General features: G+C 64.0%; 45 protein-coding genes and 2 CRISPR repeat arrays (1 of these 47 only partly in view). Of the genes, 11 read left to right on the top strand and 34 right to left on the bottom strand.

What is annotated here, in order from left to right; genetic code table 11:
• The first annotated feature begins 256 nt into the window (after nt 1-256).
• The 5 genes from P9220_RS14265 (at nt 257) to purU (ending at nt 9,411) form a co-directional block, all read left to right on the top strand.
• Nucleotides 257-907 carry an FMN-binding negative transcriptional regulator gene (locus tag P9220_RS14265; RefSeq protein ID WP_309765651.1) on the top strand — a complete coding sequence of 217 codons (651 nt, stop codon included), beginning with the start codon at nt 257-259 and terminating at the stop codon, nt 905-907.
• A gap of 82 nt (nt 908-989) precedes the next feature.
• Entirely contained in the window at nt 990-3,257 is a 2,268-nt protein-coding gene (locus tag P9220_RS14260; RefSeq protein ID WP_309765650.1) for a heavy metal translocating P-type ATPase, read from the top strand.
• A 787-nt stretch (nt 3,258-4,044) separates the two neighbouring features.
• Nucleotides 4,045-7,113, top strand: a complete 3,069-nt coding sequence (locus P9220_RS14255; protein WP_309765649.1) for an acetoacetate--CoA ligase — start codon at nt 4,045-4,047, stop codon at nt 7,111-7,113.
• Nucleotides 7,114-7,354: 241 nt separating this feature from the next.
• Nucleotides 7,355-8,359: a glycosyltransferase family A protein gene (locus P9220_RS14250; protein WP_309765648.1), complete on the top strand. Its 1,005-nt coding sequence runs from the start codon at nt 7,355-7,357 to the stop codon at nt 8,357-8,359.
• Between the two features lie 176 nt (nt 8,360-8,535).
• Nucleotides 8,536-9,411 (top strand): formyltetrahydrofolate deformylase, encoded by an 876-nt coding sequence (purU, locus tag P9220_RS14245; protein ID WP_309765647.1) that lies wholly within the window; start codon nt 8,536-8,538, stop codon nt 9,409-9,411.
• A 65-nt stretch (nt 9,412-9,476) separates the two neighbouring features.
• On the opposite strand, the gene P9220_RS14240 is transcribed toward purU, so the two are convergent.
• The 10 genes from P9220_RS14240 to P9220_RS14195 all read right to left on the bottom strand — a co-directional run bounded on the left by P9220_RS14240 (nt 9,477) and on the right by P9220_RS14195 (nt 21,780).
• Nucleotides 9,477-10,331, bottom strand: coding sequence for a glycine betaine ABC transporter substrate-binding protein (locus P9220_RS14240; RefSeq protein WP_309765646.1), 855 nt, complete (start codon nt 10,329-10,331; stop codon nt 9,477-9,479).
• A 108-nt stretch (nt 10,332-10,439) separates the two neighbouring features.
• Nucleotides 10,440-11,618, bottom strand: a complete 1,179-nt coding sequence (locus tag P9220_RS14235; protein ID WP_309766752.1) for a hybrid-cluster NAD(P)-dependent oxidoreductase — start codon at nt 11,616-11,618, stop codon at nt 10,440-10,442.
• Between the two features lie 23 nt (nt 11,619-11,641).
• A complete protein-coding gene (locus tag P9220_RS14230; protein WP_309765645.1) occupies nt 11,642-12,937 on the bottom strand; it encodes an aromatic ring-hydroxylating dioxygenase subunit alpha in 1,296 nt (431 codons plus the stop codon).
• Between the two features lie 68 nt (nt 12,938-13,005).
• On the bottom strand, nt 13,006-13,764 hold the full coding sequence (locus P9220_RS14225; protein ID WP_309765644.1) for an electron transfer flavoprotein subunit beta/FixA family protein: 759 nt from the start codon (nt 13,762-13,764) through the stop codon (nt 13,006-13,008).
• Nucleotides 13,761-14,924 carry an electron transfer flavoprotein subunit alpha/FixB family protein gene (locus P9220_RS14220; RefSeq protein WP_309765643.1) on the bottom strand — a complete coding sequence of 388 codons (1,164 nt, stop codon included), beginning with the start codon at nt 14,922-14,924 and terminating at the stop codon, nt 13,761-13,763. Before P9220_RS14220 ends, P9220_RS14225 begins: the two co-directional genes overlap by 4 nt.
• A 3-nt stretch (nt 14,925-14,927) precedes the next feature.
• Complete coding sequence (locus P9220_RS14215) at nt 14,928-16,841, bottom strand: (Fe-S)-binding protein (protein ID WP_309765642.1); 1,914 nt, start codon at nt 16,839-16,841, stop codon at nt 14,928-14,930.
• Between the two features lie 14 nt (nt 16,842-16,855).
• Nucleotides 16,856-18,919, bottom strand: coding sequence for an NADH:flavin oxidoreductase (locus P9220_RS14210; RefSeq protein ID WP_309765641.1), 2,064 nt, complete (start codon nt 18,917-18,919; stop codon nt 16,856-16,858).
• A gap of 34 nt (nt 18,920-18,953) precedes the next feature.
• Nucleotides 18,954-19,496 (bottom strand): DUF5943 domain-containing protein, encoded by a 543-nt coding sequence (locus P9220_RS14205; RefSeq protein ID WP_309765640.1) that lies wholly within the window; start codon nt 19,494-19,496, stop codon nt 18,954-18,956.
• A gap of 20 nt (nt 19,497-19,516) precedes the next feature.
• Nucleotides 19,517-20,488, bottom strand: coding sequence for a dipeptidase (locus tag P9220_RS14200; protein WP_309765639.1), 972 nt, complete (start codon nt 20,486-20,488; stop codon nt 19,517-19,519).
• Between the two features lie 17 nt (nt 20,489-20,505).
• Entirely contained in the window at nt 20,506-21,780 is a 1,275-nt protein-coding gene (locus tag P9220_RS14195) for a serine hydroxymethyltransferase (RefSeq protein ID WP_309765638.1), read from the bottom strand.
• A gap of 435 nt (nt 21,781-22,215) precedes the next feature.
• On the opposite strand from P9220_RS14195, the gene P9220_RS14190 reads away from it, so the two are divergent.
• A complete protein-coding gene (locus P9220_RS14190; RefSeq protein WP_309765637.1) occupies nt 22,216-23,211 on the top strand; it encodes a GlxA family transcriptional regulator in 996 nt (331 codons plus the stop codon).
• Nucleotides 23,212-23,265: 54 nt separating this feature from the next.
• Here P9220_RS14190 and fdhA read toward each other — a convergent pair whose 3' ends face one another.
• The 8 genes from fdhA to P9220_RS14150 form a co-directional block, all read right to left on the bottom strand.
• On the bottom strand, nt 23,266-24,462 hold the full coding sequence (gene fdhA, locus P9220_RS14185) for a formaldehyde dehydrogenase, glutathione-independent (protein WP_309765636.1): 1,197 nt from the start codon (nt 24,460-24,462) through the stop codon (nt 23,266-23,268).
• Nucleotides 24,463-24,763: 301 nt separating this feature from the next.
• Nucleotides 24,764-27,658: direct repeats of the CRISPR family, unit length 28 nt; unit sequence GGTCTATCTCCGCGCACGCGGAGGAACC.
• A gap of 145 nt (nt 27,659-27,803) precedes the next feature.
• On the bottom strand, nt 27,804-28,049 hold the full coding sequence (cas2e, locus tag P9220_RS14180; RefSeq protein WP_309765635.1) for a type I-E CRISPR-associated endoribonuclease Cas2e: 246 nt from the start codon (nt 28,047-28,049) through the stop codon (nt 27,804-27,806).
• A complete protein-coding gene (gene cas1e / locus P9220_RS14175; RefSeq protein ID WP_309765634.1) occupies nt 28,021-28,872 on the bottom strand; it encodes a type I-E CRISPR-associated endonuclease Cas1e in 852 nt (283 codons plus the stop codon). Before cas1e ends, cas2e begins: the two co-directional genes overlap by 29 nt.
• Before the next feature lie 52 nt (nt 28,873-28,924).
• Nucleotides 28,925-29,689: a type I-E CRISPR-associated protein Cas6/Cse3/CasE gene (gene cas6e / locus P9220_RS14170; protein ID WP_309765633.1), complete on the bottom strand. Its 765-nt coding sequence runs from the start codon at nt 29,687-29,689 to the stop codon at nt 28,925-28,927.
• Entirely contained in the window at nt 29,676-30,437 is a 762-nt protein-coding gene (cas5e, locus tag P9220_RS14165; RefSeq protein WP_309765632.1) for a type I-E CRISPR-associated protein Cas5/CasD, read from the bottom strand. Before cas5e ends, cas6e begins: the two co-directional genes overlap by 14 nt.
• A 1-nt stretch (nt 30,438) precedes the next feature.
• Nucleotides 30,439-31,614, bottom strand: a complete 1,176-nt coding sequence (gene cas7e, locus P9220_RS14160) for a type I-E CRISPR-associated protein Cas7/Cse4/CasC (RefSeq protein WP_309765631.1) — start codon at nt 31,612-31,614, stop codon at nt 30,439-30,441.
• A gap of 48 nt (nt 31,615-31,662) precedes the next feature.
• On the bottom strand, nt 31,663-32,154 hold the full coding sequence (gene casB, locus P9220_RS14155; RefSeq protein WP_404989557.1) for a type I-E CRISPR-associated protein Cse2/CasB: 492 nt from the start codon (nt 32,152-32,154) through the stop codon (nt 31,663-31,665).
• A gap of 96 nt (nt 32,155-32,250) precedes the next feature.
• Nucleotides 32,251-33,453: a type I-E CRISPR-associated protein Cse1/CasA gene (locus P9220_RS14150; RefSeq protein WP_309765629.1), complete on the bottom strand. Its 1,203-nt coding sequence runs from the start codon at nt 33,451-33,453 to the stop codon at nt 32,251-32,253.
• 69 nt (nt 33,454-33,522) lie between these two features.
• On the opposite strand from P9220_RS14150, the gene P9220_RS14145 reads away from it, so the two are divergent.
• Nucleotides 33,523-33,909 carry a hypothetical protein gene (locus P9220_RS14145; protein ID WP_309765628.1) on the top strand — a complete coding sequence of 129 codons (387 nt, stop codon included), beginning with the start codon at nt 33,523-33,525 and terminating at the stop codon, nt 33,907-33,909.
• Here P9220_RS14145 and cas3 read toward each other — a convergent pair.
• From cas3 to P9220_RS14105, 8 genes are all read right to left on the bottom strand, one after another.
• Nucleotides 33,855-36,506 (bottom strand): CRISPR-associated helicase Cas3', encoded by a 2,652-nt coding sequence (gene cas3 / locus P9220_RS14140; protein ID WP_309765627.1) that lies wholly within the window; start codon nt 36,504-36,506, stop codon nt 33,855-33,857. The genes P9220_RS14145 and cas3 overlap by 55 nt on opposite strands.
• Nucleotides 36,507-36,830: 324 nt before the next feature.
• A CRISPR array of direct repeats spans nt 36,831-39,536; the repeat unit is 28 nt; unit sequence GGTTCCTCCGCATGCGCGGAGATAGACC.
• A 26-nt stretch (nt 39,537-39,562) separates the two neighbouring features.
• Nucleotides 39,563-39,838, bottom strand: coding sequence for a hypothetical protein (locus P9220_RS14135; RefSeq protein ID WP_309765626.1), 276 nt, complete (start codon nt 39,836-39,838; stop codon nt 39,563-39,565).
• Complete coding sequence (locus P9220_RS14130; RefSeq protein ID WP_309765625.1) at nt 39,835-40,263, bottom strand: dihydroneopterin aldolase; 429 nt, start codon at nt 40,261-40,263, stop codon at nt 39,835-39,837. Before P9220_RS14130 ends, P9220_RS14135 begins: the two co-directional genes overlap by 4 nt.
• Complete coding sequence (locus tag P9220_RS14125; protein ID WP_309765624.1) at nt 40,260-40,913, bottom strand: sarcosine oxidase subunit gamma; 654 nt, start codon at nt 40,911-40,913, stop codon at nt 40,260-40,262. The genes P9220_RS14130 and P9220_RS14125 overlap by 4 nt, the downstream gene beginning before the upstream one ends.
• A complete protein-coding gene (locus P9220_RS14120; RefSeq protein WP_309765622.1) occupies nt 40,903-43,905 on the bottom strand; it encodes a sarcosine oxidase subunit alpha family protein in 3,003 nt (1,000 codons plus the stop codon). Before P9220_RS14120 ends, P9220_RS14125 begins: the two co-directional genes overlap by 11 nt.
• The gene (locus tag P9220_RS14115; RefSeq protein WP_309765620.1) at nt 43,902-44,201 is read right to left on the bottom strand and encodes a sarcosine oxidase subunit delta; all 300 of its coding nucleotides are present in this window, start codon (nt 44,199-44,201) and stop codon (nt 43,902-43,904) included. Before P9220_RS14115 ends, P9220_RS14120 begins: the two co-directional genes overlap by 4 nt.
• Before the next feature lie 14 nt (nt 44,202-44,215).
• Nucleotides 44,216-45,460, bottom strand: a complete 1,245-nt coding sequence (locus P9220_RS14110; protein WP_309765617.1) for a sarcosine oxidase subunit beta family protein — start codon at nt 45,458-45,460, stop codon at nt 44,216-44,218.
• Nucleotides 45,461-45,488: 28 nt separating this feature from the next.
• A complete protein-coding gene (locus P9220_RS14105; protein ID WP_309765616.1) occupies nt 45,489-46,883 on the bottom strand; it encodes an L-serine ammonia-lyase in 1,395 nt (464 codons plus the stop codon).
• A 383-nt stretch (nt 46,884-47,266) separates the two neighbouring features.
• Here P9220_RS14105 and P9220_RS14100 point away from each other — a divergent pair, with 383 nt between their 5' ends.
• The 3 genes from P9220_RS14100 (at nt 47,267) to P9220_RS14090 (ending at nt 49,596) form a co-directional block, all read left to right on the top strand.
• Nucleotides 47,267-47,581, top strand: coding sequence for a hypothetical protein (locus P9220_RS14100; RefSeq protein WP_309765615.1), 315 nt, complete (start codon nt 47,267-47,269; stop codon nt 47,579-47,581).
• Between the two features lie 114 nt (nt 47,582-47,695).
• Nucleotides 47,696-48,787 carry a GlxA family transcriptional regulator gene (locus P9220_RS14095; protein ID WP_309765614.1) on the top strand — a complete coding sequence of 364 codons (1,092 nt, stop codon included), beginning with the start codon at nt 47,696-47,698 and terminating at the stop codon, nt 48,785-48,787.
• 47 nt (nt 48,788-48,834) lie between these two features.
• Nucleotides 48,835-49,596, top strand: coding sequence for a class II aldolase/adducin family protein (locus P9220_RS14090; RefSeq protein WP_309765613.1), 762 nt, complete (start codon nt 48,835-48,837; stop codon nt 49,594-49,596).
• A 21-nt stretch (nt 49,597-49,617) separates the two neighbouring features.
• On the opposite strand, the gene P9220_RS14085 is transcribed toward P9220_RS14090, so the two are convergent.
• The 7 genes from P9220_RS14085 to P9220_RS14055 all read right to left on the bottom strand — a co-directional run bounded on the left by P9220_RS14085 (nt 49,618) and on the right by P9220_RS14055 (nt 55,714).
• The gene (locus tag P9220_RS14085) at nt 49,618-50,610 is read right to left on the bottom strand and encodes a GlxA family transcriptional regulator (protein WP_309765612.1); all 993 of its coding nucleotides are present in this window, start codon (nt 50,608-50,610) and stop codon (nt 49,618-49,620) included.
• Nucleotides 50,611-50,666: 56 nt separating this feature from the next.
• Nucleotides 50,667-51,569 carry a choline ABC transporter permease subunit gene (gene choW, locus P9220_RS14080; protein WP_309765611.1) on the bottom strand — a complete coding sequence of 301 codons (903 nt, stop codon included), beginning with the start codon at nt 51,567-51,569 and terminating at the stop codon, nt 50,667-50,669.
• Entirely contained in the window at nt 51,562-52,740 is a 1,179-nt protein-coding gene (locus tag P9220_RS14075; RefSeq protein ID WP_309765610.1) for a glycine betaine/L-proline ABC transporter ATP-binding protein, read from the bottom strand. The genes choW and P9220_RS14075 overlap by 8 nt, the downstream gene beginning before the upstream one ends.
• Nucleotides 52,741-52,981: 241 nt before the next feature.
• Complete coding sequence (locus P9220_RS14070) at nt 52,982-53,599, bottom strand: flavin reductase family protein (protein ID WP_309765609.1); 618 nt, start codon at nt 53,597-53,599, stop codon at nt 52,982-52,984.
• 242 nt (nt 53,600-53,841) lie between these two features.
• Entirely contained in the window at nt 53,842-53,994 is a 153-nt protein-coding gene (locus P9220_RS14065) for a hypothetical protein (RefSeq protein ID WP_309765608.1), read from the bottom strand.
• Nucleotides 53,995-54,155: 161 nt separating this feature from the next.
• A complete protein-coding gene (locus P9220_RS14060) occupies nt 54,156-54,896 on the bottom strand; it encodes a hypothetical protein (protein WP_309765607.1) in 741 nt (246 codons plus the stop codon).
• Between the two features lie 134 nt (nt 54,897-55,030).
• The gene (locus tag P9220_RS14055; protein WP_309765606.1) at nt 55,031-55,714 is read right to left on the bottom strand and encodes an MgtC/SapB family protein; all 684 of its coding nucleotides are present in this window, start codon (nt 55,712-55,714) and stop codon (nt 55,031-55,033) included.
• Nucleotides 55,715-55,817: 103 nt separating this feature from the next.
• Here P9220_RS14055 and P9220_RS14050 point away from each other — a divergent pair, with 103 nt between their 5' ends.
• Nucleotides 55,818-56,930 carry an AGE family epimerase/isomerase gene (locus P9220_RS14050; RefSeq protein WP_309765605.1) on the top strand — a complete coding sequence of 371 codons (1,113 nt, stop codon included), beginning with the start codon at nt 55,818-55,820 and terminating at the stop codon, nt 56,928-56,930.
• On the opposite strand, the gene P9220_RS14045 is transcribed toward P9220_RS14050, so the two are convergent.
• A protein-coding gene (locus P9220_RS14045) for a methyl-accepting chemotaxis protein (RefSeq protein ID WP_309765604.1) crosses the window boundary here: on the bottom strand, nt 56,927-57,671 show its end. 797 nt of this gene lie beyond the right edge of the window; the window shows 745 of its 1,542 coding nt (coding positions 798-1,542); its start codon lies off the right edge, out of view — the gene reads right to left on this strand; its stop codon occupies nt 56,927-56,929. The two genes, P9220_RS14050 and P9220_RS14045, sit on opposite strands and share 4 nt — an antisense overlap.

Here is a 57,671-nt window from a genome sequence, read left to right as displayed (position 1 = left end):
AATTGGAATCCGGTTCTTGTTCTGCACGGGCGCACGCGTGGCGCAAGGGAGTCGACGACGCGGCCTTCGTTCCCCGTCGGGGCCCGCTTCCGGCGCTATCTCGGAATTCGGGTTTTAACGTATCCGCTGAGGATAGGCAAGGATTCGGCGCGTTTTGCTTATCACCGATGGCCTAGCAAGCCGCGTGCGCCGGCATCGCGTAACATCGGCGTCACGCACGCCTTTCCGTTCAACCTACCGTCATCGAGTCGCCACGATGTATCTGCCCGTCCATTTCGAAGAGAACCGCACCGACCTTCTGCACGCGCTCATCGCGGCGAATCCGTTCGGCGCGCTCGTCACGCACGGTCCGAACGGGCTTGACGCCAACCACATCCCGTTCGAGTTCGATGCGGCCACCGGCGAGCACGGCACCCTGCGCGCGCACGTGGCGCGGGCCAATCCGGTCTGGCGCGAAGTCGGGCCGCGCGAGGACGTGCTCGTGATCTTTCAGGGCCAGGAAGGCTACATCTCGCCGAACTTCTATCCGAGCAAGCAGGAGACGCATCGGCAGGTGCCGACGTGGAACTATGCCGTCGTGCACGCGCATGGGCGCATCACCGTGCGCGACGACGAAGCCTACGTGCGCGGCGTCGTCGCCCGGCTCACGCGCAAGATGGAGGCGGGAGAGCCTGCGCCGTGGAAAATGGGCGATGCCCCGCGCGATTTCATCGATCAGATGCTCGCGGCCATCGTCGGCATCGAGATCGAAGTGACGCGGCTCGTCGGCAAGGCGAAGCTCTCGCAAAACAAGGCCGACGCCGACCGCATCGGCGCAATCGACGGCCTGCGCCAGCGCGGCGGCGATGCAGCCGGCGCGCTCGCCGACGCGATGCAGGCCACGCTCGGCGATTCCCCGCGCGGCTGACGCCCTCTGCGCTCCTTGACCTTCCAATCGCTGGAAGGTCGATACTGGCCTTATAGGTTCAGCCAGATTCGGAGCTTTTCATATGTCATCACCTTCATCGCAGTCAGCGCGGACTGCGGAATTCGCCGTCAGCGGAATGACGTGCGCGTCCTGCGTCGCGCGCGTCGAGAAGATGCTCGCGCGCGTGCCGGGCGTCGAGTCCGTCGCGGTCAATCTCGCCACCGAGCGCGCGACGGTGCACGCGGCCAGCGCCGTCACCGACGATCAACTCCTCGCCGCGATCACGAAAGCGGGTTACGAAGCCGCGCTCGTCGCGCCGGAAGCCACGCCCGCCGCCTCGCCCCGGCGCGACAGCGAACTCGCGGTGGTGATCGGCAGCGCGGTGCTGACCTTGCCGCTGCTCGCGCCGATGTTCGGCGGCGAGCTTTCGCCGTGGCTGCAGCTCGCGCTCGCGAGCGTCGTGCAATTCGGTTTCGGCGCGCGCTTTTACGTGAGCGCGTTCCGCGCGGTGCGGGCGCTCGCGGGAAACATGGATTTGCTGGTCGCGCTCGGGACGTCGGCGGCGTGGGGCCTGTCCGTCTATCAGATGCTCGCGCACGGCGGCGCGCACGCGCATCTGTACTTCGAGGCGTCGGCGGTGGTCATCACGCTCGTGCGCTTCGGCAAGTGGCTGGAGGCGCGCGCCAAGCGCCAGACGACCGATGCGATCCGCGCGCTCAACGCGCTTCGCCCGGACAAGGCGCGCGTGCGCGATGCCGCCGATCCGTCGCGCGAGCGCGACATCCCGCTCGCGGACGTGCGGATCGGCGATATCGCCATCGTGCGGCCCGGCGAACGCGTGCCGGTGGACGGCATCGTGCGCGAGGGACGCACCCATATCGACGAATCCCTGATCACCGGCGAAAGCCTGCCCGTCGCGAAGGAACCGGGCGCACGCGCGACGGGCGGCTCGATCAACGGCGAAGGCGTGATTGCGATCGAAACGACCGCCGTGGGCGCGGAAACGACGCTCGCGCGGATCATCCGCCTCGTCGAATCGGCGCAGGCGGAAAAAGCGCCGATCCAGCGGCTCGTCGACGGGGTATCGGCGGTGTTCGTGCCGGCGATCCTCGGCATCGCGGCCGCGACGCTCGGCGGCTGGCTGTTGCACGGCGCGAGCGCCGAAACCGCGCTGCTGAACGCGGTGGCGGTGCTCGTGATCGCGTGCCCGTGCGCCCTCGGCCTCGCGACGCCGACCGCGATCATGGCGGGCACGGGCGTCGCGGCGAGGCAGGGCATCCTCATCAAGGATGCGCAGGCGCTGGAACAGGCGCACGCCATCTCCATCGTCGCGTTCGACAAGACGGGCACGCTGACGGTCGGCCGTCCCGCGCTCGTCGCGTTCGAACCCGCGCCGGGACAGGATCGCGCCGGCGCGCTCGCGCTCGCGGCGGCGGTGCAGCGCATGAGCGAGCACCCGCTGGCGAAGGCCGTCGTCGCGTCGGCGGTGAAGGCGCGCGTGCCGCACTACGAAGCGAACAATGCGCGGGCGGTCGCCGGGCGCGGCGTGGAGGCAGGCGTGACGACGCCGGGCGCGCGCCGTATCGCGATCGGCAGCAGCCGCTGGCTCGCCGAGTTGCACGCGGACGTGCCGCCCGCCCTCGCCTCGCGCGCCCGCGAGCTCGAAGGCCAGGGCAACACCGTGTCATGGCTGATGGATCTCGACCGCCCCCGCGCGCTCGCTCTCCTCGCTTTCGGCGACACGGTCAAGCCGACGGCGCGCGCCGCCATCGGCCGGCTGGCGAAAATGGGTGTGCGAAGCGCGCTCGTCACCGGCGACAACGCCGGCAGCGCGCGGGCCGTCGCACGGGCGCTCGGCATCGCGCCGGACGCGGTTCACGCCGAGACCCTGCCCGCCGACAAGGCCAGCGTCGTCGCGCAACTGAAGGCGGCGAACAGCGGCGTCGTGGCGATGGCCGGCGACGGCATCAACGACGCGCCCGCGCTCGCCGCCGCCGATATCGGCATCGCGATGGCGGGCGGCGCGGACGTGGCGATCGAAGCGGCCGGCCTCACGCTGATGCGCGGCGATCCCGCGCTGGTCGCCGACGCCATCGACATTTCGCGGCGAACGTATCGGAAGATCCGGCAGAACCTGTTCTGGGCGTTCATCTACAACCTGATCGGCATCCCGCTCGCGGCGTTCGGCATGCTTGATCCGATGTACGCCGGCGCGGCCATGGCGTTCTCGAGCGTGAGCGTCGTGACGAACGCGCTGTTGCTGCGGACGTGGCGCGCGCAAGCAGGATCGGCGGCGGGCGCGGATGCGGCTGACGAGCACGCTGCGAGTGCGATCACGCGCCCGGCATGAGAGCGTCTTTCGCTGCGATGGCCGGATACGCAGCGGCCTTTGCTCGCACGCCGAAACCGGTTCGAGCGCGCCGCATTGGAACATGTTTGGAGAACACTCGCTTGGGCACGAACCGCAGCGCCTTGCCTACCTCGCGCAAATAAACGATATGCATTTCCAGCGCATTAGGCTGGCGTCGTCGAGCCGAGTCGGTAAACGGCGCATCGGTGACGAAGTTCTATACCGGTATATATAGAACGCGTCGCGCAAATGGCCGTTGTAAGGGACTTATAGAGTGTGTCTCCTCTGCATGCGTCATTGTGGATCGAATCGCCGATAATCCGGCGAATTCCCGAATCCGCCAAACCGCAGCGAGAATGCCCCTCTGCCGAAACTGGGCGCGGCAATACCTTTCTATTTGAAAGCAATCATATTGTCAGTTGTTTAATCGGCCAGCGGATCGTGCAGTCCGGTTTCGATTCGAATCAAAGGAATGATTCCAATCTCCGCCACGCTCGTTAACGCTGATTGATATGTTCAGCTTTTCCGCACGAGTACTTATTGCTGCGCTTTGCGGTTCAAAGCACATTTTCTCCCCGAAAAGCAAGGGCGTTCTTGCCTGTTGCCCCACGGCGTTTTGTGGTTAGTCGCACATTGCGGCGCTTTAGCTCGCGGTAATCTGATTTCCGAGGAAGTGAGCCTGCCTCCGGCGATTACGCGCACCACCGAAAAATGAGAGATTCTCGGAGCCTGTCGCCGAGCACATTACAAATCCATAACCCCGTGCAAATTACAGGTGCTTCAGACGATGGAACGTCAAAACGCCATTCGGGAGAGTGCGCAGTTCTATTTGCGACAGTCCCTCTACGAGCCGACGCCGGAACGCATATCGCGTTCGCGCATGACTCGCTTTATCGAAAACTTCGAGAAGCACACCGGAGAGCACTTCGCCGATTACCCCGCATTTCACGATTATTCCGCCCGCGAATTCCGCCAGTTCTGGCGATCCTTTCTCGAATCGGCTGAAGGGCTCGAATGGTCGGGAATGGCGGAACCCGTTTGCACCAGCGACGAGATCGAAACCGCCCGGTTTTTTCCGAATGTCGAACTGAATTACGCGGAGAATCTGCTCGGCCCGCGCATCGCGCCCGACGACGCGGTGGCGCTCGTCGCCTGTTATGCAGACGGCGGCCGCGTCGCGTACACGCGCGGCGAATTGCGCGACCGCGTCATGCGGCTTGCGCAGGCGCTGCGCGAACTCGGGCTGAAGCCCGGCGATCGCGTCGTCGCGATCATGCGCAACGACGCCGAAGCGATCACCGCAGCGCTCGCCGTCGCCTCGCTCGGCGCCACCATTTCGACCGCCGCGCCCGAAAACGGCGTGCAGGCCATTCTCGACCGCTTCGCGCCGCTCGCACCGCGCATGCTGTTCGCACACACGATGCAGCGCTCGTTCGATACCGCCGGCGCGCTCAGCGCACATGTCGCCGCGGTGGCGGCCGCGCTGCCCACGCTCACCGACATTGTGTGTCTCGACGAAACGCCGCTGCCGAGCACGGTGAGAACGCGCCAGCACGAGGTGCGCGAACTGATCGAACATAGCGATCCGGCGCGCTTCACGTGGCGGCGCTTTCCGTTCAACCATCCGCTCTTCATCATGTTTTCGTCGGGCACGACGGGCAAGCCGAAATGCATCGTGCATGGCGCGGGCGGCACGCTCGTCGAGCATGTGAAGGAGCATCGGCTGCATAGCGATTTCGGCCCCGGCGACAAGCTGTTCTTCTTCACCAGCTGCTCGTGGATGATGTGGAACTGGCAATTGTCGGCGCTTGCGTCGGGCGTGCAGATCGTCACGTACGACGGGCCGGTGGCGGCGGTGGACACGCTATGGCGCATCGTCGCGAACGAGCATGTCACCGTGTTCGGCACGAGCCCCGCCTATCTCAAGATGAACGAGGACGCGGGCCTCGAGCCCGGCACGCTCTACGACCTCTCCGCCCTGCGCGCGATGATGTCGACCGGCGCGGTGCTCTACGACTCGCAGTTCCACTGGGTGCATCGGCACGTGAAGCCGCTGCAGCTGCAGTCGATATCGGGCGGCACGGACATCATCGGCTGCTTCGTGCTTGGGAATCCGAACCTTCCCGTGCATGCGGGCGAAGCGCAATGCAAGACGCTCGGCCTGAACGTGCAGGCGTTCGATCATGGTGTGCCGTCGAACATGCCGGGCGAGCTCGTCTGCACCAACCCGTTTCCGTCGCGCCCGCTCGGTTTCTTCGGCGATACGGACGGCTCGCGCTTTCACAAGGCGTATTTCGCGGAGAACGAAGGCGTCTGGACGCACGGCGACGTCATCGAGTTCTCGCCGGACGGCGGCGCGCGTCTGCATGGGCGCAGCGACGGCGTGCTCAACGTGCGCGGCATCAACGTGAGTCCGGGCGAGATCTATCGCATCCTGAGCGACGTGCACGAGATTCGTCAGGCGATGGCCGTGCCGCAAACCGGCCCGCGCGCCGGCGATGGCGGCCAGCGCATCGTGCTGCTGCTCGTGCTGCGCGAAGGCGCGCATCTCAACGCGACGCTCGCCATCCGCATCCGGCGCGAACTCACGCGACACGGCTCGGCCGCGCTCGTGCCGGATGTCATCGTGCAGGTCGCGGGCTTGCCGGTCACGCACAACGGCAAGCCGTCCGAAGCCGCCGCACGCGATGCCGTCAACGGCCTGCCCGCGCGCAACGTGTCGTCGCTTGCGAATCCGGACTGTCTCGATGGCATTCGCGAGCATCCGCTGCTCGCGCGCGCGCAGTCCGACCTGCCCGCGCCGGGGGAATCGGCGGAAAGCATCGAAGCGTATCTGTGCGCGCTGTGGGAGCAGTATTTCAGCTTCTCGCCCATCGGCCGCGACGACAATTTCTTCGAGCTCGGCGGGCATTCGCTGCTTGCGGCGCGCATGCTGGCCGACATCAAGCGGACGACGAACCGCACGCTGCCGATCGCCACGCTGATCGTCGCGCCGACCATCGCCCGGCTCGCGGCTGTCATCGCCGCCGATCCGGGCATGAGCGCGGAAAGCTCGTCGCTCGTGCAGATGCGCGCGGGACGCGGACGGCCGCTCTTCATGGTCCACAGCATCACCGGCTCGGTGATGGAATGCCTCACGCTCGCCGGCACGCTCCAAAGCGAACGGCCCGTCTACGGCCTGCAGGCGCGCGGCCTCGATGGCGATGAAGCGCCGCAGCGCAGCGTCGAGGACATGGCGCGCGCCTATGTGCTGCGCATGCGCGGCGTGCAGCCGAGCGGACCGTATGCGCTCGTCGGCTATTCGTTCGGCGGACTCGTTGCGTTCGAGATCGCGCAGCAGCTCGTGAAGGCGGGCGAGCAGATCGAGATGCTCTGTCTGCTCGATACCTATGTCCACGAGCGCTGCCTGCCGCTCACCGCGTGGACGCGGTATCAGGCCAATATGATCGCCTACCGCATGCGGGAGTTCCGGGCGCTCGGCGGGCGCGAGCGCATCGCGTACGTGCGCGGCAAGGCGTTCGCGATGAGCGATCGCGTGCGGATGCGTTTCGGCAAGACGGCGCAGCGCCCCGGCGCCGAAACGCGCGGGCTGCCGCCGCCGCTGATGCTGGTGCGCGAGTCGATGCGCGTTGCGATGACGACCTACAAGCCGCGCCGCTATCTCGGCGGGCCGATCGTCTATGTGCGCGCCTCGATCCAGCAGGACGATCGCGGCGATCCGCTGCCGGTCTGGCGGCGCGTCGCGAAGCAGGGCTTGCGCATCATGCAGGTGGAGGGCCGGCATAACGATCTGGTCGTCGAGCCGCAGCTCCTTACCGTTGCGCTGGCGCTGACGAACGCGCTCGCGGGTGCCTGAAACCGCACTCGGCGCCACATCGCCGGCGGTCCCGCGGGGCAGGCCGGCTTCCCCATGTCGATAGAATTTCCTCGAATTAAGACAACCCCGATAGGAAATAACCGGGTGTCTCCTCATACTTCCGAATCTGTAAAAAAGCCGCATTCAGCAAGTCGAAAACCGCGCTGCGCCTCTGCCTGGGGCCATCGTTCCTTCGTTCGCTGGAGACGGGAAACGCTTAACCGTTACACCCGAGACCGCCTTGTCATCCTCGCCCCTCGTCACTGTCGTCATTCCCGCCTTCAATGCAGAGCCGTTCATCGGTGAGGCGATCGCCTCGGTTCAGCGTCAGACTCTCGAAGACTGGCAGCTCATCGTCGTGGACGATGGCTCGACCGATCAGACCTTGTCCGCCGCCCGGCAGGCCGCAGGCGACGACAAGCGCATCCGCCTGATACGCTTCGACCGGAACGAGGGTATCAGCGCAGCATCGAACGCCGGCTTCGACGCGGCCCGGGGCGAGTTCATCGCCCGCGTGGATTCGGACGACCGCGCGGTTCCCCACAGGCTTGCCGCGCAAGTCGCCGCCTTCCGCGAGAACGAACGCCTGGCGGCGGCCGGCTCCCACGCAAGCGTCTTCGGCGACGTCCCCGACGGCGTCGCCTATTGCGCGCAGGGCGACGGCAATATCAAGGCACGGCTGCTCGACGGTCTCAACACGATCAGCGGCGGCACGCTCATGGTGCGTCGCGCTTTCGTTCGCGCGCATGGCGTCCGGTTCGACGATTGCGCGCGCAGCGCCGAGGACCTCGACTATCTCACCCTGGTCATGGCGGCCGGCGGCCAGCTCGCGAATGTCGATGAAGTCCTGACCGAGCACCGGTCGCATCCCGGCAGCTTCACCAACAGCCAGACGGACATCGCCGGCCCGTGGCTGCAGACGGCGCGCCGCCGCCTCCTCGCGCTGTGGTATCCCGATCTCGACCCGCGCGACATTGAACGCATCGTCATTCTGTTTCTTAATGTCTATCCCGGCGTGACCGACGAACTGTTCGCCATCGTCAAGGCGATCGATCGCCTCGTGAGCGCCCGCGCTGCCGATTTCGGGCAAGACGTAGCCATCGTCCACGAGATCGTCCTGGACCGAATGACCAGGATGCTCGGTATCTATCAGGACAACAAGGTCATCGATGCTTCGCAGATCCGGACCATTCGTCACTTCGTCGCGCCGCAAATGCGCGCCGCTCTCGACAAGCTCAGCTTCTAGATGGAGCGTTGGCCACTTCGCGATGCGCCGTCCGAAGGGACAGTGTGAATCGCCGGCTGACGCTTCCATACCATTGCGACGGCGCATCGCTTCTATCTCCGTATTCTGGCGTTTGCTCTACTAGCGGCACGCTCGCCCGATTCCGCGGCGAGGCATCCTCTGGAACGGAGCCACGCATGTCAGCCGAATCACGCCTCAATCAACTGGTGCTTACCGTCGCGTGTCCGAGCGCGGCCGGACAGGTCGCCGCCATCGTCGGCTTTCTGGAGCGGCATCACGGCTATATCGACGAACTCACCGTGTTCGACGACGACCTCAGCGAACGCTTCTTCGTGCGCTGCGTGTTTCATGCGGCGCGGCGCGAAGAAACGCTCGATCTCGACATGCTGCAACGCGAGTTCGGACCCATTGCCGCGCGCTTCTCGATGACCTGGGCGATCCACGATCTCGCCGTGCGCCCAAAGATGCTCATCATGGTGTCGAAGCTCGAACACTGTCTCGCGGACCTCCTGTTCCGCTGGCGCATGGGCGAACTGAAGATGGATATCGTGGGCATCGGATCGAACCATACGGACCTCGCGCCGCTCGCGCAGCAGCATGGGCTGCCGTTTCACCATCTGCCCATCACCGCCGATACCAGGCCGCAACAGGAAGCCCGCCTGCTCGACCTGTTCGACACATCCGGCGCGGAACTGATGATTCTCGCGCGCTACATGCAGATTCTTTCCGGCGATACCAGCCGCAAGCTGGCTGCCCGCGCGATCAATATCCATCACTCGTTCCTGCCGGGCTTCAAGGGTGCGAAGCCTTACCATCAGGCGCATACGCGCGGCGTGAAGCTGATCGGCGCGACGGCGCACTTCGTCACCGACGATCTGGACGAAGGCCCGATCATCGAGCAGGAAGTGGAACGCGTCGATCATTCCTATAGCCCTGATCGCCTCCTTGCGACCGGGCGCGATGTGGAATGCATCACGCTGGCGCGCGCGGTGAAGGCGTTCGTCGAGCGGCGCGTGTTCATCAACGGGGAACGCACCGTCGTTCTGCGCTGAACGCGTGCAAAGCAAAAGCGCCGCTCATGAGCGGCGCTTTTGCATCATGCAGCATACAACCGGGCTTACTTCACCCAGCTATCCACCCGATCCCCGTGCGCGCTGATCCACGCGTCAGCGGCCGCGACAGGCTTTTCGCCGTTCTGCGTGGCGAGCATCACGCTATCGATTTCACCCGGTTTCCACTGGAATTTCTTGAGGAACGCGACCACCGGCGGCGCCTTCTTTTCCAGCTCGGGATTCACGACGCTATCGACATGCTCGGCTTCGCCGAACACCTTCTTCGGGTCTTCGAGGAACTTGAGCTTGTACTTCGCGAACATCCAGTGCGGCTTCCAGCCCGTCACGATGATCGGCTTGTTCGATGCCTCCGAGCGCGCCAGTTCCGCCGTCATCGCGCTGCCTGAACTCGGCATCAGCTTGTAATCGAGGTTGTAGGCCTTGATCGCCTCGCTCGTCTTTTGCATCACGCCCGCGCCCGCATCGATGCCGACGATGCGCGAATCGAATTCCGCCTTCTTCGCCGGCAGGTCCGTGAGGCTCGTCACATCGACATTCTCCGGCACGATCAGGCCGATCTTCGCGTCGTTGAAGTTAGGACCGAGATTCACGACCTTCGACTTGAAGTTGTTCCAGTACGCGCCATGCGTGACCGGCAGCCACGCGGACAGCGTCGCATCCAGATCGCCGCGCGCCACGCCCTGCCACATCACGCCCGCCGCGACGGGCACGAGCTGCACCTGATAACCGAGTCGCTTCTCGATGATGCGCGCCGCCACATTCGATGTCGCCACGCTATCGTCCCAGCCTTCGACGTAGCCGATCTTGATGGTCGGCTTCGTATCGGCGCTTGCCCCCATGCTCGCTGCAAGGGCCGCACTCATCGCGCCCAGCACGAACAGTCTTCTCATCGCTTTCATATGGTTTCCCCTTTGCGGCCCCACGCCGTGCAGTCAGAATCGCCAGCCAGAAATGCCCTGTAACGCGCTTTTGCGACATCCAGTTGTCAAGAAGCGACGCGCGAATTTCTACTTGTCGACGACGAGATCGCTCAACGGCTTGCTGCAACACAGCAGCACCATGCCCTGATCGATCTCGCGCTGACGGATGCCACCCGCGTGCTTCATCGCGACCTCGCCCGATACGAGCTTCACCTTGCAGGTGCCGCACATGCCCTGCGTGCACGATGACGGCAAGCGCACGCCCGCTTTCTTCGCGGCGTCGAGCACATGTTCGCCGCTGCCGCATTCGATCTCGCGCCGGCTCTTGGCGAACGCGACCTTGTACGTCGTGTCGACGGGCGCGGGCGCGAAGTTGCTGGTTTCGACGAGCTCGCCATCGGTGGCGATGGCATCGGCGACATGCGCGGTCGTCAGTTGCGACGCGACTTCGGCGATCGTCTCGAACGAGAAGCTCTCTTCGTGATAGTGCTTGCGATCGAAGCCGCCTTCGTCGAGCAGATCGCGCACGGCCTTCATGTAAGGCGCGGGACCGCACGTGAACACTTCGCGATCGAGATAGTCCGGCGCGATCAGCCTGAGCAGCGGCAAGCTGAGAAAGCCCGTGACGCCAGGCCAGTTCGTGCGCGCGCCGACGCGTTCGCAGACGAACGCCGTGCGGAAATTCGCCTGATTCGATGCGATCAGGTCGAGCTCCCGCGCGAAGATGATGTCGTCCGGCGTGCGCGCGCTGTGCACGAACACGATGTCGGCATCGTCGCCGAGCTCATGATGCGCGCGGCTCATCGACATCAGCGGCGTGATGCCCGAACCCGCCGACAGGAACAGGAACTTGCGCGCCGGATGCCGCGCGCAGGTGAATTCGCCCGATGGCCCGAGCACGCGCACACGCGCTCCCGCAACCACGTTGTCATGCAGCCAGTTCGACACCTTCCCGCCCGGCACGCGCTTCACCGTGATCGAAATGGTATGCGGGCGCGTGGGCGCGGAAGAGATCGTATAGCAGCGGTTGACCGGCTCGCCGTCGATATCGAGCTCGAGCGTGATGAACTGCCCCGGCTCGAACACGAACGCGCGTTCATCGGGCGCCTTGAAGAAAAAGCTCTTCACGTCATGCGTTTCCTGCCGCACATGACAGCAGACGAGCGTGTCGTCGACGTCGCTATTCCAGCGCGCGGGCAGCGCGCCCCAGAATTTCGGCTGGGTCACGCGGCTCTTCGTCGGCTCGAACGTGGCCTGATCGCGCATCATGATGTGCCTCTCTAACGCGCTTAGCGCATGAAGGAAACGATTTTCTCGCCATGCGATGCGGGCGCTTCGCCGGGCGCGTTCGCATAGCCGTCGAGACGCCCGATGTACCAGTCGCAGAACTTCTCGACGAGGCCTTCGGTATAGGGCGAATACGGGCCCGGCTGATACGCGCTGCTGCCCGCGCCGAGCTGCGAGTACTCGACGAGCGTGCGATCCTGCTCGTTCGTCGCGCGCCATACGGCCGTCAGATTGTCGACGTCGTAATCGATGCCTTCGCGCGCATCCTTGTGCACGAGCCACTTCGTGCGAACGAGCGTTTCGCCGGCGGAAAGCGGAATCACGCTGAACGTCACGATGTGATCGCTCATGAAGTGATGCCACGAATTCGGCTGCGTCCAGAACGAGAGGCCGCCCAGGTCCGCGCGTTCGAAGCCGCCCAGGAGCTTCCTGCATGCGACCTTCGCATCGAGCGTCTGCGATTCGCCGTCGCGATCGAGCGGCAGGCGCTGCGTGCGAAAGCCGGTGACGAGATCGGAGAGGCGTTCGATTTCGGCGGACGGCAGGTTCATCGCTTCCCACTGCTTCGTGCGCTCCACGACGGTGCGCTCGAACGCGGCCATGCCCTCTTCGTTCGCGGGCGAACGTTGATAGCCGAAGCCGTATTCATAAAGCGAGATGGTCAGCTCCGGATGGTTCGCGACGCAGTGATAGCACTCGCGATTGTTCTCCATCGTGAGCTTCCAGTTGCCCTTCTCGATGAGATCGGCGCTTGCCGCGATCTTGCAATCCTTGAGGCCGTGCGGCAGCAGATACGGCTCCATCGCTTCGCGCATGACGGCAAAATCGGCGGGCGGCTCGTCGGCGAGACAGATGAAGATGAGGCCCGCGAGGTTCTGCACATGGACCTTTTTCAGGCTGTGCTTGCAGCGGTCGAACTGGTCGCCCATGTGCTCGGCGAACATCAGGTCGCCGGTCAGGCTATACGTCCAGCTGTGATACGGACACACGATATTGCCGAGCGAGCCTTTTTCCTCGTTGCAGAGGCGCGCGCCGCGATGACGGCACACGTTATGGAACGCGCGCACCTGCATGTCGTCGTCGCGCACGATCAGGATCGAGTCGTTGCCGATATCGACCGTCGTGTGATCGCCGGGCTCGGGCACATCCGGCTCGATCGCGACCTGAATCCAGTGCTGCCCGAAGATCGCCTTCATATCGAGCGCGTGAATCTCTTCGCTCGTATAGAACGGCGCTTCGAGCGTGTAGCCCTTCTTGCGGCGTTCGATCATTGCGCGAACGTCTGCCGAAACTTTCATCGTGTGCTCCTGCATCGCTTTTGGCCGCTGTTGTGCCCGTTTGTCTGCCCGACTGCCGTGCGTCGATATCAGTAATCGACGAGTTGATGCTCGCGCAAATACGCCAGTATCACTTGTGCTTTTTCGACGGAACTCCCTTCAATTACGACGCTGCCCCCACGGCTTTCCGTCGTCGTCGCCGAGAGCATCCGCGCGTGGCCCGAGCGCTTCTCGGGCGCGGCGAGACGCTTCGGCTTCGCGGTGACAGGGCCGAGCGTCCACACGCCCTGTTCCTTGTCGGCCAGTGCGCTCGCCGCGACGGGAGCCACGCGCCCTTCCTTCATGCGCGCATACGCATAACGCGGCGCGGCGTTCGCAAGCGGATGAACGGCGACGAGCGCAGGCACTTGCACGCGCACGCGCCGGCGCAAGCCCTTGGGCATGAACTGCCGCACTTCGACGCCATCGTTCGTTACGCTCACATCGACCGCGGAGCCGACGAGCGCAATGTTCAGCGCATCCGCGAGCCTGTACGGCAGCGTGCCGCTGTCGAATGCGCCTTCCGCGCGCGCGCCCGTCATCACGAGTTCATAGCCCGCGAGCCGTTGCGCGAGCGCGGCGCAGGCATCGCCCGATGTGTTGAGCACTTCGACGCGCGGCGCGCCAAGCGCAAGGTATTCGGCAAGCGCGGGACTGGCCGGATCGCCGGCATGCAGCACATCGAGTTGCGCGCCGTGCTGCTTCGCGATATCGAGCGCGATGGTCAGCGCCGCGGCATCGTTGCGGCTGTAGCGCGCCGTGCCACTCACCGGATGACGTCCCACGGAAACGAGTACGGCGATCTTCATGCGAACGCTCCTTCCGCCAGCGATGTCGCGACGATCGACGCCCCGCTCGCACGCGATGCTCGCGCGGCGGCGGCGGCATCGGTCAGCGCCTTGATGGTCTCTTGCGTGTCCGCGACGATCGTGAGGTTCGCGCGTTTGGCGATGGGCGCGCTCGCATCCGTATTCACCGCGATCACGTGACGGCAATCCTTGATGCCCTGCAAGTGCTGCACCGCGCCCGAAATGCCGAACGCGATATACACGCTGGCTTCGACGGTCTTGCCGGTCGCGCCGATCTGCTTGTCGCGCGTGAACTTGCCGTCGTCGACGGCCACGCGGCTCGCGCCGATCGCCGCGCCGAGCGTCGAGGCAAGGGCTTCGAACGCGGGGACATCGGACACGCCGTTGCCCGCCGAGATGATGAAGTCCGCTTCTTCCAGCGCGACCTGCGCGGCGTCCATCTCTTCGATGCCGAGATCGACATAGGCGCTTTCGAGCGAAGCGGGCACGATGCCTTCGCGCTGCACGCGTTCGCCTGCGCCGACGAACGGCAGTTTGGCGTCCACGGCGTTGGGCGCGAGCAGGATCACATCCGGCAATGCGCGCGATGCGATCGCGCGGCCAGCCTGCGCATACGATGCAACGTGCGCCGCATCCAGCTCGACGACGTGCGTCGCGATACCGGCGTCGGCGTGTGCGGCGTAACGCCGGCCGAGATCGCCATCGCCGGTAGCGTTGTCGGGCATGAAGACATGCGCGGGCGCAAATGCCGCGACGCATGCCGCGAGTGCGCGCAGTTCGTCGTCGGGCGCATAGCGGCGGCGGTCGAACGCGTCGAGTTCGATGAAGCGGTCGGCCCCGAGCGATGCGGCGTCATCGCTGAAGGCGCCGAACGCGATCAGCACGACTTCGGTCTCATCGTCCGCAAGCAAGGCGGCGGCCGCGAGCGCCTGGCGCGCGTGATCGTCCAGCGCGCCGCGGTCCGTGTGCGCCGCGACGAGCAGCGCACGGCGCGCAGCCTTCGTCGTGCGACGCGGCTTGACCGCATCGTGATGCGCGGCATGCGCCGCAGTGAAGTCGAGCATGGCGCCGCTGCCAATCTCGCCGAGCGTGATGCGCCTGAGTCCTGCCGTCGTGATGACGAAGGGCCGGCGCGGATCGATTCGTTTGATCGTGTTCATGCGTTACTCCAGTGCTGCGGCGACCAGCTCCGCCACGTCGAGCACTTCGGGACGAGGACCGACCACGCCTTCGAGCATCGCGGTGCATTGCGGGCAACCGACGGCGACCACTTCAGCGCCGATCGCCTTCGCATCGCCGATGCGAATGTCCGGAATGCGCTGCTTGCCGGGGATATCGGTCAACGGCGCGCCGCCGCCGCCGCCGCAGCAACGCGCACGCATGCCGTGGCGTTCCATCTCGACCACCTTGATGCCGATGGTCTTCAGCAACTTGCGCGGGGCTTCGGTTTCGCCGTTATAGCGGCCGAGATAGCACGGATCGTGATACGTGATCTTCTTGTCCGCGAGCACCGCAGCGGCCTTCGGCGTGAGCTTGCCGCTCGCGACGAGTTCAGCCATGAACGCCGTGTGATGCTGCACTTCGTAGAAGCCGCCGAGCGCGCGATATTCGTTGCGCAGGCTGTGCAGCACGTGCGGGTCCGTCGTCACGATGCGCCTGAACGTGTAACGCGAAAGCGTATCCATCAGCTTGGCGGCGCACTGCTGGAACGTGGCTTCGTCGCCGAGGCGGCGGGCCGTGTCGCCCGTATCCGTTTCCACGCTGCCGAGCACCGCATAATCGACGCCGGCCTTGTTCAGCACCTTCGCGAATGCACGCAGCGTGCGTTGATAGCGCATGTCGAACGCGCCTTCGCCTGCGATCAGCAGCACATCGACCATGCGGCCCGGCTGTGCCACCTGCACCTGCAAGTCCACGGACCAGTCATAGCGCGCACCGATGTCGAAGCCGTTCGCGCTGCCCGTCTCGCGCAGGTTCGCGAGCGTGATCGGGCCTTTGCCCGGCACGTTGCCTTCGACGAGCGTCTGATTGCGGCGCATGTCGACGATCGCATCGACGTGCTCGATCAGCATCGGGCACTCCTGCACGCAGGCGCGGCAGGTGGTGCAGGACCAGATGGTGTCCGCTTCGACCATGCTCGAGATCAGCGGCTTGCCGGGCGCGCCCGCATGTTTGCCGACCGGTATGCCCGGCGTGGGGCTGCCTGCATAGGCGGCGTCGGTTCCGCCGACCATGCCCGTCACCAGGTCCTGAATCAGCTTCTTCGGATTCAGCGGCTGACCCGATGCAAACGCGGGACATGCCGCTTCACACTTGCCGCACTGGACGCACGCATCGAAGCTCAGCAGTTGATTCCAGCGGAACTCGATCGGCTTGGCGACGCCATATTCCTTCGCATCCAGCACGGGCTTCTTCAGTGCAGTGGGCGGCACCACGTCCTGCTCGTGCTTCGCCTTGAAGCGCTCCTGGCGTGGATGAAACGCGAGATGCAGGAGACCGGCCATCGCGTGCTTCATCGGGCCGCCGCGCGCCGCGCCGAAGGTCATCGTGTAGGCGCCTGCCCCGATCAGCAATGCGACGATGATCGCGAGCGCACCGGACATCCACGTTGCGGGCAACAGCATGAACAGCGCAAGGCCGAGTGCGAACGAGCCGAGCAGCAGCGGCAGGCTGTCCCACGGTCCATGCGACAGACGCGCGGGCACCTCCTTCGCGCCGTGCCTGCGCTTGTAGACGAACACCGCGCCGACCAGCATGATGAGCGCCGCGATGAAGATCGCCTTATCGAGCCACGGCGAATAGATCGCAAGCCCGTAGTTGAGAAACACGAGCGCCATCGCGAGGATCGCGCCGCCCGCCGTCGCGACGTGCGTTCTCGCGATATACGGATCGCGCGCCACGACATGATGCAGGTCCACGAAATAGCGCTTCGGGATGGTCAGCAGGTTGCCCCAGCCATAAGCGCCCGCTGCGGTCGCGCGTCCTTCGCGCCAGTATGCTGCGCGCCTCATGACGGCGAAGGCGAGGCCCGCCACCGAGGCCCACAGCAAGACGGTGATGACAAACACGGGATTCATCGCGCAATGCCCCTTCAAAAGTCCTTGCAGAGACGCAGCGCGTCGTAGATCGCGCCGTGAATGTTGTGCATCGAGATACAGTCGCCGACCCGGAACAGCAGGAATCGCCCGTTGCCGAGCTCCTCCGACAGGCACGGTTGCGCCTCCGATGCGAAGAGCTTGTGCACGTCCACTTGCCCGCGATTGAGCGACTCGGGCTTGAGCTTCCAGTAGAGCGCATCGTTGGGCGTGCTGCCGTTCTCGATCACGACCTGGTCGACCACGCGTTCTTCCTGCTCTTCGGTGTACTCGTTGCGCAGCACGGCGACCTTCTTGCCGTCTTCCTCGTACACCTTGTCGAGCCAGTAATTCGGCGTGTGAATGACGCCTTGCGCATAGAGGCGCCGATAGAAAATGGGGAACGTGGTGCCGCCGACGTCATCGGCCACTTTCACATCGGGCGTGACGATCTCGACATTCGATCCGCGCGACGAGATGAAGTCCGCGACGCCTGCGCCTGCATGCGTGCTCACGCCGTCATAGACGAGCACGTTCTTGCCCGGCTCGACCTTGCCCGAGAGAACGTCCCATGCACTGACCGCGAGCCCCTGATCGACGCCCCATGCAGGCACCTGATCCGTGAACGATGAACCGCCCGTCGCCAGCACGATGATGTCCGGCTTCTCGGCCATGATCGCCTTGTCGTCCGCAGCGACGCCGAGACGGCGATCCACGCCGAGCCGCTTCGTTTCCATGTCGAACCAGCGCACGATGCCCGCCATCTGCTCGCGCTGCGGCGCTTTCGCAGCGAGCATGATCTGCCCGCCGACGTAGTCATTCTTCTCGAAGAGCACGACATCGTGACCGCGCGACCGCGCCACGCGCGCCGCTTCGAGTCCGGCCGGGCCCGCGCCCACGACGACGACCTTGCGCTTCTGCCCGCGCGATTTCTCGATGACATGCGGCATCGTCGCTTCACGCGATGTCGCCGCGTTCTGCACGCAGAGCACATCGAGCCCGTTGTACTGGCGGTCGATGCAATAGTTCGCGCCGACGCATTGCTTGATCTCGTCCTCGCGGCCATCGCGAATCTTGATGACCATGTGCGGGTCCGCGATCTGCGCGCGCGTCATGCCGACGAGATCGACCATGCCGTTCGCGAGCAGGCGCTCGGCCTGGCCCGCGTCGCGGATGCTTTGCGCATGCATGATCGGCAGCTTCACCACGGACTTGATGCCGGCCGCGAGATGCACGAACGGTTCGGGCGGGAGCGCCATCGGCGGCATGCAGTTGGCGAGCGTGTTGTGCGTATCCGCGCCCGAACCAATCACGCCGATGTAATCGATGAGACCCGTTTCGGCCATCGCCTGCGCGATTTCCTTCAGTTGCTCGTGGTTGAGACCGTCTTCATGGAACTCGTCGCCGCACATGCGCAGGCCCACGCAGAAGTCCGCGCCGACCGCTTCGCGCACGGCCTTCAACACTTCCACGCCGAAGCGCAGGCGGTTTTCGAGTGAACCGCCCCATTCGTCGGTACGAAAGTTCGTGCGCGGGCTCCAGAACTGATCGATCAGATGCTGGTGCGCCGCCGATATCTCGATGCCGTCCATGCCCGCATCCTTCACGCGCTTCGCGGCAGCCGCGAAGTCTTCGATGATGCGGCGAATCTCTTCGATCTCGATGATCTTCGCGTTGCCGCGATGCACGGGCTCGCGCACGCCCGACGGCGACATCAGATGCGGCCAGCTTTCGCCGTGCCATGCGGAGCGCCGGCCCATGTGCGTCGCCTGGATCATGATCTTCGCGCCATGACGATGCATCGCTTCGGCGAGGCGCGCGAGCGGATCGATGATCTTGTCGGTCGACAGGTTCACCGACTTCCACCAGCCCTGGGGGCTATCGATGGACACCGGGCTCGATCCGCCGCACACGGCGAGTCCCACGCCGCCCTTCGCCTTTTCCTCGTAATAGCGGATGTAGCGATCGCCGGGCAGGCCGCCCGGCTCGGCATAAACCTCCGCATGCGCGGTGCTGACGATGCGGTTACGCAAGGTCAGCTTGTTCAGCGTGAGTGGCTTGAAAAGGTTCGGGTAACGCATGACGGAGACCTCGATTTGAATGCGTTGATGCGTGCTATGCGTGAAGCTGGATCGGCGAGACTTCGAACACGCAGTGATCGTGGCCTTCCGCCGCGCATTGCGTTTCGATGGAACGCGAGCGCGGTCCCTTCTTCGTGCTGTCGGGTGCGGTGTCGTTCACCCAGTCCATCGCGCCCGCGAACCATCCGGCGAACATGTAGCAGAGCTTGCCCTGCTTGCCCGGCTGCGCGAGCACGAACGACGAATGATGCAGATGGATGCGCGCCATCGCGCTTTGCGGGTCGGACTCGACGATGTCGAAGAGACCCCAGCCTCGCTGTGAAAGACGCTTCAGGTAATGCTCGAACACCGCCATGCCGGCGATGCCGTGCTTCGCGGCTTCCTTGTCGCACCAGTGATAAGCGGACTTGTAGCCGGCCTTGTAGAGAATCTCGGCATAGGTCTCGCGGCCGAGCGCTTCTTCCACGGCTACGTGGTTGTTCGTGAAGAAATGGCGCGGCACGTAGAGCATCGGCAGCGCGTCGGTGGTCCAGACGCCGGTTTGCGCGTCCACGTCGATAGGCAGTTGCGGTTGCATCGCGGGTTCCCCTGATTTAGTTAGACATGCCACACTTCGCCGAACACGCGCAGCCAGTTCTCGCCCATCACCTTCTTGATGCGCGATTCGCTCCACCCTGCGCGCTGCATCGCGGCGGTCAGGTTCGGAAACTCGCCGATGGTGCGGATGCCTTCCGGATTCACGACCTTGCCGAAGTTCGTCAGCCGGCGATAACGGCCCTTGTCGTGCGTGATCCAGTCGAAGAACTCGGTGCTGTAGCCCTGCGTGAAGTCGGTGCCGATACCGACCTTGTCTTCGCCGATCACGTCGATCACGTATTCGATGGCTTCGAGATAGTCGTCGACATTCGCTTCCGCGCCGCGCTTGAGGAACGGCGCGAACATCGTCACGCCGACGAAGCCGTTGGCATCGGCGATTTCGCGAAGCTGCTCGTCGGTCTTGTTGCGCGGATGCTCCTTCAATCCCGACGGGCAGCAGTGGGAATACGTGACCGGCTTCTTCGAACACGCGATCGCATCGGATGACGTCTTCGCGCCGACGTGCGAGAGATCGACCAGGATGCCCACGCGGTTCATCTCCTGAATCACTTCGCGGCCATAGCCCGAGAGACCGCCATCGGCTTCATAGCAGCCGGTGCCGACGAGATTCTGCGTGTTGTAGCAAAGCTGAACGACGTTGACGCCCAGTTCCTTGAAGACTTCGATGTAGCCGAGGTTGTCCTCGAACGCATACGAGTTCTGGAAGCCGAAGATGATCCCGGTCTTGTTCTCCTTCTTCGCGCGCAGGATGTCGTCGGTCGTACGCACCAGCGTGAGAATTTCGCTGTATTCGCGGATCTGCTGCTTCATCTCCGCGATGTTGTCGATGGTCTTCTGGAAGTCTTCCCACACCGAGACCGTACAGTTGACGGCTGTGACGCCGCCCTTGCGCATGTCTTCGAACACGGAGCGTTCGAACTTCGAGATGTTGAGACCATCGATGATGATGCTGTCGTCGTGCAGAGTGCTCATCGCTTGTTGCTCCGTGCTCAGTAAATGGGGAAGCGCTCGCACAGCGCGAAGATTTCGCGGCGCACGCGTTGCTCGGTTTGCGGGTCGCCGTCGGGACGATCGCGCAGCGAATCGAATACTTCGAGAATGAGGCGGCCCGTTTCGCGGAACTCGTTCACGCCGAAACCGCGCGTCGTGCCGGCGGGCGTGCCCAGGCGAATGCCCGACGTCACCGTGGGCTTCTCGGTATCGAACGGAATGCCGTTCTTGTTGCAGGTGATGCCCGCACGCTCCAGCGCCTGCTCCACCTGATTGCCCTTCAGTCCCTTCGGACGAAGATCGACGAGCAGCAAGTGGTTGTCCGTGCCGCCCGTGACGAGATCGACGCCGCCGGCCTTCAGCACTTCACCGAGCGCCTGTGCATTCGCGAGCACATTGTCGATGTACGTCTTGAACTCCGGCTGCAGCGCTTCGCCGAACGCGACGGCCTTGCCCGCGATCACATGCATCAGCGGACCGCCCTGCAGCCCCGGAAACACCGCCGAATTGATCTTCTTCGCGATGTCCTCGTCGTTGGTCAGGACGAAGCCGCCGCGCGGGCCGCGCAGTGTCTTGTGCGTCGTAGACGTCACGACGTGCGCGTGATCGACCGGGTTGTCGTGACGGCCCGCCGCGATGATGCCCGCGATATGCGCCATGTCGACCATCAGCTTCGCGCCGGCTGCATCCGCGATGGCGCGCAGGCGCTTGAAATCCAGCTTGCGCGGATAGGCCGAGAAGCCGGCGATGATGAGCGACGGCTTGTGCTGCTGCGCAAGCTCCTCGATCTGCTCGTAGTCGATCAGCATGGTGTCGCGATTCACGCCGTACTGCACCGCGTTGAACCACTTTCCCGAGAGCGCCGGCTTCGCGCCGTGCGTGAGGTGGCCGCCCGCATCGAGCGACATGCCGAGCACGGTATCGCCCGGCTTGGTGAGCGCGAGCATCACCGCGCCGTTCGCCTGCGCGCCCGAATGGGGCTGCACGTTCGCGAACTTCGCGTTGAAGAGTTCCTTGATGCGCTCGATGGCAAGGGTCTCCACTTCATCGACGAATTCGCAGCCGCCGTAATAGCGCTTGCCCGGATACCCTTCCGCGTACTTGTTCGTGAGCACCGAACCTTGCGCTTCGAGCACGGCGCGCGAGACGATGTTTTCCGACGCGATCAGCTCGATTTGCGATTGCTGGCGTTCCAGCTCGCGAAGAATGGCGCCGCGCACCGAGGCATCGCGCGTGGCGAGCGGCGCTTCGAAGAAGGGATTCGAGTTCGACATTGGGGAGGTCCGTGGTCAGGAAAGAACGGTCACTGGATGAAGCCCGCTCAGCGCTCTTCTGGGCCGCTCGCGCTTGCATCGTTGCGTCTATTCTTGACCTTCGCCTGGCCGGTCAATTTACGAATTCAGACGTGTTCTTTTCCTTTTCCGACATGCGCGTCTGTTTTCGACAAGTGGCGAATTCGCTTTGGGTGTAATGCGTTTTCCTATCACTCCGCCGTGCACTGCGGCGGCACGGTCGTGCGCCTTGCGTGTGCTTTTGCACGACCGTTCGCGCCGTGTTTGTGCGTCGTTTAGCGGCAAGCGCACGCAGTGTCGCGCTATTCAGGGTTTAGCCCGATGGCATGCTAGTTGCACTCGTTATCACAATGCAGGAGTGGCACAACGCCGCAGCCACGGCGTTAAACAATAGATTCCAAGGAATCAATTCTCCCCATGTCTTCCGATCGCACGGCATCGCTGGCGCACTTCGCGTTCATGCCGCTTCCCAACTTCACGATGATGGCGTTCACGAACGCGATCGAAGTGCTTCGCATGGCGAACTATCTGACGGGGCAGCCGCTGTATCGATGGTCCATCGTCAGTCCCGACGGCGGGCCGGTTACGGCAAGCAACGGGCTGTCCGTCGATACCGGGCCGGTGGAATGCCTGGGACAGCCGGATATCGTGTTCGTGGTCGGCGGCATCGACGTGCAGCGTGCGACGACGCCCGCGCATCTGTCCGCATTGCGCCGCTTCGCGCGCACGGGCAGCGTGCTCGGCAGCCTGTGCACCGGGACGTATGCGCTTGCGCGCGCCGGCTTGCTGGCGGGCTATGCATGCGCGATTCACTGGGAGAACATGTCGGCGCTGAAGGAGGAGTTTCCGGACACGCGGTTTCTCAAGGAGTTGTTCGTCATCGACCGTGATCGCGTGACGTGTACGGGCGGCGTCGCTCCGCTCGACATGATGCTGAATCTGATTGCCGCGCGCGTGGGCACGGCGCGCGTGACGCAGATTGCCGAGCAGTTCATCGTCGAGCATGTGCGGGATACGAGCGCGCAGCAACGCATGCCGCTCGTCGCGCGGCTCGGATCGGCGAACAAGTCCTTGTTCGAAGTCATTTCGCTGATGGAGAACAACATTGAAGAGCCGCTGTCGCGTGAAGAACTCGCGAGACTGGCGGGCATGTCGCAACGGCAATTGCAGCGGCTTTTTCGCGAGCATCTCGGCATGACGCCGACGCATTACTATCTGACGTTGCGGCTGCGGCGCGCGCGCGAGTTGCTGCTGCAGACGGACATGTCGATCATGCACATCACGATGGCTTGCGGATTCCAGTCCGCTTGTCATTTCTCGAAGAGTTATCGCGATGCGTTCGGCACGGCGCCGACGCGTGAGCGCAGAAAGCAGGCGCCGTCCCTGAGCGCGGTTCCGGTGATGGCCGCCTGAGTACTTCTCCGGCTCAACAAAAAAGCGCCTCTTTTCAGAGGCGCTTTCGTTTTGTCAGGCCGCTTTGAGCAGGCCGTGCGGATCGATCACGAACTTGCGTGGCGCGCCGCCGTCGAACTTGCGGTATCCATCCGGCGCTTCATTGAGCGAAATCACCGACACGTTCACGATATCCGCGATCGGCAGGCGGTCCCACAAGATCGCCTGCATCAGGTTGCGGTTGTACTTCGTCACCGGCGTCTGGCCGGTGTGGAACGAGTGCGACTTGGCCCAGCCGAGACCGAAGCGGATGCTCAGGCTGCCTTTTCTGGCGGCGGCGTCGGTGGCGCCGGGGTCGTCGGTGACGTAGAGGCCCGGAATGCCGATCGCTCCTGCTGCCTGCGTGATTTCCATCAGGGAATTGAGGACGGTGGCGGGTGCTTCCTCGTTGTGCTCGTTGCCATGTCCGTGGGCTTCGAAGCCGACGCAATCGACGGCGCAATCCACTTCGGGCTTGCCGAGAATCTGCTCGATCTGTTGGGCGAGCGTTGCGTCTTTCGACAGGTCGATGGTCTCGAAGCCCATCTTGCGTGCGTGTGCGAGCCGTTCCTCGTTCATGTCGCCGACGATGGTGCATGCCGCGCCCAACAGACGCGCCGATGCAGCCGCCGCCATGCCGACCGGTCCCGCGCCCGCGATATAGACGGTTGCGCCCGGTTTCACGCCCGCCATGACTGCGCCGTGGTAGCCGGTCGGGAGGATGTCGGAGAGGCACGTGAGGTCGCGGATTCTGGACATCGCCTGCGCCTTGTCGGGGAACTTGAGCAGGTTGAAGTCGGCGTAGGGGACCATCACGTACTCGGCCTGTCCGCCGATCCAGCCGCCCATGTCGACATAGCCATATGCGCCGCCTGCGCGGGACGGATTGACGTTGAGGCACACGCCTGTGTGTTGCGCCTTGCAAGTGGGGCAGCGTCCGCATGCGACGTTGAACGGGACGGACACGAGGTCGCCGATGGACAGCGTCTCCACGTCCCGCCCGATTTCGATGACTTCGCCGGTGATTTCGTGTCCGAGCACGAGGCCGACTTCGGCGGTGGTGCGGCCGCGGACCATGTGCTGGTCGGAGCCGCAGATGTTGGTGCTGACGACTTTGAGAATGACGCCGTGGCCGATGTCGCGGCCGCGAGGATCGACCATTCTCGGGTAGTCGATGGACTGGACTTCGACTTTGCCCTGACCGAGATATACGACGCCGCGATTGGTGCTCATGGGTGATGTCTCCTTGGGTTTTGGACGGCGGGCGCGGGTGTGTCGCTCGATGCGAATGCTCGCGGCCTTGGGGGAGAGTAGGGGGTTTTGCGAGGCGTCGATGGGGGGAATGCGACGTGGGGTTGGTTGGGAGCGACTTTTTCCTGGGTACTGGGTTTCTTGTTGGCGGTGTGGGGGTGCGTGGGTCTAGCTCCGCGTGAACGGGGAGGCTTAGTGATGATGTTGTCGGTTCTCGTCTGCGGGGGGGTTCCGCGGAGGCGGAGGGACCGCATGAACGCGCGCGCCGGTGATCGTGACTGTGGGTCTATCTCCGCGCACGCGGAGGAACCTGCGCCGTCTTCAATCCACGAATAGCCGAACGGCGTCTATCTCCGCGCACGCGGAGGAACCGCCTGCGGGGACGTGCAGCGTCGTCTCCACATGGGTCTATCTCCGCGCACGCGGAGGAACCGCCTGCGCACGTCTCGCACCGTGTCTCGCGTCGGGTCTATCTCCGCGCACGCGGAGGAACCATTGCTGGGCTCGTCGAAGGCGCGAACGTCATGGGTCTATCTCCGCGCACGCGGAGGAACCTCTGAGATGGCCAAGATCTATGTGCACACGCCGGGTCCATCTCCGCGCACGCGGAGGAACCGCATTACCGCTGAAGAGGCGCTCGCCTGCTTGGGGTCTTTCTCCGCGCACGCGGAGGAACCCCAGCCATTCTTGACTTACCAGCGGTATCCGACGGTCTATCTCCGCGCACGCGGAGGAACCTGTTCCTTTACACTCGCGACTTGCTCGCGTGCGGGTCTATCTCCGCGCACGCGGAGGAACCACTCAACAAATTGATCAAAGCGAATACATTACGGGTCTATCTCCGCGCACGCGGAGGAACCCCTGGACAGAAGCCGAAGTCCTTCCGTGTCGCGGGTCTATCTCCGCGCACGCGGAGGAACCCACGCGAAGCAGCAGGGCGAAGTCGTGAATACGGGTCTATCTCCGCGCACGCGGAGGAACCCCGATCCGCTTCGTCGGTTGTTTGCCGATGTAGGGTCTATCTCCGCGCACGCGGAGGAACCGCTCGACCTTCGTCCAGATGCGAGCCAACTCAGGGTCTATCTCCGCGCACGCGGAGGAACCCCCTCGTTGCTATCCCGTGTAACCCCGAGGCGGGGTCTATCTCCGCGCACGCGGAGGAACCTTGTAGCTCGCAAAATTTGTCGAACCGTCGCTGGGTCTATCTGCGCGCACGCGGAGGAACCGCCTGCTCAGGAGGCTGCATGCCGAGGATCGCGGGTCTATCTCCGCGCACGCGGAGGAACCGCGCAGCGTGTCCTCAGGCGTCCAGTCTTCGAGGGTCTATCTCCGCGCACGCGGAGGAACCGGTACCGTAACACCAACTCCCTTACGTCCATAGGGTCTATCTCCGCGCACGCGGAGGAACCTGGGGCGATGGCGAGGACTGGGGCGGCGGTGAGGGTCTATCTCCGCGCACGCGGAGGAACCGCGAGTAAGTCGTCGCGGCTCACATTCTTAATGGGTCTATCTCCGCGCACGCGGAGGAACCGCCGATCCGTCCGGATTGCGCTGCTGCGCGATGGGTCTATCTCCGCGCACGCGGAGGAACCTTCGGGCGCGCGGTGATGATTCCGATCATCCTCGGTCTATCTCCGCGCACGCGGAGGAACCCGCAGGAGTCGGACCCGACGAAGAATGCCCTCGGGTCTATCTCCGCGCACGCGGAGGAACCCCAGATGACACGCGGTTAATGAGTTCGGCGTTGGGTCTATCTCCGCGCACGCGGAGGAACCGCAGGCCTCCTCGACGACGAGCAAACCGCGACGGGTCTATCTCCGCGCACGCGGAGGAACCGCCCAATGCTCACTTCTCGGGGACTCGGACGAGGGTCTATCTCCGCGCACGCGGAGGAACCCAAAATCGGTACATAACGATAGGACGCAGATAAGGTCTATCTCCGCGCACGCGGAGGAACCGCATATGGCGCGTTCGCCACGGCCAATGACGAGGGTCTATCTCCGCGCACGCGGAGGAACCCGACTGCAATGGCTTTGGCGCAACAGGCCGACGGGTCTATCTCCGCACACGCGGAGGAACCACACTGGGGAAAATCGGACAGCACCTTGGCATGGGTCTATCTCCGCGCACGCGGAGGAACCTTGGCAGCACCTTCCGCCACCTGAATCGCGGCGGGTCTATCTCCGCGCACGCGGAGGAACCTGGTCGGCGCGCTTGAGGAAGCTGTCCGTCCACGGTCTATCTCCGCGCACGCGGAGGAACCTCTCGCCGCGCGCTTTCGGTGCGCGGGCCGGCAGGTCTATCTCCGCGCACGCGGAGGAACCGGTAAGGCAGCGGGAGGTACCACGCGCCCCTCGGGTCTATCTCCGCGCACGCGGAGGAACCTTCTTGTGGTCGGTGGGACGATCATCGGAGCGGGGTCTATCTCCGCGCACGCGGAGGAACCTTCGCGACTGACTGTCTGCTCGATGGCCGTCCGGGTCTATCTCCGCGCACGCGGAGGAACCATTTGCCTGTTTGTTCATCCACGGATTAAGACGGGTCTATCTCCGCGCACGCGGAGGAACCTACGAAGAGATGGAGGAAAGGGACGCGCACCTGGGTCTATCTCCGCGCACGCGGAGGAACCGCCGTTCCTGCTAAAAAACTATTCGACGCGGGAGGTCTATCTCCGCGCACGCGGAGGAACCCCCCATTCCCACCCACAGCCCTACCGCATCGAGGGTCTATCTCCGCGCACGCGGAGGAACCTACCGCTCGCGTGCCTGACACGGGAAACGATGGGGTCTATCTCCGCGCACGCGGAGGAACCGAGCTACGGTCCTACCTCCCCGAGGGCCTCCCGGGTCTATCTCCGCGCACGCGGAGGAACCGCGAAGGGCAGCGTGAGCTTTCGTGGCGACTGAGGTCTATCTCCGCGCACGCGGAGGAACCAACTGCGTCACGTGTGCGGGAAGCCCGGGGAGGGGTCTATCTCCGCGCACGCGGAGGAACCTTGGCTAGCTGCCCTTGAAAGATAAGGCGCGTGGGTCTATCTCCGCGCACGCGGAGGAACCATCATGAAATTCGTCGTGAACAGCGCCGATCCGGGTCTATCTCCGCGCACGCGGAGGAACCGAACCTTCGATCGGTCCTCGCCGGATATTACGCGGTCTATCTCCGCGCACGCGGAGGAACCTCTACCCTCTAACCCCATGATCCCAAACAAGAAACCGCCGAACCCATCCCACCAGGATCACCAAATTTTCAAAGAACACCAACCGCCTACGCCTGCCCCACCGCCCGCCTCACCAGATACATCCCATCAACGTCCACCAACTCCCTCACCGGCGCCCCCAACTGCGCGATCCCGATACCCCCGACCGCGTCCGCTCCCGCCACACCATCGCGACGCTGCCCCTCGGCTCGCACCGGTGCCACTCAGCAAGCACCGACCACGTCCGCTCGCGCACGCCCTTGTTCATCCGCGGCGCGACATACACGCCCGTCGAGACCTCCAGCATCACCGACGCCAGGTACCCCCGGAACCTGTCGGCCACGTCACGCGTCACCACCACGACCAGCGCCATCCGCCTCCTCCAGCTTTTCGTCGAGCCGCAACACCTGCTTAATGCGATCGATCATCGCGGGAATCACCTGCTGTTTTCGAAATACGCGCGCCGCCTCACGCCGGACAAGCCGGTCGAGCGTTTCGTCGCTGCGCTGCGCCTCCTTGACTGCGGCGAAGGCAATCGAAAGTGTCACGTCATCGCGGAACAGATCGGCGATGTCGAGCACGAATGCCTGGCCGGAATCCTCGTGAATGAAGCCGAGCTGAGGCACGGCCGCAAGCGCGTGCACGGCGATCGCCGCCGCCGCTTGCACCGCCGTCGCCGCATGATTGATGGCTTGATTGGCGAGGTCGGCGGCCTCGGGGTTCGCGCGATCGTATCGGCGCCCCTGCCACTCGATGCCGAACTGCTGCGCCCGCAACCGATAGATCGCCTTGACACGCGACCCTTCGATGCCTCGCAGCGTGTCCAGATCGCGATGCGGCAACACTTCCCCGAGGCGCAGCGCATACATGTGCCGCGCGACGGCCACCCGGCGTCGCGCACTGCCCCACAGTTCGGCCTGCCGCCGGGCGACATCCGAACGATCCGGCATCAACGGCGGCGCGGTGTAACTGCGCACGCCGTCCGCGCCGACCGCGGCGAGCAAGGTGCCGTGCCGCGCGAGCAGCCGCAGCGCATCATGCGTCACGCTGCCGCCCGGGCCGAGCAGGATCATCGATACCGATTGATGCGGAATCTGATCGACGTACTGGCCGCTCGTGAAGTGCAGGCATCCGTCGACGACACTCAGTTCGCCACGTTCCAGCCACAGGAGACCATGACGATCCGCATGAGGCACGCGGGAAGTGTCGAGTCCCAGCCGCCCCTTGAGCACGCGCGCGCCCCGGCGATCAAGCGTCGATGGATGCGGGCTTCAGCAACAGCATGCCGAACCCGAACGCCCGATGCCTTCCGATTCCGCGCATGAGCAGCCGCGCGAACGCATCCGAATCTTCGACGCGCAGATGGCCGCTGAACACCGCGTCCGGGCCGTTGATCACACGCGACTGCCTCTTGTTGCCGTCATCCGAGCCAGCTTGCGTGCGGCGAATCACAGGTGTGAGTTGGAACCGCGTCATGCGCGCTTCGACCAGACTCGCCGCTCCGCTCCATCGAAGCCGCTCGTCGAGCCATTCGATATAGACGGCTTCGCGCCCTGGCGCATCGGCATCGGCTTCCTGCTCGATCGGAGGCTTGTAGGCATCCCGCTCGCGGCCGTATTTGTGGCCGGCGTCCTTGCTGCGGCGCATGGGCCGCACGCGTACGTCGAAACCCAGCACGCGCCCCGCCTGCCATTGCGCCGGGAACGGGCGAACGTTAAGACCGGGACTGTGCGGGCCTGCATCGAGACCGAGCGCATCCGCCAGGTCCGGCGCGGCGCAAAGCGCGCACGCCTCGCGCATCGCGTCGGCGGAGTGCGCCGTATAGGCAAGCAGTCCGGCGCGCTCGTCGCGATAGTAAAAAGGCTTCGGCGCGAGCGATCCGAACACCGCACTGAGCGCGGCGTGGAACGCGTAGCCGAGGTCGCCGCCGGGCGGCACCAGACCATGCCGCGACGCCCACGAAACGAACTTGTGCGGATCGGGCTGGCAGTGAATCAGATTAAGCGCGGTCATAGGGGAATTCCGGACAAGTCGATGGATACGCAAACGATGTCCGCTTCGCGCTCACTTCGAGAACAGGACGCGATCCGCCGTGCACGCCGCTCGTCCAGTTGCGCTCGTCGCAGATGTCGTGCGCCTGTGCGGTCGCATCCGGCATCGCGCCCTCGTTCGTTGGCCACTGCATGCTAAACGCGTCATCGTCCAGGCCTTCAGGCAACGGCGCGCGGCGCAACGCATCGAGAACGTCGCCGGCGTCGATGAAGCCGGCGAACACCCGCGCCGATGGCAGGCACGGCTTGCGTCCGATGAACAGCGGACGCATCGGGCGATCCAGCGCGCGCGCAATGTCATCGAGCGTCGGAGCTTCGTTTGCGGGGTCGAGCCGCAGAGCGATGAGCGCGTCGAGGCCGGCGTGATAGTCGCGGTAGCGCAGATGCGGGCTCTTGTACGTATCCGCGCCGCCTTGGCGCGACTCCGAATGCCCGAGCGTTGTCCAGCCGCTATCTTTCGCTCCGAGTTGCGCCGTCTGAAAGTCGGGAAGGCGCTCGCCGGAACGATCGAGCCGCGCGCCCATCACGAGACGCGCCTGCAGGCGGTCGTGCCGCTCGCTATCGCCGCGATCCCAGCCGAGCGCATTCGCGATAAGTCCGGTGATCATCGACATTGCCGGGAAATCGCGGATCACGCCGTAGTTATCGATTGACTCGCCGCCGAACGCGACGAGCGGCGCGCGCAGGCGCATCAGCAAGTGACGCCGCATGTCACGCGCCCTTGACGATGCGTGTCTGCACCCAGTTCGCGAGCTTGTCGAGCGAGAAGTGCTCCGCGTTCGGGATATCGGCTTGGTCGAGCGCCAGATAAGCGCGATCCAGCGCGCCATAGGCGGCGTCGTGCTTCTTCAGTTCGCCCGCGATACGCTTGATGGCTTCGCTGCGCATGCCACCATCCGCCGGCTTCAAGGCCGACTCGAAAGCGGCGCTGAGGCTGCGTGGCTGCCAGTCGCCCGATTCGACCAACATGAGACTCGCGTGGCCGAACGGCGCGGTGGAACCGCGCTTGGCGCCGGGACTGACCGTTGCGATCAGATGCAACAGGTGATGCACGACTTGAGCCGCGAGCTCCCGCCGTTCGGACGGCGCCTGGAAGCATTCCTCGGCCGCGATGCCTTCGAGATTCGCGACCAGTTGCGGCACGTCCACCACGACGTATCCGTAGTAGAGGCCCGAAGCGAGTTCGGTATCGAAGATGCCGGCGGAGCCATGCTCGCCCGCTTCGCGCAAGAGATCGTCGACGACGGTGAAGTAGTCGTTCTCGACCTGCGCCTCGTGCACCGTGAAGGCATGCGCGACATAGACGGCGGCATCGCGTTGCGCGAGCACATCCGACGTGACCATGCGCCCGAACAGCGCCGATTCGAGCCCGCTTCCGTGCTTGAGCGCCCGGATGTTGTCCGGCTCTTCCTTGAGGAACGCCGCGACTGCCGTCTTCAGCGCGTCTGCGTCCTTGTAGTCGCGGGCAAGCGCCGCACAGCGCTTCACGAGATAGTCGATCTCCGCCTTGCCCAGCAGCACCGCCTGACCCGTCTCGAGCGCTTCCTTACCCTTGCGATCCTTGCCCGCCTTGTCCAGCAATCCACCGTGACGCAGCGCTTCGACAGCCGCTTGCGCAAGCTCCTCGGAGACACCATGCCCGACGATCTCGTCGCGAATGCGGGCCAACGTGGTGCGGGAGCGAATTGCCATCGGCACGCCGAGCGTGGACAGCGCGTGATGATCCTCCGCAACGCGCCAGTGCCGCTTGAGACATTGCGATGAAATGCGCGTGCGCATGGCGTTGCCCATCGGCAAGCGCTTGGCCGAACCGGAGTCGTCGCGATTGAGCAGCGCCGCCGAGTAACTGTGCAGCGTATGAATCTGAATGAAACGCGGATGCGTCATGTTAAGCCTTCCTGATCTTTGTCGTGCTTTCTATTGCCGATGTAGCGTTCACTGTTCCCGCGATGCGCTCGCGTTCGCGTTCGCCGAGAAGAATCCATACGCGATGTCCAGACGCATCTTCTCCGCGATGTCCTGGCGTTTCCCTTCTCGTGCGCCTTCGTACAGCACCAGCCTGCCGAGCTGATTCCAACTGGGCGCGACGTTTCGGCTATTCATCAAGCGAAGCATGCGCCGCAGTAACTCGAAGAACGCAGCGCCTCGTGCATCGAGCAGCCGCGTCACGCGGGCCTCCGATACACCAGCCAGGTGCAGTTGCCGGCCCAGGGTGCTGCGGGTGTTGTCCGCGCGGTCATGTCCGGCCAGCGCGATGCCGTATGCGATGAACGCCCAGCGCCGCCATTCATCGGGAGTCCACTTCGCGCAATCGAGCCTGGCGCGGGCGGCGACGTTCATCAGGGCGGCAATCTGCGCGGTCGCGAGCGTCTGCGCGTCCGGATCGAGTCGCTTCAGCGCGACATAGTCGTTCTTCGAAGCCTTGATCCCCTCCTTCGCGTCTTTCAGAAAAAGCAGCGATGGCTTCGATCTGGTAGCTGAAGCCTGAAACTCCGGATGGCGCTGGCGTGTCCGTCGTCGAGTTCATTCGGACCTCGTTGAGTGTTTTGTTAGATTGGAGGCGACATCACCTTGTACTTTCAGCACGCGCGCCAGTGTCTTAAGGTGGCCCTTGCCCGCATGGAGTCCACCGAACAATCGGGCGCGTGCCGCGCTCTGCGCGCGATATCGGCGCATACTTGCACGCGGGCCGGCCACGAAAGCGCGGTTCAGTACAAGCTCGGCGCGCCCGGCGAGTTCGGCAAGCCATGTCTCATGCGCGAGTTCCTTCGCATCTTTCGTCGGCGCTTCGATCTCTACGACCAGATCATTGAAGAAGCGCCGGTCCTCGTCGTGCTCGAACGGGCCAGCGAACCGGCTAGCCTTCTCTTTTATGTCGTCGGACGCCGTGTTCTCGCCGTTGCCGAACAAGCCGCACAGTGCGCTCCACAGGACCTTGCGTACGTCTCCGATGACGGCGATACGCCTTTCGGCAGCCTCTGCAAGTTCATCGGTATTGCCGCTGAGAAATTTCTCGCGCATCGCGCGGGATACCGGAATGCGTCTCTCGTGATAGCCCTCGGTCTTTCCCTTTCCACGCGTGATCGCTTGCGCGAGCAGCACGATGCCCTCGTCGCCATCGTCGTCGCCGATGTTGCGCGTAATCGTCGGGGAAAACTCGCCGGTGAACGCGAGCTTGGTCAGCAGCTTGTAGTCGAAACCTCCCGCCCTGATGGACAATGCGTTGCCGCCGGCCACGGCGACGGGGGTCCAGGCATCGCCGGTTGCGCCCAGACGTTCCTTCGCGGCGATGCGTGTGGTCTTGCTCGTGGTGGTGAGCGCCCGCAATTTTCCGTCGATGACGTCGAGCCGGACACGCCGGCAAATTTCGATATAGAACGGATCCAGTTCACTGAACGCGAGGCTGGTTGCGCCGTCCCACGGCCGCACCCAGACGAGCGCGACTCCGTCGTTCTCCTTGAACCCTTTGTCGTCGACGATTTGCTGACGATGCTGGAGCAGCCGCCGCGTATCTCTTTGCCAGCGTTTGCCCCACAGCCCTTTCGGCACTGCGCCGAACGCCGGCCGGCTGGCGAAGCCGCCGTTCATGCGGGAAACACCGTAGTTGCCGGCACCGAGAAAACCTTCTTGCGTCTGCAAACTGACGAGTGCGTATAGCCAGTCTTCCGGACGCGCGTTGATCATGCGTGCGGCCTTCAGATCATGATTCTTGGACGTGACCAGCATGTCGAGCGCATCCGGCGTGAGAACCGGTTTCTTGTTCGATGTCCGTGACTCGCCGCGCTCGGAAGGCGGTTGAAGCAGCGCAGGACGATCGTCAGGCGCGACGAGCGCGAACGCGGCGCCGTCGGGATCGTTCGGCGTCAGTGCGAGAAGCGCCGCGCGCCATTCATCGGCAGTTTCGAACGGTTCGGTGTGCTCGACAGCATGCAACGTTATCGCCGCGAGCTGCGTCAGGAACGCGTGCCACGAATGCCGCTGATGCGGCCTCAGCGCCGGGAAGTCGCGCACGACGTCACTGGTCAGAGCGGCGAACAATTCGGGCAACGTGGCATTGTGGGGCTGTCCAGCCGCGTCGCGATAGCGCAGTACCGGATCGTCCAGCAAGCGATAGTGGAGGCTCATGATCAGCCTGCTCCCTTGTCTGACGGTTTCCGCTTCTCTACGCCGTATCGGCCGTAATGGAAGCGGTCGCCATCGAGCGAAAATTCGAAGCCGTCCTCGTCGTGCGTGATGCAGGAAGGTTGCGCGTCGGCGCTGACGTCATTACCTAGCAGGTGGTGACGCATCGCGATCTGCCTGACATCGGCGCCGAACGGACCGGGCACGGGTGGATCGAACGTGACGAGGCGGTCAGCTGTACCGAGCCGAGTTGCGATACGTTGTTCCCCATCCGGGAACTGAAGCTCGAAGAACGGCTTGTTGCAATCCAGCGCCTGCATTCGCGCGAGAGACCGCTCCGCGCCTTGCCCGCCTTCGAGCGCCTGACCGAGCTTCTCCCATTCCGGCCCGAGTTCCGTCTGAATTGCGAGCAGGCAGTCGGGATGCGTCGCGCGTTCGACCAGCAGACGGTTATCGCGCGGAATCACGCGGGATGGCGCTTCGTCGATGAGTCGCCGCGTCGCTTCGATCATGCGCAGATCGGTGTAGACGCCGCCGCCGTTGCTGAACCGCCCGAGCCCGATGCGCGGCGCTTTGATGTATTCCGCGAGCGACTTGCCGACGGGCGTCAGCACCCAGGCGTGGGCATCGCGGAAGCCTTCCGGGCGCTCGCTCGCATCGCGCTTATGCCGATGCAAACGCCCGATGCGTTGCAAGAGCACGTCCATCGGGCAGAGGTCGGTGATCAGCAGATCGGCGTCGATATCGAGGCTCTGCTCCAGCGTCTGAGTGCCGACGACAATGCATCCCTCGAGCGCTTTACGGGTCTTGCCGAGCCGCGCCTCAACAGCGGCGTCCAGCAGCGGCCGATCCTGACGGCTGAAGCGACTGTGATGAAGTGCCGGGACGCCACCGACCTTGAACAGCAGCGTGCGGTTGCCAAGCTCGTCAATCAGGCGCTCGATTGCCTTCTGTGTGGCGACTGCTGTCGGAACGGTGTTGCGAACGATGAGCACGCGTGCGCCCTGGTTCGCCGCGTCGATTGCAAGGCGCGCGATGCGCTCGTGGTCGTTGATTGCATCGAGCGTCGACCAACGAATCATCTTTGACGCGCCGTTGTCAGGTAACGCGTGGATGACGGCGCCGTCCGTCAGCGCGGGATACGGCGACGCGCAAGCCTCCTCGACCGTGAGCGATACGATGGGCGCCGAAGGCTTCGGCGTGAGTCCCTGGAAACGCGTTCGCTGTCGCGAGCCGAGCGTCGCGGACAGCAGCAGCGCGTGGCCGCCCGTGTTGAGGTGCGCGCTCAACACCTGCTCCAGCAATTGCGACATGTAGGTCTCCGACGCATGCACTTCGTCCACGACCAGCAGCGAACGGCTCAGCAACGCGTGGCGCATATGTGCATGGCGGACCTGCAAGCCTGCGAGCAGGACCTGATCGATGGTCCCGATCGCGATGGTTGCCGCGAGAAAGCGCTTCGGCGATTCGGCGGCCCAACGCGTAGCGGCTCTGGCGTCGTCGGGATTGTCGGACCACTGCACGTTGAAGCCGGGCATTGCGATCTTGTCGCTGCCATCGGCGCTTTCATAGCCAGGAAGCGCGCGAACGACCACCGGTGCATTCGACGGCCAAAGGCGGTCGACAAACTTTCGCACGCGTTCGTACACCTGTGCCGCTGCAACGCGCGTTGGCAGAGCGAAGTAGAGCGAATCTACCTTGCGCTGGCTGAACAGGCGCGCGAAGCGCCATAGCGCGGCCTCGGTCTTGCCGCTGCCCGTTTCTGCTTCAAGGATGAGTAAAGGTCCGAGTTCATCGTCGCCGAGCATGCGTTGCATGGGCCGGGGCGCTGCGACATTGAATGCGGCTTCGAAGGAGAACGGCCGTTGCGCGAGTTCCGTGCGCGCGGTGAAAGCATCGAGGTCAATGGTGGCGATGGCGCGCGCCGCCAGTTCGGCCGCCTGATGCCGGCTTCGATGTGTGCCGGGTTCGCTGAACGGAAAGTGCCGTCGATGCGATCCCAGCCAGTCCGCGAACTGGACGACGCCCGCAAATAGATGAACGAACGCAGGACTCGACGGGAGCGGTTCGCCGCCAGGCTCGAAGGCAAGCGGGAAGGCCTGCTGTAGCTGTTCGCCGATGTTTGCCAACGCATCTTTGGGGCTGTAGATGGCGGCGCCCTCACGGTCGCGCACCGGCTTCCAGATGATCGCGTCATGCCCAAGGGGCGCTGACAGCGGGCGGCCATGATGCGCGAGACTCGCTAACAGAAGCGCATCGACGCCATTGCCCCAGGTCTTGATGGACTCGAACGGCAAGCTGGATGCGATGTCATCGTCGCGAAACAGCAGGAGGGCTTCTGGACCGTGTCCCGCGCGAAGCGGCCAGCCTTCGGGGGCGGGGCCTTGCCAGCGCTTTCTCTGGAAGCCACTGTTTGCTTTGCCGAAGTCGTGGAGATAGGCGAGGACCGCGAGACGCTCGATGTCTTTCCCGCTCAACGTGCGACCGGCAAGCATGTGGAAGGCATTGCGCAAGCGCGTGTGTTCTTTGACAGCTTCGATGAAACAGGCGGCGACGTCCAGCATGTGGTCGCAGAGGGGATGCGTGCCGGGCTCGCTAACACCTTCGCCGGTGTCCAGCTTTCCCCAAGCCTGTAGTTGATGCGCTGCCGTTTTCATCGTTGCGTCTTGTGGTCTTGATGCCGTGTTCTTTGCCCGTGACATTTACTTCGTGATGCTTAGATTAGCACCGGGAGTCATCGTTATATAAGTGTTCAAATGTCAAAGTTGATCGGTGACAAGAAGCAGCTTGATGGCGCGCGGGGTATTGATGTTTGCTTTGCGATAGTTGCTTGCAGGCTGCGTTACCGTCGCTTCATCTTTTCGCTGTCAGACGGCAGCAGTTGACGAGGAAACATCCGCTCACCATACTCGCCACTTGCTCCGGATTCGCAACATCGAAACCGACGTTTGTTCTTTCACAACATGAAGTTAGGAGGTAGAGGTTCCTCCGCATGCGCGGAGATAGACCCTCGTGCACGCGATAGCCGCTGAAGATCGATGCGGTTCCTCCGCATGCGCGGAGATAGACCCACAGTCTTCGCACACGAAGGCGTGCGTGACGCGGTTCCTCCGCATGCGCGGAGATAGACCCCTTGAATCCGGCCAGCATCAGGAGTACGTTTTGGTTCCTCCGCATGCGCGGAGATAGACCCAGGCCCGTCCAGCCACGCAACACCGCTTCATCGGTTCCTCCGCATGCGCGGAGATAGACCCAGGAATCTCGGGATAAAGATCGGCGCGGCCGAGGTTCCTCCGCATGCGCGGAGATAGACCTTCTAGGCTACGTATTCGGCAAAAGCGAGGGTTCCTCCGCATGCGCGGAGATAGACCCCGGTGGTGTGGATCGACGCAAAGACGCTTCAAGGTTCCTCCGCATGCGCGGAGATAGACCCTCCACAGCAGATGCCTCGTCGATCGTCATCTCGGTTCCTCCGCATGCGCGGAGATAGACCCCTCAGTCAATTCGGATCAATGGGCGGCAGCGCGGTTCCTCCGCATGCGCGGAGATAGACCTCCCGAGGGATGCTACGGGACGGACCGCATGACGGTTCCTCCGCATGCGCGGAGATAGACCGCGTCGGATGTCGACACCGAGGCTCTTCGAAAGGGTTCCTCCGCATGCGCGGAGATAGACCCGCGACATTCCCGAACCGCCAAAGCTATGGCTAGGTTCCTCCGCATGCGCGGAGATAGACCGCTTCAGAATGCATGGCTCGATCTCCGCGACAAGGTTCCTCCGCATGCGCGGAGATGGACCCAGAGCACCCTCACCATCACCACCGAAGGCCGCGGTTCCTCCGCATGCGCGGAGATAGACCGCATGATGAATAGTGCCACCTTCCTCGACCTCAGGTTCCTCCGCATGCGCGGAGATAGACCGCCGTACAGCGCATGGCGCGAGCGGCAGGCAGAGGTTCCTCCGCATGCGCGGAGATAGACCGCTCACGGACGAACACCGCAAAATCATTGACGAGGTTCCTCCGCATGCGCGGAGATAGACCCCCGAATATCGGCATCTCGGTCTATCAGGACTAGGTTCCTCCGCATGCGCGGAGATAGACCGTACTCCAGGTGACGACCGGCGAGCCGTCACCGGGTTCCTCCGCATGCGCGGAGATAGACCTTACATTCGTGTCGCCGATCCTGCGCACGGCGCGGTTCCTCCGCATGCGCGGAGATAGACCGTACGCACAAGGTGGAACGGCGCTATCAACATGGTTCCTCCGCATGCGCGGAGATAGACCCGAGGCAGCATTTCCAAGGAACGCCCACATCCAGGTTCCTCCGCATGCGCGGAGATAGACCTTCTGCTGATTCTCGGCAAGCTCTACGCGTATCGGTTCCTCCGCATGCGCGGAGATAGACCCCCGTCCTCACGAAGCTGTCGCGCCAGTTCTCCGGTTCCTCCGCATGCGCGGAGATAGACACGCGGCAAGCGGCGCTTTGTTGCAGATCGTCGCGGTTCCTCCGCATGCGCGGAGATAGACCCGCTTGCTGCGGTCAGCGTGGCAGGGATGGCGAGGTTTCTCCGCATGCGCGGAGATAGACCCGGCACCGACGATCGACGAGAGCGGCATCAGTGGGTTCCTCCGCATGCGCGGAGATAGACCGTTTCATCGTTGCCCCCGAATGGGAAGTGCGGGTTCCTCGGCATGCGCGGAGATAGACCGTCGACGCGCTTCAGGCTCGAGAGAGGCATTTTGGTTCCTCCGCATGCGCGGAGATAGACCCGCGCCCCTCGACCACTTCATAGCATGGCTGGAGGTTCCTCCGCATGCGCGGAGATAGACCTTTGTGCCGCCCGAATACGCAGCATTGCCGATCGGTTCCTCCGCATGCGCGGAGATAGACCCCAACGGCAGATCTCTTCGACGTTGAACGCCTTGGTTCCTACGCATGCGCGGAGATAGACCCACTTGGAATCCGGGCGAAGGTTGGTCACTTAAGGTTCCTCCGCATGCGCGGAGATAGACCCGGTCGGATTTTGAAAATCCCCGCCGACGAGTTGGTTCCTCCGCATGCGCGGAGATAGACCCTCGCTCGCGCTGGCGTTGCTGCACGTCTTCACGGTTCCTCCGCATGCGCGGAGATAGACCCTCGATTTTGTTGTTTCTGTGGGCATGAATTCCGGTTCCTCCGCATGCGCGGAGATAGACCGCGTCGCTCGAAGCGCGACTAATGGTGTTGATCGGGTTCCTCCGCATGCGCGGAGATAGACCCAGACCTTGAATCGCTACTGGACGATGTTACGGGGTTCATCCGCATGCGCGGAGATAGACCCACGCCGCTGGGGCACGCGTATCTGATCCCCTTGGCTCCTCCGCATGCGCGGAGATAGACCCGAACTCATGGCGATATTTGATCGCTTCATGCGGGTTCCTCCGCATGCGCGGAGATAGACCCAGCGTTTGAAGGCCCATATACGCACGCTGCGCGGTTCCTCCGCGTGCGCGGAGATAGACCGAATCCGCAGCGTCTCGGGCCGCTGACCTTCGAGGTTCCTCCGCATGCGCGGAGATAGACCCATCGCGGCGGTTAAGCCAGGCAAGGCGGAGAAGGTTCCTCCGCATGCGCGGAGATAGACCCAATCGCAAGGTCCAAGCGTTCGGCACGACCAAGGTTCCTCCGCACACGCGGAGACTGCCCCCAACCGGCAAGACAAAGCACACACCTCAACAACGAATACCCCCCTCGAACCTCCCCCGCGCCGCCTGCGCCACCCTCATCAACGCATCGACACTCAACCTCGCTGCAATCCCCTTCACATACTCATGATGCCGCGCCTCCAGCGGCGCATCGAGATACTGCGCGTGCAAATACCGAATGAGCGCGATCCGCCTGTGCTTCAGCGCAATGCTCCGCTCCAGCAACGCAAGCGCAGCACGCGCGTCGCGGTCCCTGAATGCGCGCTCCGACAAACGCGCCGCCGTATCGCGCGATCCGTTCATGCCGTCACCGCATCCACAGCACGATGCGCCCGCCATGCATCGAAATCCGCCCGCCGCCAATCGAGTTCGAGGGCAAGCCGTCGCGTGCCTTCGCGAATCTTCGGCTTATGCAGCGTCAGCGTGAGCGCATCGAGCGCGGGCCATTCATCGAACGACAACGCGGCAATCTCCACCGCAAGCGTTTCGAGCAGGCGCGTATGCGGCTTGTCCTGCAGATACGCCGTGACGCGATTGCACCACGCCTCATAATCGATAAGCCCGTCCTCACGCGGCGTATCACGATACCGCAGGCTCGCATCGACACATAAGGCCTGCGGCGCACGATGCTCATGCTCGTGCAGCCCGATACGCGTCATCACCACAAGTTCATCGACGACGACGCGCCAGCCCTGCCCGCCCGCGTTCAAAGGCTCGAACGGCTTCACGACAACAACGGCTCGGCGGCATCGAGCATGATCTTCACGAAGTAATCCGCAAAGCTGCGACGCACGATGAGTTCGAAGCGATCGCCACCCAGCGGCGCCAGCGTCAGCGAGGCCTTGAAATAATGGCTCTGCGCACACTGTCCCTCGCCGAATACTTTGGGATGCAGATCGAGGGGACAGCCACGCGACAGCACATCGCGGGTACGCGGGCCATCGATGTCGAGCACCGTGTATCCGCTGCCGATATCCACCGCCGATGCAAACGCGCCGCCGAACGCCTCGCGCAATCGCGCTTCCAGCGGCGCCGCGCGCGATGCGTCGTGCGCCGCCTCCGATACCACGAGCCACTCGTCAGGACCGAGCCACAGCAAGTCATAGCCGTTGCCCTTCGCCACCGTGTTCGGCTTCTCCGGCGGCGCGCAGCCGATCACGCCCTGCACCGCGCGCACGAAGGCGGCGTCGCGCGTATCGCCACGCACGTTCACCAGCTGAAGGAACGGCCGCTCCGTCAAGCGAAACGCCTTCGATGCACCCGCCTGATGCGCCTTCAACAACGCATCGGCGCCCACGAGCGGCGACTCCTGCCACACGCCCTGCCCGACCGTCATGCGATCGACGACAGTCGAGGAACCCTTGATCTCATTCAACATGCTGACGTGCTCCTTCGCTGTCGTAAAACACAGAACTGGTGATCTTCGCGTTGATCTGCTTGCCGTTCGCAAGCGGGATCATGACCGATTCGCCGATCTTCTCGAGACCGCCCTTCACCACGGCCAACGCAATCGAACGCTTCAAAACAGGGCTGAAATAGCTCGATGTGACATGACCGAGCATCGGCGCCGTATCGCCCTGGAACGGACCCGCCACGATCTGCGCGCCTTCCGGCAGCACAACCGAAGGATCGTCCGTCAACAGTCCGACGAACTGCTTGCGCCCGACCTTCGCCGTATCCGAACGCGTCAGCGACCGCTTGCCGATAAAGTCCTTCGACTTCGCGACGAGCCCGCCCATGCCGAGGTCGTACGGCGTCATCGAGCCATCGGTATCCTGGCCGACGATGATGTAGCCCTTCTCCGCACGCAGCACGTGCATCGTCTCCGTGCCGTACGGCGTGATGTCGAACTCCGCGCCCGCTTCCATCAACGCTTCCCATACCGCGCGGCCCACGTTCGCCGGCACGTTCACTTCATAGGCGAGCTCGCCCGAGAAGCTGATACGCATCACGCGCGCCGATGCGCCCGCCACCGTGCCATCGCGATAGCTCATGAACGGGAACGCGGCGTTCGCGAAGTCGATGTCCTGACACACCTTCTGCAGCACCTTGCGGCTGTTCGGGCCGACGACCGCGAACGTCGCCCAGTGATCCGTCACCGATGCGAGCCGCACCCGCATGTCGGGCCATTCCGTCTGCAACCAGCGTTCGAGCCAAGTCAGCACGCGCGCCGCGCCGCCTGTCGTCGTCGTCATCATGTAGTGATGTTCGGCGAGGCGCACCGTCACGCCATCGTCGAAAATCATGCCGTTCTCGTCGAGCATGAGGCCATAGCGGCACTTGCCCACTTCCAGCTTGCTCCACGGATTCGTGTACATCCAGTTGAGCAGCTTCGCGCTGTCCGGGCCTTGAATGTCGATCTTGCCGAGCGTCGATGCATCGAGAATGCCGACGCTCTGACGCACCGCCAGCGATTCGCGCGCGACCGCCGCATGCATGTCCTCGTTGCCGCGCGGGTAATACCACGGGCGCTTCCAGTTGCCGACATCCTCGAACATTGCGCCGCTCTGCACATGCCATTCGTGAATCGCGGTCTTGCGCACCGGATCGAGAAATTCGCCAAGCTCACGGCCCGCGAACGTGCCGAACGTCACAGGCGTGTAATTCGGGCGGAACGTGGTCGTCCCGGTCTCGGGAATGGTCTTGCCGAGCGCCTGCGCCAGAATCGCCATGCCGTTGATGTTGCCGAGCTTGCCCTGATCCGTGCCGAAGCCCATCGCCGTATAACGCTTCACGTGCTCGACCGATTCGAAGCCCTCACGCGCCGCGAGATAGATGTCGGCGGCGGAGACGTCGTTCTGGAAGTCGATGAATTGCTTAGGACCCCGAGTCGCCAGTTCGCGCCCGCCGACGAGCCACAGCGGCATGAGCGGCGCTTCCGCGATTTCCGCGACCTTCACCGCAGGCGGCCGCGCCACGATATGACCGGCTGCGCGCGCCGCTTCCGCGCCCGCATCGAGACCGAAACGAATGCCGCGCGCCAGCGTGAATTCGCCCGCACATGCGCCGACGCTGCTTTCCGCCTGCATCGCCTTGCCGGGAACGAAGCACGCCTTCTCGTCGTGCCAGTGCGCCTTGCCGCCCGATTGCGCGAAAAGATGCAGCACCGGGCTCCAGCCGCCCGACATCGCGACCAGGTCGCAAGGCAGGTCGGTCTGCTTCGCGCCGACCTGTCCCTTCGCATACGCAGCGACTTCCACCGACGACACCCGCAGCTTGCCGTGCGCCGCCGTGATCACCGCGTCGTTCAGCACGCGCACGCCGTAGCGTCGCGCGGCGGCGGGCAACGCGCCTTTCGATTCCATCGGACGCGGATCCACGACCGTCACGTTCGCGCCCGCCGCCTTCAGGTCGAGCGCGCACTGATAGGCGTCGTCGTTGTTGGTGAAAACGACCGCGTTGCGGCCCGGCAGCACCGCATAGCGATGCAGATAAGTCGATACCGCCGACGCCAGCATCACGCCCGGCAGATCGTTGTTGCCGAACACGATGGGACGCTCGTGCGCGCCGGTCGCGAGCACCACGCGTTTCGCCCGCACCTTCCACATCAGTTCGCGCGTACCCTTGCGCATCGAAACGGGCAGATGTTCGGTCAGCCGCTGCGTCACGGTGACGAGGTTGTGATCCTGATAGCCGAACGCCGTGCTGCGCGACAAGATCTTCACGTCGGGCATCTTGCGGAGTTCGCCTTCGATCCGCTGAACCCATTGCGAGGCAGGCTTGCCGTCGATCTCTGCACGGCACGACAGCAGCGAGCCGCCGAGTTCGGGCTGATCGTCGATCAGAAACACGCGCGCACCGGACAAACCCGCTGCATAGGCCGCAGCAAGACCCGACGGTCCGCCGCCGACCACCAGCACGTCGCAATGCGCGAAGCACTTGTCGTAGCGATCGGCATCGCGTTCTTCGGGCGCTTTGCCGAGACCGGCTGCATCGCGAATCACTTCTTCGTACTTCGGCCACAGCTTGCGCGGCCACATGAACGTCTTGTAGTAGAAGCCCGCGGGAATGAAGCGCGCGATCTTCTGATTCACCGCCATGCGATCCTTCTCGATGTTCGGCTTCGCATTCACGCTCGATGCAACGAGGCCCTGATACAGCTCCACTTCTGTGGCGCGCGCGTTCGGCACCGTGTATGCGCCGGTTTCGAGTTGCACGACCGCATTCGGCTCCTCGACACCCGCCGTGACGATGCCGCGCGGGCGGTGATACTTCCAGCTACGCGCGACGAAGTGCTGTCCGTTCGCGAGCAGCGCGGAAGCTAGCGTATCGCCCTGATAGCCCTGGTACGTCCTGCCATTGAACGTGAACGTCAGCGCAATCGCGCGATTGATGCGCCCACCCGTGGCGAGTCGGTCTTTCTGGCTCATTTCGACGCTCCCTCCTTGTTGTCCATCGCAGCCAGCGGACGGTCGAACGTCTCGTAGCCCTGAATCTCGTATGTCACCGTGTCACGCTGCGCCTTGAACCAGCGGCGGCAGCCCTGCGCGTGCATCCATTGCTCGCGATGCACGCCGCGCGGATTGCGTCGCATGAAGAGGTAGTCGCCCCATTCCTTGTCGGAGAGCTTGTCGGTATCCAGCGGACGCGCGATATCCGCTTCGCCGCCGCAGGAGAATTCGGTTTCGGCGCGCGGCCCGCACCAGGGGCATTCGATCAGCAACATGTTTGCAACTCCCTTTAGTGCGCGACGGCGGCAGCGCCGTGTTCGTCGATCAGATGACCCGTATAGAAACGATCCAGCGAGAACGGCGCGTTCAGCGCATGCGGCTCGTCGTTCGCAATGGTGTGCGCGTACGCCCAGCCCGAACCGGGCGTCGCCTTGAAGCCGCCCGTGCCCCAGCCGCAGTTGAAGTAGAGGCCCTTGACGTCGGTCTTGCTGATGATCGGGCACGCATCCGGCGACACGTCCACGATGCCGCCCCACTGCCGGTTCATCCGAACGCGCGAGAACACGGGGAACATCTCGACGATCGCTTCCAGCGTGCCTTCGATGATGTGAAAACTGCCGCGCTGGCCGAAGCCCGTGTACTGATCGACACCCGCGCCGATCACGAGGTCGCCCTTGTCGGACTGGCTGATGTACGCGTGCACCGCGTTCGACATCACGACCGTGTTGACCACCGGCTTGATCGGCTCCGACACCAGCGCCTGCAAGGGATGGCTTTCGATCGGCAGACGCACGCCCGCCATGTCGGCGAGCGTCGTCGTGTTGCCCGCTGCGACGACCGCGACCTTCTTCGCCTTGATATGGCCTTTCGTCGTATCGACGCCCGTCACCCGATTGCCGTCGCGGCGGATGCCCACGACCTGACAGTTCTGAATGATGTCGACGCCCGCCTGATCCGCGCCGCGCGCATACCCCCACGCGACCGCATCGTGACGCGCAACGCCGCCGCGACGCTGGATCGACGCGCCCAGCACCGGATAACGGCTGTTGAGGTTGATCGTCGGCTCGATCTCCTTGATCTGCGCGGGCGTGAGGAACTCCGCATCGACGCCGTTGAGACGGTTTGCGTTCACGCGGCGCTCGGTATCGCGCACGTCTTGCAGCGTATGCGCGAGGTTCATCACGCCGCGCTGGCTGAACATCACGTTGTAATTGAGGTCCTGCGAGAGCCCTTCCCACAGCTTCATGGCTTTCTCGTACAGCGCAGCGGACTCGTCCCACAGATAATTCGAGCGGACGATGGTCGTGTTGCGCGCCGTGTTGCCGCCGCCGATCCATCCCTTCTCGAGGATCGCGACGTTCGTGATGCCGTGTTCCTTCGCGAGATAGTAGGCAGTCGCGAGACCGTGCCCGCCGCCGCCGACGATCACCACGTCGTATTCGCGCTTCGGCTCGGGACTGCGCCACTGACGCTCCCAGTTCTCGTGATACGACATGCCGTTGCGCAGCAGGCTGAATATCGAATAGCGGCTCATGGTGTTTCCCTTGTTTCGTAGCGGTGTTTCAGCACTCGATGACGTTCACGGCCAGCCCGCCGCGCGACGTCTCCTTGTATTTCGTCTTCATGTCGGCGCCGGTTTCGCGCATCGTCTTGATGACCGAATCGAGCGACACGTAATGCGTGCCGTCGCCCTTCATCGCCATGCGCGCGGCGTTGATCGCCTTGATCGCGCCCATTGCGTTGCGCTCGATGCACGGAATCTGCACGAGGCCGCCGACGGGATCGCACGTCATGCCGAGGTTGTGTTCCATGCCGATTTCAGCGGCGTTTTCGACTTGCGTGGGCGTGCCGCCCATCACGGCCGCGAGCGCGGCGGCGGCCATCGAGCACGCGACGCCCACTTCGCCCTGGCAGCCCACTTCCGCACCGGAAATGGACGCCGTCTCCTTGTAGATGATGCCGATGGCCGCGGCCGTCAGCAGAAAGCGCACGATGCCCTCATCGTTTGCGCCGTGCATGAACTTGACGTAGTAGTGCAGCACGGCGGGAATCACGCCGGCCGCGCCATTGGTCGGCGCAGTCACGACCCGCCCGCCCGATGCGTTCTCTTCGTTGACGGCCATCGCGTAAAGATTGACCCAGTCGAGCATCGAAAGCGGATCGCGCAGCGATTCTTCGGAGCGCGAACGAAGCTGCGCGCACAGATCGGCGGCGCGGCGCTTTACGTGCATCGGGCCGGGCAGTTCGCCGCGTTCCTTGCAGCCGCGCTCGACGCATGCGGCCATCACGCGCCACACCGCCAGCATCCCTTCGCGCACTTCGGTTTCGCTGCGATTCGCGCACTCGTTCTTCATCGCGATATCGGCGATAGACAGACCTGTCTCCCGGCAGATACGCATGATGTCGTCGCCGGTGCGAAACGGATAGGGCACGTTGCCGCCGGCGCGCACGCCGTTCACGCGATCGCCTTCGCGGTTCACCACGAAGCCGCCGCCGATCGAGTAATACTCCTTCTCGACGAGCAACTGGCCATGTTCGTCGAACGCCTGGAAGCGCATGCCGTTCGGATGCACGATGCTGGTGCCCGCCGCGCCCGGCATCAGCTTGCGATAAAAGCCGATGTGCTCGCGCTCCTCGAACGCGACGGCGTGCTTGCCGAGCAGCATCAGGCGCCGCGTTTCGCGAATCTCTTTCAGGCGGGGCGCGATCACGTCCGGATCGATCAGATCGGGCAGATTGCCCTCGAGGCCGAGCAGCACGGCCTTGTCCGTGCCGTGGCCCTTGCCGGTCGCGCCGAGCGAGCCGAACAACTCGGCCCGCACACGCGTGACGAAGCCCAGCAGGTTCGCGTCTTCGATATGCGATGCGAAGCGGCATGCCGCGATCATCGGGCCGACCGTATGCGAACTGGAAGGACCGATGCCGATCTTGAACAGATCGAAAACGCTGACATTCATGGCGTGCCCTCAGGGTTGGCGGTTCGGTTGCGTGGCCGGGCGATGACCCGTTCACGGCATGGGCACATTGCACCAAACCGCAATTGCGGCAGATAGAACAAAAACGGCATCGAAATGGGATGGCGGCGTCAGCGCTTTTCGGCGCGCGCCGAACGTGACGGATTTCCGATGCTTCGCGACGTTCCGACGAAAGTCGGCCCGTAACACGGCACTTCGCTCGCAACACGTTTCTGCGCGGTTTCGTTGCAAATCCGGATGTTTTTGAGATTGCTCTGAAAGGCTGGAAAGGCGTGCCTCGGTATATTCCCTAGGTCCCGGAGGCCGCCAGAACATGGCTCCCAAGCCTCTCTTCTTCGATCTTCCTCGTTCACCGGTTCACAGCAATGGAAAGTCACGCCCTTCCCGATCAGTTCTTCAAATCCTGGGTTCTCGCGTTCGTGATCGGCGCTGGTATCGTCGGCGCGCTTCAGGCAGTAGGCCTGCTCTCTCCGGATCGCATCCTCACGCGCTATGCGCCGCTCTGGGCCGCGCTCATGTTCGCCTGCTCCGTCGATCCCGTCCTGCGCTACTTCGGCATATTGAAGGCCGAAGTCGAGCAACGCTGGGGGGACTACACCATCGCCAGTCTTCTCGGCCGCTCCACCGGCGCGCTGATCGGCGGCGTCTTCGCGTGGGCCTTCGCGGTTCTCGGCGGCTGATATCCCCCGCGCCACGCGTCCTGCGTGGCGCTTTCCCGTTTCCGATCATGCGTGCACGGCGCGCGCCCGGTGTTATGCTCGCTGCATAACGTCCAGCCGCCGCACGTCACGCGCATGAACCCCGCTGAAGTCCTCCCGCCGCTCTCCATCGACGGCCAGTCGAAATCACGTATTCGCTTTGGCATCGTGCTGTTGCCGAACTTCACGCTGACTGCGTTCTCCGGTTTCGTCGACCTCCTGCGTCTCTCCGCCGACGAAGGCGATTTCAGCCGTCCTGTGCGCTGCTCGTGGAGCGTGATCGGCGAAACGCTCGCGCCCGTGCGCGCAAGCTGCGGCATTCAGATCACGCCGTGGGAAACGTTCGATAGCGCCGAGCGGTTCGACTACGTCGTCGTCGTCGGCGGCCTGCTGCACTCGGGGCCATCCGCGAGCGAAGCCACGCTGCAGTTCATCCGCCGCGCCGCCGCAGCGGAAGCGACGATCGTCGGCATGTGTACCGGCGTGTTCACGCTGATGCGCGCGGGCGTGCTCGACGGCCATCGCGTATGCGTGAGCTGGTTCCACTATTGGGACTTCGTCGAACGCTTTCCGCATGCGGACGAACAGATGCTGGTCGCGGACCGGCTTTTCGTCATCGACAGAAGGCGCATCACCTGTTCGGGCGGACGCGCGTCCATCGACGTCGCCGCCGCCATCCTGCTGCGTCACTTCGAGACCGCGACCGTGCAGAAGGCGCTGCGCATCCTGCTCGTCGACGACATGCAGAAGGGCAACGCGCCGCAACCGCATCCGCCGGGCCTCGCGCCCGCGACGCATCCGAAGGTCAAACGCGCCATTCTGCTGATGGAACAGCATGTCGGCCGCACGCTGACGCTCGACGAGCTCGCGCACAAGCTCGACATGTCCACGCGCCAGCTCGAGCGCCTCTTCAAGGCGGAGACCGGCAAGGCGCCGCAGGCATACGCGAAGCAGGTGCGGCTGCGCACGGCCGCGTGGCTGCTGACGAGTTCAGACAAGACCGTGGCCGATATCGCGTCGAGTTGCGGCTTCTCGGATGCATCGCATCTCGGCCGCGAGTTCCGCAAGCAATTCGGCCTTCCGCCGATGATGTATCGCGAGCAGCGCGGCGCACAGGACGCTGAGGAAACGACGCATCACGCAATGGACTACGACGAGACTTTCCCCGGCCGCGCGCAGGCGATCTAGCGCATCGATCGAAATGCTCCGCGGCCCTCAAACCCAGGAGAAGCGGCATGGAGACTCACGGTTATTCGCAGGAAGAATGGGCGTTGCGTTGCGATCTGGCGGCGCTGTATCGCGTGATTGCGCATTTCCGCTGGACCGACATGATCTTCACGCATATCAGCGCGCGCGTGCCGGGACCGGAGCATCACTTCCTCATCAACCGATACGGCGTGCTCTTCGATGAAATGCGCGCGTCGGATCTCGTACGCATCGACAGTGAAGGCCGGCCGGTGAATGCGGACGCCGCGCATCCCGAGCGATATCTCGTCAATCCTGCCGGCTTCACGATCCACTCGGCCATACACATGGCGCGGCCCGATGTGGTGTGCGTCGTGCATACGCATACGCCCGCCGGCGCGGCGGTGTCGGCGCAAAAGCACGGCCTGCTGCCGATCAGCCAGCACGCGCTCAAGTACTACGGGCATATCGCGTATCACGACTACGAGGGCATCGCGCTCGATCTCGCGGAGCGCGACCGTCTCGTCAACGATCTCGGGCCGCACAACGCGATGATCCTGCGCAATCACGGCCTGCTCGCGTGCGGCAACTCCGTTCCGACCGCCTTTCAGGAGATGTACTTTCTGGAGCGCGCATGTGAGATCCAGTTGCGGGCGCTCGCGGGCGGCGTCGAACTGAACATGCCGTCGGCCAGGGTCTGCGAGATCACCGCCGCGCAATATCGGAGCGATGAAATCGAAGGCGTGACCGCGCTGCAATGGCAGGCCGCGCTGCGCATGATCGAAGGCGGGAAGACGGACTATCGAACGTAGCGTTGAACGGGATGCCAGGCGTCACGCGGAAAGACGCCGCTCCATGCTCGGCGCATGGCCGTATTGCGCGCGATACGCCTTGCTGAAGTGGCAAGGCGAATGGAATCCGCAGATGCTCGTTACGCGCGCAATCGATGCGTCGGTGTTGCGCAACAGATCGCGGGCGCGTCGCAGGCGCAGCGTCAGGTAGTAGTGCGTCGGCGACACATTGAGGAACATCTTGAACATGCGCTGCAAGTGCCGTTGCGACAGATGCACGAGCCGCGCGAGTTCATCGAGCGATAGCGGTTCTTCGATGTTCGCTTCCATCAGCCGAACGACCTCGACCAGCTCGGCGCGGGAGAAACCGACGCGCGCATCGACGGGGATGTGCTGGTAGTCGCTCGAACCGCGTATGCGCTCGACGATGAATTGTTCGGATACCTGAGCAGCAACCGACTGACCGAGCCGCAAGCCGACGAGGTTGAGCATCAGGTCGAGCGGCGCGGTGCCGCCCGTGCACGTTACGCGATCGCGATCGATCACGAAAAGTTCATCTGCGAAACGGACGTGCGGGAAGCGCTTGTTGAGCGGCGACATGTCTTCCCAATGCACGGTGCAACGATAACCATCCAGCAGCTTGGCCGCGAGCAACGCATAAGGACCGGTGCAGATGCCGCCGAGCGGAACGCCCGCGTCATGCACGCGCTGCAGCAGGCTGATGACCGTATCGTCGACATAATCGGCGACGTGCCAGCCCGCGCAGACGATCAGCACATCGGGCATGCCGGTTTCATCGAGCGTGGCCGCCGGCTTGACGGTGATGCCGTTGCTCGCTCGCGCCGGCTCGCCGTCCGGCGTGATGACCGACCACGTGTAGTGCTGCGCGCGGCCCACGTAGTTGGCCATGCGCAGCACTTCGACCGCGCTCGTGAATGCGATCATCGAGAAGTTCGGCAGCGTCAGGAAGCCGAAGTGCGCGAGATTCGCAAGCGGCGATTCGGAAGCGGCCGGGACGATCGCATCGCGCTTCATGACCGCATCAACCCTGTTGCGCGGCCGGGACGATCGCATCGCGCTTCATGACCGCATCAACCCTGTTGCGCGGCCGGCGCGCGGCGCACGCGCATCACGTTGCGCAGGCCCGAGAACAGCGGAGCGCGCGCCATGCCGGGCGAACGGCCGAAGCTCTCCGTGATGCGATCCAGGATGATCGCCAGCAGCACCACGGACAAGCCGCTCTCGAAGCCGAGACCGATATCGAGCCGCTGAATGCTCGCGAGCACGTCGTTGCCGAGACCGCCTGCACCGACCATCGACGCGATGATGACCATCGACAGCGCCATCATGATCGTCTGGTTCACGCCCGTCATGATCGACGGCAGCGCGTTCGGAATCTGCACCTTGTAGAGCAACTGCCAAGGCGTGCAGCCGAACGCCTGACCCGCTTCCACGATCTCGCGATTCACGTGCTTGATGCCGAGCGACGTGAGGCGCACCGCGGGCGGCATCGCGAAGATCACGGTCGAGAGAATGCCCGGCACGCGGCCAAGACCGAACAGCATCGCGGCGGGAATGAGGTAGACGAAGGCGGGCATCGTCTGCATCAGGTCGAGCACGGGACGCACGATCATCTCGACAACCTTGCTCTTCGCGGTCCAGATGCCGAGCGGGATGCCGACCAGCAGGCTGATAAACGTTGAGGATAGCGTAAGACCCAGCGTAATGACCATCTGGTCGTAGAAGCCGGTCGCATAGATCAGCAGGAGCGACAACAGCGTGAACGCCGCGAAGCGCCAGCCGACCCGCCACAAGCCGATGCCGACGAAGAACGCCATGAGCGCCCACATCGGAACGGCCTGCAAGACATGTTCGATGACCGCGGCGAAACTCTCGATGACCTTGCCGATGGAATCGAACGTTTTCGCGTCGTGGTCGAGCAGATAGTGGACGCCCTGATCGACCCAGCTACCGAGCGGAATGATTTCAGACATGGGAACCTCGATGGCGCGTTAGAACCTGCAGCACGTTCGTCTTGTTGACCGAACCGCAATACGAACCGTCCGCATCGACGACGGGCAGCGGCGCCCGGCTCGCAACGACACGGTTCACGACGTCGTCGAGCGTCATGCTGCGCTCGATGCATTCGATGTGATTGATGTGCGGCGCGACGTTGCCGTTCGCATCGCGGCCGACGAAACCGCGAATGCGGCGCTGGGCGTCGAGCACGAACGCGTAGTCGGCGCTGCCGTTGAGCGTCGCCGCGACGCTCGATGCGTCGATCTGCGGGGAGTGCTTCATGAGCGGGACGGCGTCGGTCTGCATGAGATCGCCGGCCGTGAGATAGCGGCTCGTGTCGATGCCGTCGAAGAAGGCCTGCACGTAGTCGTCCGCCGGATTCGTGATGATTTCCTGCGGCGTGCCGATCTGCACGACGCGCCCGCCTTCCATGATCGCGATGCGCGTGCCGATGCGCATCGCTTCTTCGAGATCGTGCGAGACGAAGAGAATCGTGCGGCGCTGCTCGCGTTGCAGATCGAGCAGCACGTTTTGCATTTCCTTGCGCTTGAGCGGATCGAGCGCGGAGAACGCTTCGTCCATGATCATCAGCGAGGGATTGACGGCAAGCGCCCGCGCCAGTCCGACGCGCTGCTGCATGCCGCCCGACAATTGCGAGGGCAGCTTCTGCGCGAACGGCGCGAGACCGACCTGTTCGAGCACGGTCATCGCACGCTTCTCGCGTTCCTTGCGTCCGACGCCGGCGACTTCGAGCCCGAACGCGGCGTTCGAAAGCACGGTGCGTTGCGGCATCAGCGCGAACGACTGGAACACCATGCTCATGTCCTTGCGGCGCAGCGCGGTCAGTTCAGAGCGCGGCACGGCGGCGACATCGCGTCCGTCGATCAGCACCTTGCCGGCGGTCGGATCGACGAGCCGGTTAATGAGCCGGATCAGCGTCGACTTGCCCGAGCCGGACAGGCCCATCAGCACGAAAATCTCGCCTTCCTGGACATCGAACGAGACGTTGTGAACGCCGACGATCTGCCCGGTGCGCGCGAAGACTTCTTCCTTCGTCGCGCCGCCGGCCAGCATGTCGATCGCCTGTTTGGGGCTATTGCCGAACACCTTGCACAGCCCTTCGACTACCACCTTGGGGGAATTCATTGAAGTCTCCATGAAGCGTGGCGGACGCCGTCCGCGCTGTGCATACATAGTTGCCAGAAAAAAGTGCTCGGAGCCGACTATTTGCGACAGCTACATGAAGAAATACGACAAGGGAATAACGCGGAGCGGCGCGCGCGACGGCCGGACCCTTGCGGGACAAGGGTTTGCCGGAAGGAGGGAGAAAAGGCGGGAAGTTTGCGGCGTGTCGCACCGGGACAAGTCCCGGCGCGTTTTCCGATACTCAGGCGCCCGGGCGCAGCATTTGGAACATTTCGCCGATCTCCGCATAGTCGGCGCGATAGCCCGCGCGCATGACCGGCCGGGCGGCGGCGGTATCGAAGAGACCGTCTTTCAGGAATTCGCTGCGAATATGCACACCGACGACCTGCCCGAGCGCGAGCCAGTTGTTCATCGGCTGGCCGTCCAGATCGTGCAGGCGGACGACTTGCAGCAGCCGGCATTCGAGCGCCGCCGGCGATTCGGCGACGTGCGGGACGCCGACCTTGCGCCCCGGCGCTTTCGTCAGGCCCGCGAGTTCGAACTCGTCGACGCCGCGCGCGACCGGCGCCGACGTGCGGTTCATGCGCTCGGCGAGCGGGCGCGTGGACATGTTCCAGACGAATTCGCCGGTTGCCTCGATGTTGCTGATGCTGTCCTTGCGACCTTCGCTCGAAAATCCGATGACGTACGGAAAGGTCGCGAACGCGCCGAAGAAGCTGTACGGCGCGAGATTCACGCTGCCGTCGGCGTCACGGCTCGATATCCAGCCGATGACGCGTGGCGCGACGATCGCCTTGAACGGGTCGTGCGGGAGGCGGTGGCCTTCGTTGGGGTCGTAGAAATGGACGTCGCCGGTCATAGGGGCGCTCGATGCGTCGGAGTGGGAGAGACGAAAGAATACCGCGTCGGGTGACGGGGCACCGGGACGGGAGAAGCGGAAGTCTGACGCGCTGCGGAGCGCAGGGCGGGGTTCGTCGAATAACGACGAAGGATGGTGCTAGAAAAACTACAAATCCAGCAGAAGCTGGCGGGCGGGATAGTCGACGTCTTGCCGTCGGATTTTGCTAACTTGGTATGACCCGCGCCGCCCTCAACGACGCATTACAGACGGAAGCCGAATGCGGTGCCGCGTGCCTTGCGCTGACGCTCTGCTTCGCGGAAACGCGCTTGATACGAGTAATCCGAGTCCATCGGCAGGTGCGGCGATTCGAAGATCGAAGCAAATTTTTGCAGCAGGGCGAAGAGGTAGCTCATGTCTGACTCCGGTTGGTGATTGAGGGTTTTCCCTTAGCGATGATTATAGGGATACCCCCTCCGGATTTCTAGTGCAATGCAACATTTCCTGCCGAGAAATGTGGTAGTTTTTCTACATCGTCGGTCGAAACGACCTGTTCGACGGCATCGACGGGGCGCGCTCAGTGCTCGCGAGCGGGCGTTGCGTGCGGATCGGTATTGGACGGGAAGGCGGACGCCTCGTGGCCGGCACGCAGCAACACGACGGTCTGCGCGATGCCCGCTGCAAGCGTCGTAAGCATGGCGCAAAGCGTTAGGGTCAGCATCGTCTTCGTGTGGCGCGCGTGCGCTGCGGCCGTCGCGCGCTGCCCGTCGATCACCGTGCGCAGCGCATCGACGGAATGTGAAAAAGCGCTTGCACGAAACGGATCGGCTTCGTCGCTCAGGCGCGAAGGTGACAGCCAGCCGGCCGGCTCGGACGCGGCGATCCAGGCCACGCTCGCGCGCCGTGTGACCGCGGCTTTGCTTCGCGTCGACGACGCAGGTGTGAGCGCGTCCGCGATCAGGTCGCCCTGCCCGGGCGCGTCGTCCGCCTCGCGCGCGACTGCCACGGGCCGCGCCACGCGCCGCTTCGCCGACGACTCCACCGCAGCCAAGAACACTTCAGGCAACTCGAAACCCTCGAACGTGCCCTGACGGATATCCGTGTTCATCGCCTGAAGCGTGGCGCGTTCGGCGTCCTCGGCAAAGAGGTCGAGCGTCTCGCCGTAGCGCGGGGCATCGCTCGGCTCGCCGAGGCGTTGCGCCGGCCGCGCGGCGCGAGCGATTTTCTTCTGCGCATCGGCGTCTGCCTCGGCGCGTCGCCGGGCTTTAGCCGACGACGCGTCGACATCGGGCTTTCGAGGTACAGCGGGATCTGGCATAGGTCGAAAAGCTGCGGCGGCACTAAAGACGCGCGGCAGTCATGCGGTCTGGCGATATTTTTCGAGAGGCCGCATTGTCGCACGGCTGCGGGCCTTATCCAGCGGGCTTTGGCAAGAGATCGCCGCGCCGCCGCTCAATTCGCGTCTTCCTCGCGAAACTCACGCACGACCGGCAGTTGCCGCAGGCGCTCGCAGATGGCCCGGTATTCCTGCGACGACACGCGCGAAAGCTCGACCTGCACTTCGTCGAGTTCGGGCGTGTCCTCGCTTTGCTGCACGACGAATTGCTTGACGCGCACGCTGCCCGGACCGAGCGCTTCGTGCAGGCCGTGGAACGAAAGCGAGCCGCGATCGACCAGCATCGTGAGTTGCCGGCGCTGCCTGACGGCGATGAAGCGGCGTTCCAGCGGCTTCAGTCCCGCGAGAATGACGAGGATGATCGCCGTCGCCGCGATCGACGCCGTGTACAGACCGCCGCCGACCGCAAGCCCGATCGCCGCGACGGACCAGAGACTCGCGGCGGTCGTCAGGCCCCGCACGATTTCGCCGCGCAGCAGAATGGATCCCGCGCCCAGAAAGCCTATGCCCGACACGACCTGCGCCGCCACGCGCGACGGATCGAGAACGACGTGATCGCCTTTCAGCGCATCCGCGAAACCGAACGCGGACACCATCATGATGAGCGCCGATCCGACGCACACGAGCATATGCGTGCGCAGTCCCGCCGCCCAGGAAAGACGCTCGCGCTCGAAGCCGATCACACTGCCGAGCGCCGCGGCCATGACGAGCCGCGAAACGAGTTCGACGTTGCTCAACATCTTCTTCACCTCCTGTCGTTGTGAGTGAATGCGCGCCGGGCGGCGTTTGCTATGCTTCAGCGGCTACTGGTAGCTTTCCAGAACATTCTCACAGAGTTGTCGTATGCAAGATCGACCTACGCATGCCGCACCGGCGGCGCCATCGACGAATCCGGAATCCGGCGCGGCGCTGCGCGCGCATTACGCGAACGTCGTGCTGCCGATATGGCGCGGCCCCGGCTTCAACGCGGCGCTGCGGCTGCCCTTGGAAGCTGTCGCGCCCGACGACCACGCGCCGCTGCCGCCGAAGCGTTATCGCGCGATGGCGTGCGCGCGTCAGCTGTTCGTTTTCGCCGATGCGGGCGAACTCGAACACGCGAAGACGCTGTTCGAATCGTTGCGGCACTACTTTCGGGACACGCGGCACGGCGGTTGGTTCTACAGCGTCGATGCAAACGGCGCACCGCTCGAGCGACAGAAAGACTTGTACACGCACGCGTTCGTCGTTTTCGCGTGCGCGCACTACGCGCGGAAAAGCGGTTCGGCCGATGCACTGGCGCTGCTCGCCGAAACGTCGAATCTTGTCGAAACTCGCTTCGCGAAACCTGGCGCGGTTCTGAACGCCGCGTTATCCGACGATTTCACGGCGGCGCTTGAAGGACCGCTGCAAAATCCGCTGATGCATCTTGCGGAAGCGTGGCTCGCAGCGCGCGAGGCCACCGGCGACGCCGCCTACGACACGCGTCTCGCGACGCTCGCGGAATGGATCGCGCATACGTTCGTGCACGAGCCGACCGGCTGCATCGCCGAATTGCCGATCGGCGCTGCGAACAACCGGCTCGAGCCGGGGCATCAGTTCGAATGGTATTTTCTGGCGATCGGCAGCGGGCATGCGGCGTTCGCATCGGCGGGGCTCGACGAACGGCTCGAACGCGCGTTCCTGTTCGCGCAGAAGCACGGCATCGACGATGAAACGGGCGGCGTGTGCGCCGCACTGGACGAAACCGGCGCCGTGATCGACGGCACCCAGCGAATCTGGGCGCAGACCGAATACCTGCGCGCGCTGGCCACGCGCGGCGATCCGGTCGGCGAGCAGATCGGGCGCTTTCGCGCGCGGTTCTTGCACGAGCGGGGCTGGGTCGAATGCCGCGCGGCCGGCGGTGACATCAGCCGCGCGGACATGCCTTCGACCACGCCGTACCACCTGGCCACGGCGTACGCATCGTTGCCGCTCTAGGCGATCTGAAACACCGAAACGGCCGCCTTGAGTTGCCGCGTCTGCTCGTGCAATGACGAGGCGGCAGCCGCGGCCTGCTCGACGAGCGCCGCGTTCTGTTGCGTCATCTCGTCCATCTGCGTGACGGCCTGATTCACCTGCTCGATGCCGACGCTCTGCTCCAGCGACGACGCGCTGATTTCCGCCATCATCTGCGTGACGCGCGAAATCGAAGAGGACACGTCACGCATCGCCGCGCCGGCGCGTTCCACGAGCACGGAGCCGTCGCTGACCTGCGCGACCGATTCCCCGATCAATTCCTTGATTTCCTTTGCCGATTGCGCCGAGCGTTGCGCCAGTCCGCGCACTTCACCCGCGACGACCGCAAAGCCACGTCCTTGCTCGCCCGCGCGTGCGGCTTCGACGGCCGCGTTCAGCGCGAGAATGTTGGTCTGGAACGCGATGCCGTCGATCACCGAAATGATCTCCGCGATCTTGTGGGAGCTCTGCGCGATCCCGCGCATTTTCTCGACCACGTCGTCGACCACGCTGGAGCCGCGCGACGTGGCTTCGAGCGCATCGCCGGCGAGCGCGTTGGCTTCGCGTGCGTGATCGGCGTTCTGTCGCACGGTCGCCGTGAGTTCTTCCATGCTGGATGCAGTTTCTTCCAGCGATGCCGCCTGATTCTCCGTCCGCGCCGACAAATCGGCGTTGCCGCTCGCGATTTCATCCGCGCCGAAGTTGATCGACTCCGACGTTTCG

This window comes from Caballeronia sp. LZ016, assembly GCF_031450805.1.
In the GTDB taxonomy this organism is placed as follows: Bacteria; Pseudomonadota; Gammaproteobacteria; order Burkholderiales; family Burkholderiaceae; genus Caballeronia.
The sequence above is the reverse complement of the archived record's forward strand: the minus strand, read 5'-3'. Positions and strand labels throughout refer to the sequence as shown.

Bases quoted from the DNA above. Each gene is read 5' to 3' on its own strand.
- P9220_RS14200 (WP_309765639.1), bottom strand. From the start codon at position 20,488: ATGAGCACTCTGCACGACGACAGCATCATCATCGATGGTCTCAACATC.
- P9220_RS14255 (WP_309765649.1), top strand. From the start codon at position 4,045: ATGGAACGTCAAAACGCCATTCGGGAGAGTGCGCAGTTCTATTTGCGA.
- P9220_RS14210 (WP_309765641.1), bottom strand. From the start codon at position 18,919: ATGCGTTACCCGAACCTTTTCAAGCCACTCACGCTGAACAAGCTGACC.
- P9220_RS14050 (WP_309765605.1), top strand. From the start codon at position 55,818: ATGCAAGATCGACCTACGCATGCCGCACCGGCGGCGCCATCGACGAAT.
- P9220_RS14055 (WP_309765606.1), bottom strand. From the start codon at position 55,714: ATGTTGAGCAACGTCGAACTCGTTTCGCGGCTCGTCATGGCCGCGGCG.
- P9220_RS14060 (WP_309765607.1), bottom strand. From the start codon at position 54,896: ATGCCAGATCCCGCTGTACCTCGAAAGCCCGATGTCGACGCGTCGTCG.
- P9220_RS14265 (WP_309765651.1), top strand. From the start codon at position 257: ATGTATCTGCCCGTCCATTTCGAAGAGAACCGCACCGACCTTCTGCAC.
- cas6e (WP_309765633.1), bottom strand. From the start codon at position 29,689: ATGACCGCGCTTAATCTGATTCACTGCCAGCCCGATCCGCACAAGTTC.
- P9220_RS14110 (WP_309765617.1), bottom strand. From the start codon at position 45,460: ATGAGCCGCTATTCGATATTCAGCCTGCTGCGCAACGGCATGTCGTAT.
- P9220_RS14260 (WP_309765650.1), top strand. From the start codon at position 990: ATGTCATCACCTTCATCGCAGTCAGCGCGGACTGCGGAATTCGCCGTC.
- P9220_RS14095 (WP_309765614.1), top strand. From the start codon at position 47,696: ATGAACCCCGCTGAAGTCCTCCCGCCGCTCTCCATCGACGGCCAGTCG.
- cas2e (WP_309765635.1), bottom strand. From the start codon at position 28,049: ATGGCGCTGGTCGTGGTGGTGACGCGTGACGTGGCCGACAGGTTCCGG.
- fdhA (WP_309765636.1), bottom strand. From the start codon at position 24,462: ATGAGCACCAATCGCGGCGTCGTATATCTCGGTCAGGGCAAAGTCGAA.
- P9220_RS14120 (WP_309765622.1), bottom strand. From the start codon at position 43,905: ATGAGCCAGAAAGACCGACTCGCCACGGGTGGGCGCATCAATCGCGCG.
- cas7e (WP_309765631.1), bottom strand. From the start codon at position 31,614: ATGACGCATCCGCGTTTCATTCAGATTCATACGCTGCACAGTTACTCG.
- P9220_RS14190 (WP_309765637.1), top strand. From the start codon at position 22,216: ATGTCTTCCGATCGCACGGCATCGCTGGCGCACTTCGCGTTCATGCCG.
- P9220_RS14135 (WP_309765626.1), bottom strand. From the start codon at position 39,838: ATGAACGGATCGCGCGATACGGCGGCGCGTTTGTCGGAGCGCGCATTC.
- P9220_RS14090 (WP_309765613.1), top strand. From the start codon at position 48,835: ATGGAGACTCACGGTTATTCGCAGGAAGAATGGGCGTTGCGTTGCGAT.
- P9220_RS14105 (WP_309765616.1), bottom strand. From the start codon at position 46,883: ATGAATGTCAGCGTTTTCGATCTGTTCAAGATCGGCATCGGTCCTTCC.
- choW (WP_309765611.1), bottom strand. From the start codon at position 51,569: ATGTCTGAAATCATTCCGCTCGGTAGCTGGGTCGATCAGGGCGTCCAC.
- P9220_RS14065 (WP_309765608.1), bottom strand. From the start codon at position 53,994: ATGAGCTACCTCTTCGCCCTGCTGCAAAAATTTGCTTCGATCTTCGAA.
- P9220_RS14100 (WP_309765615.1), top strand. From the start codon at position 47,267: ATGGAAAGTCACGCCCTTCCCGATCAGTTCTTCAAATCCTGGGTTCTC.
- P9220_RS14085 (WP_309765612.1), bottom strand. From the start codon at position 50,610: ATGAAGCGCGATGCGATCGTCCCGGCCGCTTCCGAATCGCCGCTTGCG.
- P9220_RS14240 (WP_309765646.1), bottom strand. From the start codon at position 10,331: ATGAAAGCGATGAGAAGACTGTTCGTGCTGGGCGCGATGAGTGCGGCC.
- P9220_RS14150 (WP_309765629.1), bottom strand. From the start codon at position 33,453: ATGCTGGTCACGTCCAAGAATCATGATCTGAAGGCCGCACGCATGATC.
- cas5e (WP_309765632.1), bottom strand. From the start codon at position 30,437: ATGCGGCGTCACTTGCTGATGCGCCTGCGCGCGCCGCTCGTCGCGTTC.
- P9220_RS14205 (WP_309765640.1), bottom strand. From the start codon at position 19,496: ATGCAACCGCAACTGCCTATCGACGTGGACGCGCAAACCGGCGTCTGG.
- P9220_RS14070 (WP_309765609.1), bottom strand. From the start codon at position 53,599: ATGACCGGCGACGTCCATTTCTACGACCCCAACGAAGGCCACCGCCTC.
- cas3 (WP_309765627.1), bottom strand. From the start codon at position 36,506: ATGAAAACGGCAGCGCATCAACTACAGGCTTGGGGAAAGCTGGACACC.
- P9220_RS14115 (WP_309765620.1), bottom strand. From the start codon at position 44,201: ATGTTGCTGATCGAATGCCCCTGGTGCGGGCCGCGCGCCGAAACCGAA.
- P9220_RS14235 (WP_309766752.1), bottom strand. From the start codon at position 11,618: ATGCGCGATCAGGCCACGTTCGAGCCGACGAAGAGCCGCGTGACCCAG.
- P9220_RS14230 (WP_309765645.1), bottom strand. From the start codon at position 12,937: ATGAAAGTTTCGGCAGACGTTCGCGCAATGATCGAACGCCGCAAGAAG.
- P9220_RS14225 (WP_309765644.1), bottom strand. From the start codon at position 13,764: ATGAAGATCGCCGTACTCGTTTCCGTGGGACGTCATCCGGTGAGTGGC.
- P9220_RS14215 (WP_309765642.1), bottom strand. From the start codon at position 16,841: ATGAATCCCGTGTTTGTCATCACCGTCTTGCTGTGGGCCTCGGTGGCG.
- P9220_RS14195 (WP_309765638.1), bottom strand. From the start codon at position 21,780: ATGTCGAACTCGAATCCCTTCTTCGAAGCGCCGCTCGCCACGCGCGAT.
- purU (WP_309765647.1), top strand. From the start codon at position 8,536: ATGTCAGCCGAATCACGCCTCAATCAACTGGTGCTTACCGTCGCGTGT.
- P9220_RS14125 (WP_309765624.1), bottom strand. From the start codon at position 40,913: ATGTTGAATGAGATCAAGGGTTCCTCGACTGTCGTCGATCGCATGACG.
- P9220_RS14075 (WP_309765610.1), bottom strand. From the start codon at position 52,740: ATGAATTCCCCCAAGGTGGTAGTCGAAGGGCTGTGCAAGGTGTTCGGC.
- P9220_RS14220 (WP_309765643.1), bottom strand. From the start codon at position 14,924: ATGAACACGATCAAACGAATCGATCCGCGCCGGCCCTTCGTCATCACG.